Source organism: Haladaptatus sp. R4, from assembly GCF_001625445.1.
Classification (GTDB): Archaea; Halobacteriota; Halobacteria; order Halobacteriales; family Haladaptataceae; genus Haladaptatus.
On sequence record NZ_LWHG01000011.1, the window covers coordinates 562,066 to 615,465 of the forward strand.

The window sequence follows — 53,400 nt, forward strand, 5'->3', positions numbered from 1 at the left end:
GCTGGAGTGTTCGCTCGAACTCCAGCGCACCCGTCTCGTCGGTTTCACTCCTCCGCATCGTGATGCAATTGCGAAACCAGCCTAATAAACTGTTTCACCTCCTGTTAGCGGCGGTCGGCGTAACCGACGAGCGAGAACAACCGCTCGACGTCGCCGTCCATGCGCGCCAACAGGTCGGCAACGTCGGCTTGCAGGTCGGACGTGACGCTCGTGAGAACCATCCCTTCGTTCGGCTGTCCGTAGACGACGCTTCCACCGACCGGCGCGGCGAGCACCGCCGGAAGCGCGGCGAGGTCCTCCTCCCCATCCACGACGAGAACGGTCGATGCGTCCGCCCCGATAGCGTCGGCGAGCGCCGTAAGGAGGTCGTCCGTGAGGACGCCGGCCGGGTTCTCCACCCGAACGCGTCGCGCGTCGTCGCTGACGGCGTCCCGGATTTCGGGGTCGACGGCGTCGCGTTTGGTGATCCCGTCCACGAGCGCGACGTCCGGCGTGACGCCAGCCGATTCGAGGTGATACGTGACCACGTCGCCGACGGCAATCAGCGGTCGCTCGGCCGATTCGAGAAGCGTCTCCGCGTCGGTGAAAATCGGCCCGAGCGGTTCCTTTAGCTCTCCACGCAACGCGCGGGGAAGCGAGACGACTGTTTCTGACACGTCTCTATCTGACTTTCAGCGCGTAGCTTCCCGGCTCCGTGACTTCCATCTCCCGCCCTATTTCGCTCTCCTCGGGGTGGGCGATGGAGACGTAGCCACTCCAGTCCTCGGTGAGGCTGGTGGAGTTACAGACGGGACAGATTTCCTCGTCCGGCTCCACGACGGCGTGGCAGTCTCGGCAGGCGAGTCGATTGCTCGCCATCGTTATTCGCTCTCCGTCGTCGCGTGGCGCTTTTGACGGTCTTCCTTCAGCCAGCCGTGTTTACCGAGGCCGACCTGCTTCGCCGTGAGACCGATCTTGCTTTCACGCGGGTTGCGTTCGTCGATACTCTTGGTCACGATACGCGTGCGAACGGAGTCGCCGACGCCGAGCGTGCGGTTGGACTCGCGGGAGGCGAGCGCTTGGCCCTCCTCGTCGAACGCGAGGTATTCGTCCGAAATCTGGGAGACGTGGAGCAGGCCGTCCACCGGCCCGATACCGACGAACGCCCCGAAGTTGACGACTTCGACGACTTCGCCGTCCACGACTTCCTGCATCTGCGGGTCGAACGTCAGCGCGTCGAACTCCGCTTCGTAGTAGACGCCGGGACGGTTCGGCAGTACGGCACCTTCGCCGATGTCGTGAACTTCGGTGACGCTGACGACGCTTCCGACGTCCTCGTCCATCCGTCCTTCGAGTTTGTCCTGTAGTAACCGTTTCACCAGGTCCGGCGTAACGTCTGCGAGGAACTGGGGAGGTACTTCGACCGTGTCCTTCAATCTGGCCCGTTTATACATGCTATGGTTGAGTGATTGCGAGTTTGTTCTTCCCCCTTATATGGATTACCGATACGCCAGCGTCGAGCAGGCGTGTACGAAGGGGTGCGTCGTTCGTGACGACGAAGTCGAACTCGGGTCCGAGTTCGACCAATGCGTCGTCGGCGTACGATTCCTCGTGGTCGATGGTTCGACATCGCGTCGCCAAATCGGCTCCCACACTCGCGGCGGTCGCCTCCTTGCCGTTGCCCTGTGACAGTCCGTCGAGTTCGGTGACGACGGCGCGAGGGGTGACACACTCGAACTGGCCCAATAGCCGGTCGAGTTCGTCGAACACCCTGACGCCACATTCGACGGGCATCATGAGGGCACTGGTATCCATGACGACGGTGTGAACCATCAGTTCTGGGTCGTGAGGGTTCCGATGCCGATGAGCCGCCAGCGTGCGCCGATACGGCGGTTGATGGCGATTTTCGCCCCTTCAGCCGCACAGACGGGACGCTTGAGCGAGACTTCACACTCGTCGTCGCGCGCGCTGGTGACGGCACCGACCGTCGTCGCCGTTCCGACCGTCAGCATGAGCGGTTCGCCCGTGCTGATTTCGTCCACGTTCTGCTCGTCCATGCCGACGAGGCGTTCGAGCAGATCGACTTTCATCGTGAACTGCTCCCACGTCGGCGGGAGACTGCCGGGGGTCCCCGCGACCTGTCCGGCCAGCGCGTCACCCTTGGTGAGGCTCGGGTCGAGACCCGTTCCGACGCCGAGTAGGCCGCCGGGCGTGGCTTCGTCCACCATCTCGCCACCCGCTTGGAGGGACCGCACGTCGGTCTGGATGGGTTCCCACTGCGTCTGGCCGCCTTCTTCCACTTCGCGTCCGGGACGGAGTTCGAGTTCGTCGCCCGCGTTGAGCTTTCCTTGAACGAGACTGCCGCCGAGCACGCCGCCAGTGAGACTGTCCCACGTCGTGCCGGGACGGTTGATGTCGAAACTGCGAGCGACGTACATCTGTGGGTCGTCGTTCGGGTCCTGTTCCGGCGTCGGGATCTCCTCCTCGATGGCCTGAATCAGCAGGTCGATGTTGACCTCCTGTTGGGCGCTGATCGGGACGACTGGCGCGTCCTCCGCGACCGTCCCTTCCACGAACTCCTGAATCTGTTCGTAGTTACGTCGCGCGCGGTCGGGACTGACGAGGTCGATCTTGTTCTGTGCGATGACGATGTTCTCGATGCCGATGATGTCGAGCGCCATCAGGTGCTCTTCGGTCTGGGCCTGCGGAACGTTCTCCGTGGCCGAGACGACGAGCACCGCGCCGTCCATCAGCGACGCTCCCGAGAGCATTGTCGCCATGAGCGTTTCGTGGCCGGGCGCGTCCACGAACGATACCGTTCGAATCGGTTCGCTTTCGCTCCCGTCGTCGCACGTTTCATCGACCGTGTAGCACTCCGGTGCGTCCACGCCAGGGCACTGCCTGAACGTCGCGTCCGCGTATCCGAGTCTGATAGAAATCCCCCGCTTCATCTCCTCGGAGTGCTGGTCGGTCCATTCCCCGGAAAGAGCCTGCACGAGCGTTGTCTTTCCGTGGTCTACGTGGCCGACGAGTCCGATATTCACCTCCGGTTGGTTGTGTGTTCCTGTCAACGTTGACCTCCTGAAGTAATCTTGTCGTAGATTCGGCCCGAACGACTGATAAACCTACTGTTCTCGCATCGCGCGCATTCCTGACAAGGACGTTACAAAAATGTAATTCACATAACGTTTTATCCGCTACCCGACGAAACTACCCCCATGAGCAGCGACACCGAGTTGCAGGAGTGTGAGGACTGTCTCGCTCCGGCGAAGGCGTTCTCGGTCATCGCCAACGAGACGCGCCTCTCGATTTTAGAGGCGCTTTGGCAGGCCCCGGAACGACCAGTCGGCTTCTCCGAACTTCGAAAGGAGGTCGGGATGCGCGACAGCGCCCAGTTCAACTACCATCTGAAACAGCTGACCGACCACTTCGTCGTCCGAACCGACGAGGGCTACGACTTCCGCCAGGCCGGAAAGAAGGTCGTGAGCGCGGTGCTGGCGGGTTCGTTCAACGAACATCCGCACCTCGACCCCATCGAACTGGACGAGACGTGCGCCGCCTGTGGTTCCCACCTCCGAGCGACGTACGAGGAGGAGACGCTGACGGTGGCCTGCCCCGACTGCGGGAAGGCTCACGGCAACTATCCGTTCCCACCGGGCGGTCTGAACGACCGTACCAGCGACGAAATCATGGACGCGTTCAACCAGCGCGTGCGCCACCTCCACTGTCTCGCCGCCGACGGCGTGTGCCCTGAGTGCAACGGGAAGATGGGAACGACGGTGAAGAAGGATACGGAGAACGTCCTCGGAACGAAGGTCAGGGTGGACCACCACTGCGAACAGTGCCATCACCAACTCCATTCGACGGTGGGGCTGTCGCTTCTGGACCAGTCGCGGGTCGTCACGTTCTACAGCGACCACGGCATCGACCTCTGTACGAAGCCGTTCTGGTCGCTCACGTGGTGTGTGGGCGACGAAACCACGACGGTTCTCTCCGAGGACCCGTGGCGAATCCGCGTCTCGATAACGCTTTCCGACGAAACTCTCAACATCACCCTCGACGCCGACATGAACGTCGTCGAAATCGATCAGGGCTGTCCGTCGGCAACCGACGCCGAGAGCGCCGCCTGACATCGAGATTACAGGAACGCGTTTCAGTATCGGATCCTACAGAAGTGTTCTTCAGCTAACATATTTGTCGGTAGCTCCCCTTCGTTCAAACGAGGAGAGCCACCATGAAGTACGAAACCACCGTCGGATTCGCCGACCAATCTCCACGAACCGCCTTCGCCCGCCGAGCGCTCGCCGCGTTGTCCGCGCTCGTGCTCGGCACCGCCGTCGCACTCGTCCTCGGAATCGCCGTCGTGAACGGTGTGGCGATGGTCGGAACGGGAGTTCCCGTTCTGCTCGTCGCGTGGGCGGCCAGCATCGGTCTCATCGTCCTGTTGCCGTTCCTCGTCGTTCGGGTTATGGCGAGCGTGTTCACGACGCTGAAGTTCTGAACGAGTTTTTTGATCGTCGTGTCGCACGGTGAGAGATTGATCCAACCCGACTACGACTCACAGCGATCGAACGATCCGGTTCGAAATCCCACCCTGATCTAGTCGTTCCCGAACAGTTATCGCCGCTCGAACAGACCACGAAACCATGACAGCGCCAGCGGATCTGATCCTCACGAACGCGGAGGTGCACACCCTCGCGGACGACCCGGCGGGGAACGACGACGCGGACGACAGACCTGAAGCGGTCGCGATCCGGGACGGGGAAATCGTTCGCGTCGATTCGGCGTACGAGGTGAACTTCCTGAACGGAGTCGAAACCGAGGTCATCGACCTCGGCGGACGCGTCCTCCTACCGGGATTCATCGACGCCCACACCCACATGCAGACCGTGGGGAGCTATCTGGTGAACGCCGACCTCTCGGACGCCGATTCGCCCGCCGACTGCGTCGACCTGCTGGCCGAGTTGGACGAGGACCGCGATTCGAGCGACCACGAGTGGGTCCTGGGCTACGGGTTCGACGAGAGCATGTGGGACGAGTCGCGCTATCTCACCCGCGAGGACCTCGATTCGGTGAGCGAAACCCGTCCCGTCGCCGCGTTCCGCGAGGACCTGCACGTCGCCTCGGTCAACGGCGTGGTGCTCGACCGACTGGGCGACGAGATGCCCGATGAGGACGTCGAAACCGAGGACGGCGAACCGACCGGCGTCATCGTGGAGGACGCGGTGAACGCCGTCTACGAGGCCATCGAACCCGACGCCGAGACGACCCGCGAACTCCTGCTGGCGGCCCAGCGCGACGCCCACGAGAAGGGCGTCACCGGAGTCCACGACATGTGTCGGCAATCCCGTGCGCCGGAGGTGTACCGCCGACTCGAACTGGAGGACGACCTGACCATGCGCGTCCGCATCAACTACTGGAGCGACCACATCGAGGCCGCGGAGGAGGTCGGTCTCGTGACGAACCACGGCAGTTCGTTGGTGACGACGGGCGCGATAAAGTCGTTCACCGACGGCAGCTTCGGCGGTCGGACGGCGAAGCTCTCGGAACCGTACGCCGACGCGGACGAGGTTGCCGATACGGACGCCGAGGACGACGTGACCGGCCAGTGGGTCGTCTCCCCCGACGAACTGGACGACATCGTCGCGCGGGCGGACGGCGCTGGCTTTCAGGTGACGGCCCACGCCATCGGCGACGAGGCGATCGAGGCCGTGCTGGACGCCTTCGACGAGACCGGGGACGCGGGCGAGAAGCGCCACCGGGTCGAGCACGTCGAACTCGTGACGGACGAACAGATCGAGCGGTTCGCGGAGTCGGGCGTGATCGCATCCGTGCAGCCGAACTTCCTGAAATGGGCGCAGTCAGGAGGTTTGTACGACGCTCGACTGGGCGAGGAGCGCCGGAAGCAAACGAATCGCTACCGCACTCTACTCGACGCGGGTGCACATCTCGCGTTCGGCAGCGACTGCATGCCCCTCGACCCGCTGCTCGGGATTCATCAAACCGTCAACGCGCCCGTCGAGGAACAGCGACTCTCCGTGACGGAAGCACTCCGCGCGTACACGCTCGGGGCGGCCTACGCCGGATTCGACGAGGACGACCTCGGCACCGTCGAGGTCGGCAAGAAGGCCGACTTCACCGTCCTCGACCGTTCGCCGTGGGAACACGCCGACGACATCGAAAACATCGACGTGGCGATGACCGTCGTGGACGGTAGCGTCGCCTTCGACGGACGGAACGATTAAGCCGTTTCCAGACAGCTATCGATCATGTCCTTCGTCCTCCATGCCCTCCCCGTCCTCCTCGCCGCCGAACTCGGCGGTGTCTTCGCCCTCTTCCTTCTCTTCGCCATCGGTGGCCCGCTCGTCCTCTGGTGGCTCATCGACACGGAATCGGACCGCGAGGAGACCGAACATCACGACTGGTCGAGCGCCGAACGCGCCGCCCGCCGCGACACGCGCGACGACAGGCGATAACGGGAACTGAACCCATTTGATTCCGGGAACTGACCCCGTTTTTCGAGTCGTATTCCGCGGTGGATAGCGAACAGCACGCGCTATCAATCACCGAAACAATCGGAAAGCGTGTTTTGAAGAGAAAATATTTTCAATACTGGCTGTTGTTGGCTAGTGCAACCACAGGTGGACCAACGTGCCAAAAATGGAGACCGCAAACCTCGAAACCGAATTGAGTCTGTTCAAATACGATAATCTAGAACAGCTTCCATCGGAATATCGAGGGTTGAGTGAAGAAGAACGAACGGAACGTATCGAGCGGGCGCTCGATACGCTGGGCGACGACGTTGTCGTCCTCGGCCACAACTATCAGCGGCGGGAGATCGTCGAACACGCGGATTTCATCGGCGATTCCTACCAACTGAGCGTAAAGGCGGCCGAGGCGACGCGAAGTACGTCGTCTTCGGCGGCGTCACGTTCATGGCCGAATCGGCGGACATCATCACGGACGACGATCAGACCGTCATCCTGCCGTCGATGGAGGCGTCCTGTCCGATGGCCGGGATGGCCGAGGCGTTGCAGGTCGATTCCGCGTGGGCGAAAATCGAGGCGGCCGCGCCCGACGCGAACATCATCCCGATCACGTACATGAACTCCTACGCCGACTTGAAGGCGTTCTGCGCCGAGCAGGGTGGCGCGGTCTGCACCTCATCGAACGCCCACCGCGTCTTCGAGTGGGCGCTGGAACAGGGCGACAAGGTGCTCTTCCTGCCGGACAAACACCTCGGCGAGAACACGGCCCATCGTCTCGGTTTGGAGGACGAGACGGCGATGTGGAACCCGTGGGACCCCGAGGAACAGGACGCCGCTGCTATCGCGGATTCGAAGATCGTTCTCTGGGACGGCTACTGCCAAGTCCACGAGCGTTTCGGCGTGGAACACATCGACCGAGTTCGCGCGGACCACCCCGACGCGAAGGTCGTCGTCCACCCCGAATGCCGCCGCGAGGTCGTGGAGGCGGCGGACGTCGTCGGCAGCACGGCGACGATCTGCGAGTCCATCGCCGAGGCCGACCCCGGCGAGACGTGGGCCATCGGAACGGAGATCCACCTCGTCAACCATCTCGAACGCTGGCATCCCGAGGTGAACGTCCTCCCGCTCTGCGGCGACGCCTGCATGGACTGCAACGCGATGCGCCAAATCGACCCGAACTACCTGACGTGGGTGCTCGAAGAACTGGTCGAAGGACGGGAACGGAACGTCATCGAAGTCGCGCCGGAGGAAAAGGACCTCGCCATGCTGGCGCTGGAGAGGATGCTGGAGCTATGAGCGGGGAAGAAATCGATATCCTCGTTATCGGAAGCGGTATCGCGGGCTGTAGCGCCGCGCTCGGCGCGGCGCGTGCGGGTGCGAACGTGCTCGTCGCCACGAAGGCGACTCGCCCGGAAAACGCCTCGACGCACTGGGCGCAGGGCGGCATCGCCGTCACCCGGGACGACCCGAAGGCGTTCCACGCCGACGTGTTGGCGGCGAGCGCGGACACGGCCGACGCCGAAGCGGTCGACGTGCTGGTCGAGAACGCGAACGACGCCGTCGAGGACGTGCTCATAGACACGCTCGGCGTCACCTTCGACTCGGACGGCGAGGAGTACGATTACGGGCGGGAGGCCGCCCACTCCGAGGAGCGAATCCTCCACATCGACGCCAGCACGGGCCAGCACGTCCTCGGTCCGTTCCTCTCCCACCTCGATTCCCATCCGCGCGTGACCGTCGCGGAGGACACCGCCGCGCTCACGCTCGTGACTCACGAAGGCCGCGTTCACGGCGCGATGCTCGAACGAGACGGCGAAATTTGGCCCGCCTTCGCCGGAAGTACGATACTCGCGACCGGCGGGGTCGGCGCGCTGTACGACCACACGACGAACCCCGATTCCGCGACGGGCGACGGCATCGCCATGGCCGCGCTGGCGGGAGCGAAGACGAGGGATATGGCGTACGTGCAGTTCCATCCGACGGCGTACAGTGGAAACGACCCCTTCCTCGTCAGCGAAGCCGTTCGCGGCGAGGGCGCGGTCCTCCGGAACGCCGACGGCGAGCGGTTCATGGTCGACGAACATCCGGACGCCGAACTCGCGCCCCGCGACGTGGTCGCCCGCGCGGTCCAGCGCGAACGCGACCGAACCGGCGAGGTCGTCCTCGATACGACGCCGTTGGATTTCGCGGGAACGTTCCCCGACCTCGCCGAGAAATGCGACGAGCGCGACGTATCCCACGACTCGATTCCGGTCGCGCCGAGCGAGCACTTCCTCTGCGGCGGCATCGAGGTGGACGACCACGGAACGACGAGCCTCGACCGCTTGTTCGCGGTCGGCGAATGTGCGCGGACCGGCGTTCACGGCGCGAACCGCCTCGCCTCGACCAGCCTTCTCGAAGGGTTGGTCTGGGGTCTCCGCGCGGGGCAGCGCGCGGCGGACGTTTCGACCGGTTCCGGGCCGGTCGAAACCCCGGAATTACTGAACAGCGACCCGGCGCTTCCCGCCGGGTTCGCCCGCGACAAGTTCACCCGCCTTCGACAGGTGATGGACGAGTACGTCGGCCTCTCGCGGAATCCCGACGACCTCCGACGGGCGACCGCCGCGATTCGGCGGCTGAAAGGGGAGGTGGACGCCTACGCCAGAACCCGAACCGCACGGGACCTGTACGAACTCCGAAACGCGAGCGTCGTCGCCCTGCTCATCGCTCGGGACGCGATGGACGCCGAATCCGTGGGCTGTCACCACGTGGAGGAAGTCCGTGCTGACTGATAGCGACGTCGAGCGATGGCTCCGCGAGGACGTGGGCCATCGCGACGTGACCAACCACGTTCCCGGGAAGACCGTCGGGCGACTCGTCGCGCGGGAGTCCGGCGTCGTCGCCGGGTTGGACGCCGCGCTGTCCGTGTTCGACTACCTCGACTGCGAGACGAACCCGCTGGTCGAGAACGGCGCGAACGTGGACGTGGGCGAGACCGTCTTCGAGGTCCACGGCCCGGCGACCGACGTCCTTCGCGGGGAACGAATCGCGGTCAACCTCGTCGGTCACGCCTCCGGAATCGCCACGAAGACGGCCGAAGCGGTGTCCGCCGCGCGACTCGTCAGCGACGACGTGGCGATTGCAGGAACACGAAAAACCACGCCCGGCCTGCGCGGCATCGAAAAGCGGGCGGTCGCCGCCGGTGGCGGCGACACGCATCGCCTCACGCTGTCGGGCATGGTCATGGTCAAGGACAACCACATCGAGGAGATGGGGATGGTCGGCGCGATCGAGCACTTCCGGGAGTTGGCGTCGTTCGCCACGAAAATCGAGGTGGAGGTCGAACGACCGGAGGACGGTCGTCGCGCGGCGGAGGCGGGCGCGGACATCGTCATGTTCGACAACCTTCCCCCCGAAGCAGTCGAAACGGGCGTCGAACTCCTTCCCGACGGCGTCCTCTCCGAAGCCAGCGGCGGTATCGACCTCGAAACTGTCCCCGACTACGCCGGAACCGACGTGGACGTGATTTCCATCGGCAGCGCTGACCCACAGCGCGCCGTCGCTGGACTTCTCGTTCCGAACCGGGTAAACTGGACTTCTCGTTCCGAATCGGATAAAATCGGGCGACGGGGACCGGGACGGATTTTACCGCTCGATGACAACTACTACTATGGAAAACGATCTTCCGGACGAGCGCGCCTCGATTCGTTCGAGGCGGCGGGCGTTCGGGCGTGTGAACTCGCGGGCGAGTATCTCGTGTCCGAGTTCGAGACCGAATCCCTCGCCGCGGAGTACGGCCCCGACGACGTGAAAGCGCTCGCCGACAGGGAAGCGGAGACGCGGATTTTGGACGTGCTGACTGACGAGTTCCCGGATCACGCGATTTACGCCGAGGAGTCCGGACGGCGCTCGGGGTCGGGCGCGTACCGCTGGGTCGTGGACCCACTCGATGGGACGAACAATTTCTGTTCGGGGATTCCGTACTTCGGGACCGCGCTCGCGCTCCTCCGTGGGGACGTTCCCGTGCTGTCGGTGGTGTGCGACCCGCTCCACGATCACACGTACGTCGCTCGACGGGACGGCGGTGCCACCCTGAACGGCGAGCCGATTCGGGCCGAAAGCGCCGTTGCGAGCGACAACGCGACGGTGTCGTTCGTCCTCGGGTTGGACGCGCTACGGGACGACGAACTGCGGGGGACGGCCGACCGGTTGGAGGCCGAGGTCGGAACTCGTTGTAAACGGGTGTGGCGCAGTTGGGCACCCGCGCTGGATTGGGGACTGCTCGCGCGCGGCAAACTGGAAGCCGTCGTCTGTTTCCACCCCGACGCGGTGGAACAGCACGCGGGGTGGTTGCTCGCGGACGAAAGCGGTGCGAGCCTGATGCGGGAGGATGGACTGTACCTCGCGGCGGCCAACGACGATGTGTTCGAAGCGTTGGAATCCCTCTTCTGATTCGATTCCCTGTTTCCGATTCGATTCCCGGTCGGCAGCGGCGTCGTCACGGCCGCTATCGTCCCCGTTCGGACGTTCCCATCGCCGAAACCCTCTTCGTCGGGTCGCTCGCGCCTCGATTGCGGGAACACCGACCGAAACCGGTGTTCGACCGCAGTGACCGATATCGACCCCGGCGGATTCGGGGGTGACACTCGACGGGAGACACTGTTATGGTTTATCGTGACAAATGGTAACACATGAAAACGTACGCCAACCGCTCGCCGTTCGACAGGCTCCGGCAGCATTACGAAAGGAAGGAACGAGCGTGCGTCGAATGTGGTTATGTGGACCTCGATGCTCGGTGGAGCGTGACCAAGCGCGGCCACGAAATCCATTACCAACACGTCTGCCCACGCTGTGATAGCATCGAGACACACGTGCTCCGGTACGACTAGTTTTCCAGCAGCGATTCGCCGGTCATCGCGTCAGGCTGTTCGACGCCGATGAGCGACAGGAGCGTCGGCGCGAGGTCACAGAGCGACCCGCCGCCCCGGACCGTCTTTCCGTCGTCGTCGCCGTTCGGGGAGACGTAGACGAGCGGGACCGGGTTGTAGGTGTGTGCCGTGTGCGGGTCGTCCGGCGTTCCCATGTCGTCGGCGTTGCCGTGGTCCGCCGTGATGAGGACGTGTGCCCCGTGCGATTCGAGCGTTTCCACGAGTCGCCCGAGTTGTTCGTCCACCGCCTCGACGGCTTCGACGGCGGCGTCGAAATCGCCGGTGTGGCCCACCATGTCCGGGTTCGCGTAGTTCAACACGAGCACGTCGGGGTCGTCCGAGTCGATGACCGAGATGGCCGTGTCCGTCACTTCCTCGGCGCTCATCTCCGGTTGCTGGTCGTAGGTCGGTACGTCCGGGCTCTGGATGATGCGCCGGATTTCGCCGTCGAATTCTATCTCCCGCCCGCCGTTCAAGAAGTAGGTCACGTGGGCGTACTTCTCCGATTCCGCGAGACGAAGCTGCGTCAGGCCGTGCTCCGAGAGCACCTCGCCTAGCGTGTCCTCCGGTTGATGCGGCGGGAACGCGACCGGCAGGTCAAAATCGGGGTCGTACTGGGTCATCATGACGAACTCCACGTCCGGGGGATGCGTGTCGAACGTCCACACCGGGTCGATGTCCGCGATCATCCGCGTCAGTTGCCGGGCGCGGTCCGAGCGATAGTTGAAGAAGACGACCGCATCGCCGTCCGCCAGTGCGGGGCCGTCCGCCACCAGCGTCGGTTTCACGAACTCGTCCGTGTCGCCGCGGTCGTAGGAGTCCTCGACGGCCTCCACTGCGGTTTCGGCTTCGAACTCCGCGTCCCGGTTGACGATGGCGTCGTAGACTCGGTTCGTCCGCTCCCAGTTTTGGTCGCGGTCCATCGCGTAGTAACGCCCGGAGACGGTGGCGACCTCGCCGGTTTCCTGCTCGTCGATGACCTCCTGCAACTCGCCGAGGAAGTCCACCCCGCTCTCCGGTGACGTATCCCGTCCGTCCGTAAAGGCGTGGGTGACGGCCTCGACGCCGTGGTCCGCCGCGAGTTCGATGAGCGAGTACAGGTGTTTCTGGTCGGAGTGGACACCGCCCTCGCTGACCAAGCCCATGAAGTGGACCCGGCCGTCGTGCTCGTCGGCGTAATCGAGCGCGCCGATGATGGCCTCGTTTTCGTCCAACTCACCGTCCGCGATGGCGTCGCTGATTCGCGTGTACTCCTGTCTGACCACCCGCCCCGCGCCGATGTTCAGGTGTCCGACCTCGCTGTTCCCCATCTGGCCGTCGGGTAGTCCGACCCGCCGCCCCGTCACGTCGAGCGTGCCGTACGCGCCCGACTTGGCGAGATGGTCAAAATTCGGCGTGTCCGCCGCCTCGATAGCGTCCGCCGCCGTCTTCGCTTCCCAATCCCCAACCGTCGAGGACGATGAGTCCCGCTTTCATATTCGATTCGTCGTCGGGGCGGGGTAACAAGTCTTCGCCTGCGGTGGAAAATGCGACCGTGACCGTGGGATGCTTTCGTTCACTTTCACTCCACGTAAGAATTCGTTTAACTATCGAGGCGGTGGTGCTTGTACTCGCTCGTTCCAAACGACGGGTGATATCATGCCCAATAGGGCACCATCGAACGGGGTTTCCGTGGCGCTCATCACCGCTGGCGCGACGATCATCGCCAGTCGAAACGACTGCGGGTGGATACTCGTCGCCGTCGGAGTACTGATCGCAAAGCGGAACTCGGGCGGATAACGGCCATCAGACGTCCATCCGCCCGAAATCTACCACTTTTTTGTAACGCCGAGCGCGTCGCCCGACGGAACCGAGTAGGGAACGAAGCGTTTTATTCGTTGCGACAGTAAGAAATTTTGATATTTTGACGGCGGTTCCACCGCGTCCGAACCGACTCGTTTCGATATCGAGGAACGGTATCTTTTTTCGGGTTGGACCGGGTTGGACCGAGCATGACACTCGACCCCGTTCACTTCGACGGCATCGCCGAACTGGCGGACAGGATAGCGTACGAAGGGGAAGAGCGCAACCATCGGGAACTCGCACGGGAGGTCTGGGAGAACTTTCTCGACCCGCTGTACCACGACGGGACGGAGGTGCTCGCGCCGCTATCGGACTTACGACGGCGGTGTGCGAACGTCGAGGAACTCGCGTTGGAGGAAGATCAGTTCGGGACGATGCACGGGTTGGATTCGGGGACCATCAATCCACAACCGTTCAAGAACGGACTGGTCGTGGACGTCGCCCACGCGGCGATGAGTTCGTCGCCGTCGAACCTCGACTTACACGACTCGCGGACGGTCGTGAAGGCGGTTCACACGAACGATATGGAACCGAAGTTCGATACCGAATGGGAACAGTACGGCAAGCACAGCAAGCGCCGAATCGTTCACGCACCGCGGCAGGACGACTTCGAACAGGACATCGTCCATGCGCTGGCGCTCTACCGTGCGGAAAGTCGGCATGCGCTCGACCACGCCGAGGACGTGACCGAGTTCCTGCTACTGGACGGCCCGATGTATCCGAAGGGGTTGCTTCGGTGGCGCGACCGCGGGAAGATTCTCCCCGACCTCTTCGAGGAGTCGGGGCAAGTACGAACGATCCTTCAGAATTACGTCGAGTTGGTGGAGACGTTCGCCGAGCGCGAGGTACCGCTGGCCGGGTTCGTGAAGAACATCTCCGCGAAGTCGATAATCAGGACGCTCCGCGATACCGAGCGGATAAACACGCCGTGGGTACACGACGCCGCGTTCTTCTCGCAGGTTCTCGAACGCGGCGAGGTCGTCGACGGGGAGTACGAGCGACTAACCGACGACCTGACGCTCACGAACTGGTTCGTCTCGCGCGCCGGGTCGGACGACTTTTTCGGTGGTACGGAAGCGGCGGACTATATCGACCGTCGATTCGCACCGGAACAGTACGAACTGACGTTCTGTGTTATCTACGACCCGCGACGCGATTTGTTGTTCAAAATCGAAGCCCCTCGAATCTTCACGGACGACGAGACGTGTCGTCGGCGTATCGAGCGACAAATCCTCAAGGAAATCGCCGTTTCACGGGGGCCGCCGACGGTCATTTCGAAAGCCGATTCGCTCGCACAAATCGGGCGCAACAGCAGGGATTCGCTCATAACGAGCTTCGAACGGTCGTTCGATACGAAACTGGACGAAAACTACAACAACGTGCGCTGGGGCCGCAACTACTGAAGTTCGCCCTTCTCCATCGAGAATTCGACTTCGTTTTCGTCCACGCCGATGCGGGCGAACTGCGTTCGGATGTGTTCTTCGGCGGCGTCGAGGGCCTGGTCACGGGTGTCGAACCCGCGCGGCATCGGGGTCTCGAACGCGACGTGGACCTCCTTGCCCGAGACCATCTGGGAGGTCCCGCCGCTCTCGACCTGATAGAACTCGTCGCAGACCCATACGTACGGCGCGTCTTCGTCCGGCGCGCCCTTGAACGTGGGTGAGCGTTCACCCCGCTCGTACAGCGTTCCTGTGAGGGTCGTCCCTCCCGCCTCGCCGCGAACGAGCAACATAGCACTCAGTAGGACTCGGGAGGATAAAAGGGAAGTGGGAAACGGGGTATGGAATGACACGGTGGTAGTAGTGAAATATAATTTACATGGGCGTGTTTTCCGTGTGAAACGCTCCCGGTCAACGTCACCCGTGCGAAACACGTTTCTATCACGCGCGAGATGGCAGGTCCATGAGCGATTTGGGCGACTTCTCGGATTTCGGGAGCGACTCCGGCGATTCGTCGGCGTCGGAACCGACGGAAACGGACGGGGAGACTGCCGAAAACCGGGAAGGACGGCGTACGACGACGGAGCAGAGCGACGATTTCGATCGGATGGAACTCGACCCGGTCGGCGACGATCACGGTATCGGCAGTCTCGCCGTCTCCGAGGGACTCTCCATCGGCGAGGAGAGCGACGATACCTGCCTACGGGCGTACATCACCGCGCCGAACCGGGGCGACGTGCGGATCGGGAAGTACCTGCTCGTCCCCTACCCGGACGGCGAAAAGCTGTTCTGTCGCATCACGACGCTCGAATACGCACAGGAGTTCCACAGCGACGACGCCACCGAGATTCACGCCCGGCGCGCGATGCGCAACGGGTCGATAGACGAGACGGACTACAAGTTCATGGCGACGTTGGAGCCCATCGCGGTGCTCTTCGCGGACGGCGACGACCTGAAGCGGCGGATGACCGACCGCGTGCCGAAACCCGAGACGGTGGTTCGACAGGCCAGCGAGAAGGGAGAGATCAAGACGGGATTGAAGATTCCCGAGGACGGCGTCTTTCTGGGCCACCTCTCGGTCGGGGGCGAAAAGGTTCGGACGGCCGCCCAACCGCCGACCATCGACTACCGCGTGAAGGACGATTACGACTCGGGCGACCCGCTCGTCTTCCGGCACTCGCTCGTGGCGGGTGGCACCGGGTCGGGGAAGACCCACGGCGCGAAGAACATCCTCCGGCAGTACCTCGCCGAGGAACGGACGTATCCGATGGACGACGGGCGAAACGCCCGGATGGCTGTCGTGCAGTTCGACCCGCAGGACGAGTACGCCCAGATGCACGACGACAACCCGGACGTGACGGCCGAGGACGAACGCGCGTGGGAACGCGAGGGCGTCGCCCACGGCGGCCACGACGAGACGGTGGCGTTCGTCCCGAAAGTCGGCGGCGAGACGTATGCCGCGAGCCACCACGACGCCGAGCAGGTCGAGTTCACGATTCCGTTCTCGATGGTGCGGGGCAACCAGTGGCTCGTCGCGGGCGCGAGCCTCAACGACAACCAGTACGGCGCGCTGACACACCTGCTCAATCGATTCTTCCGAGAGCGCGGCGACGGCGGGACGTACCAGGAGTTCCTGAGTTTCCTCGACGACCCGGCGCTCCGCGAGGAACTGGACGAGAGCGGACGCGTGCACGAAGCGACGTTCGACGCCGTGAAGCGCCGCGCCCGTTCCGTTCCGAGCAGCGTGTTCGACCAAGCGGCGGACCCCATCACCGACCTCGTCCCGCAGTTCGTTCGCTCGGGACGGCTGTCGGTCGTGCCGACCTACCACCTGCCGTCGAGTCGGGCGAAGGAGATGGTCGTCCTCGCCGTGTCGAGCCTGCTCATCGACGAGAAGCTCTCGAACGCGCCGGAGTACCCGACCATCAAGGAGACCCCGCTCCTCGTCGGAATGGACGAGGCGCACAACTTCCTCTCGGACGCCGATAGTGTGCAGGCCCGGAAAGTCATCGGGAAGTTCACCGACGCGGCCAAACAGGGCCGCAAGGAGCGACTCGGGCTGTTCCTCATCACGCAGGACCCGCAGGACATCCACGACGCGGTGTTCAAGCAGATCAACACGACCGTCGTCCTGAACCTCGGCGACGAGGACGCCATCAAGAGCGTGAACATCCCGACAACGCTGGAGAAGAAGGTGCCGTACATGGAGAAGGGCCAGATGGTCGTCTACTCGCCGGACAACTCCGAACCCGTCGAAATCACCGGCCTGCCGAAGTGCGTCACCCGCCACGGCAGGGATTGAGTCTCACGAGAGGAGAATTGGATAAAACGCTATGTGATGGCGATGTGTATCTCCAACCATGGTAGAGAAAATACTCGTTCCGATAGACGGTTCGGAGCACGCGACGAAGGCACTGTCGTACACGTTCGAGGAGTTCCCGGACGCGGAGGTCACCGTCATCAACGTCATCGACCCCATCGACGTCGGCTACACGTCGACGGTCGGAATGCCCGGTTACTCCGAGGAGTGGTACGAGGACTCGAAGGAGAACGCGGAGGAGTTGTTCGCGGAGGCACAGGAGAAGGCCGACGAGTACGGTACGACCCTCTCGACGATAACCGACGTCGGGCAACCCGCCCAAACCATCGTCACTGCCGCCGAGGACTTCGACCACGTCGTGATGGGCAGTCACGGCCGTTCGGGCGTCTCCAGAATCCTTCTCGGAAGCGTCGCGGAAACGGTCGTCCGACGGTCGCCGGTTCCCGTGACCGTCGTTCGGTAATTCAGCGACGAGATTTTCACGATTGCCGGAAACGGCCAGCGATGCAACCGTCGGACGGGATTTCGGTTCTTTTCAGAAAACTCATAACCACAACTCACTACCGTGGGATATGGAACGAAATACGCTCGCCTCTGCTCTCCTCGCGTACACCGTCGTTGCAGCGGGTGTGACGGTCGTTCCGCTCGCGTATTTCTTGGGCCGAGCCATCGTCCTACTGCTAATCGTGTCCCTGTTCGTGTTCTCCCTTCTCCATGCACGGACCGGAAGCGGTCCGACCATGCAGATGGATGGCGATGGTGGTGGTGGAGAAGACTATACAGAAATGGACGCCGCACCATCCCAGGTCCATATCGGGTCCTCACTCCCCACGAACAATCGAGCGATTCTCACGTTTTACCTCCTCGGAATCGTCCTCTGGAGCTTCGTTGGGACTATCATCGTCGTCATCTGAGATTCTACTTGGTTCTCTCCACTTCCGTCACGCTCCAGGGTGTTTTAAAGAGAATTGGAGTTTTCACAACCGACAGAGACGGCCTACGACACAACCACTAGTCGCTAGCAATTCCACCGAAAGACCTGCGGTCTTTCGAGCCATCAAAATCGCGGCGCGATTTGAGACGCCGAAAATCTTTGATTTTCCGGGCCGACGAACCCCCCAACGGGGGTGAGGAGCGCTTTTGGTGCAGATTTTTATCGAGGGTCGCGGAGCGACCCTCGCAATAAAAAGGTGCGCTAGAACAGATTGGCCTGCTGGTAGACGCTGATTCCCTCGTCCGTGATGTCGTAGGGTTTGATGTCGCGGGAGTGGTTGGCGTCGCGGATCTTTTGGATTTCGATGGCGAGTCGGGTTTCGATGAATTCGTCCTCGCTTCGGACGTAGCGGAGGACGAACACGGCGTCGGTGAGGTACTCGATGATGCCGTGGCGTGAGGCGTAGGGGTTGTCGTCGCTGGCCTCGCTCGTGAGCATGGTGGTGACGCCCGCTTCCTTGAGACTGCGGGTGAAGTCGTAAATCTCGTTGCGGCGGGTGGCCTGCTCCTCGTACATCATTTCGAGGAGCGAGACGGAGTCGAGGACGAGGCGCGTGGCGCCGAAATCGCGGACGAGTTCCGGTAACTCGCTGCGGATGCTCGACAGCGAGTTGGCCATCTCGATGGGGTCCAAGTCCACGACTGCGAGCGTTCCATCTTCGACGTACTCGTCGTAGGGCCAGCCTTTCTCGGTCGCGCTGTCCACGATTCGTTGGTGGCTTTCCTCCAGCGTGACGTAGACCGCCTTCTCGCCGCGTTCGAGGGCGTGGTTCAGGAACTGAAGCCCGAACGTGGTTTTTCCGGTCCCCGCGTTGCCGATCGCGACCATCAGGGTGTGCTGGGGGACGCCGCCCTGGATCATCCTGTCGAGACCGTCGATCCCGATGTCGATGCGTGGAATCGCGGACTCGAACTCCTCGTTGTCGAAGTCGGTACTGGACGGGCCGCCGCCGAATCCGCCGCTCCCGCCATCGAAGCCACTGCCGCCACCGAATTCGTCTGCGTCGAATCCACCGGCACCGGCGTTGCCGCCCGCCGCGCCGTCGAAGTCACCTCCGTCGTCACCGAAATCCGGTTCGCTTCCGCCCATGCTTGGAGCCGAGGCGAACGCACTGGCGAAGTCGTCGTCGAACAGGGGTCTATCGCCTGACTCCGCCTCCGGCGACGTTGCAGGATGCGAGTCGGCAGCACCGTCCGTCGAGTCGGTCACCGCCCCCGTTCCCGGTTCGGCAGCGACGTCCGATTCGTCGGGGTCGTCCGCATCCGGTTCATCCGCGTTCGTCTCGTCCGCGTTCGGTTCCTCCGCGTCCGGTTCATCCGCGTCCGCCCCGTCCACGTTTGCTTCGTCTGCGTCCGGTTTATCCGCGTTTGCCTCATCCACTTCATCCGCATCGTCCGCCTCCTCATCTCGGAGTGCGGCCTCGAACCAATCGTCGTCGTCGCTCACGCCGCTTCCTCCCGGCCGTTCGTGGTTTGGCGTGGCCCGTGACGCGGTGGTTCGGTCGTCCGCGTCCGTATCCGAGCGACAGCTATCATCGTCCTGTCACTGGCACTCTGCGTAAATTAATGTTCGTGTCGGCGGCTTTTTGAGCACCGAGGGAGAACGAGGGCGTGATGAACGTCGGCATCGTCGCGCAGCGAGGAAACGAGCGGGCCGCGACACTTGCGGGGAAACTACGTGAGACACTCCGAGACGATACCGTGACGGTTCACCTCGACACGGCAACTGCCGAGCACTTGGGTATCGACGGCGTCGATGTGAGCCGAATGGCGGAAAACGACCTCGTCGTCAGCATCGGCGGCGACGGCACGTTTCTCTTCTCCGCGAGCGTGCGGGTGGGACGCCGATACTCGGTGTGAACCTCGGCGAAGTCGGATTTCTGAACGCCGTCGCCCCGGAAGACGCCGTCCGTGAAGTCCGCGAGGTCGTCAGCGAATATCTGGACTCGGGCGAGATTCCGTCGCGCGAAGTACCACGACTGGAAGCGACCGGCGAGGGCGACTGGTCGGTCCATCCCGCGTTGAACGAGATCGTCGTGCAGGGCGCACAGCGTGGCCACGGACAGGGGATCGACTACGAGATTCACGTCGACGACGTGGAGTACGGCAGCGGCCACGCCGACGGCATATTGGTTTCGACGCCGACCGGGAGCACGGCGTACAACCTCAGCGAGGGCGGACCGTTGGTCCACCCGAGCGTGAACGGTCTCATTCTCACCGAGATGTGCGCATCGCACCCGATGCCGCCGCTGGTGTTCGAGCCGAATCACGACGTGGAGATCCGCGTGACGAATGCACCCTCCGCGGTCGTCGGAAGTGACGGGAAACAGGCCCGCATCGACCTTCCGGAGACCATCACCGTCTCCGCGTCCTCCGAACCTGCCAGAATCGCCGGGCCGTCGCCGACGTTCTTCGAAGCGCTCGGAAAACTCGACTAGCTGCCGGAAGCGGAAGCCTCTAATTCTGCCTCCCGTAAGGAAACCACAATGAAAGGGCAACTTCCCGACGTACAGGCGACTGAGCCTGACGTGACCGTCGGGTTGAACCGAGTGGGAGTAACCGGAGTCGAGAAACTGGTCGAGGTCGCCCGACCGGACAAACGACCGTACGTTCTCACCGCCGAATTCGACGTGCTGGTGGACCTGCCGAGTTGGCGCAAGGGCGCGGACATGAGCCGAAACATGGAGGTCGTGGACGAGGTCCTCGAAGACGCCGTCGAGGAGCCGACCTACCGCCTCGAAGACGTCTGTGGTGACGCCGCCGAACGACTGCTCGAAAAGCACGACTACACCTCGAAGGCCGAAGTCAGCATGGAAGCGGAGTTCATGGTGCGCGACAGGACCCCCGAGAGCGAACGACCCACCCAAGCCATGGTGGACGTCATCGCCAGTGCGACGGCGACCGAGGAGGAGACCACGGAAGAGATCGGCGCGCGCGTCACGGGCATGACCGTCTGCCCCTGCTCGCAGGGCATGATGTCCGGCCGTGCGGAGGAGAAACTGCTCGACCTCGGCGTCGGCGAGCGCGAAGTCAAGGAGTTTCTGCGCGAGATTCCGCAGGCGGGTCACTCCCAGCGCGGCCACGCGACGCTCACCGTCGAGAGCGCAGGTGCGCCGGAGGTGGACCTCCACGAACTCATCGAGGTCGCCCGCGATTCGATGAGCGCGCGGATATACAACCTCGCAAAGCGCCCCGACGAGGACCACATGACGTTTCAGGCCCACGCCGACGCGAAGTTCGTCGAGGACTGCGTGCGCGACATGGCCCACGGCGTGGTCGATACCTTCCCCGACTTGCCTGACGACGCCGTCGTGACCATGAAACAGAGCAACGACGAGTCCATCCACCAGCACAACGCCCACGCCGAGCGCGTGGCCGAGGTGGGAACCCTGCGCGAGGAAGTCGCCGAATCGGACCGCGAATAAGTCGGCGAAACAGTTTATTTTATATCATTTCGTGGACATCGACCGAGCATGATCGGTCGAGACGTGATTCTGTTCGGAATTCTGGTCGTCCTCTTCGGTGGGTTCAACTCGATCATGGATGGGAGACCGCTCGGTCCGAACGCCGGTTTCTCGATAATGATTCTCGGACTGCTCATCGGCCTGTTGGGCCTCACCAACAGCGTTTCGAACGAATTCTCGGAATGATCCACGATCCGCATCGGTTTCCTGCGGAAAACGTGTGCTCGCTATCGAATCCGAACGCCGCCGACGTACAGTCCGTTACCGAGGATGAACAGGCCGATGGCACCGTAGAGGACGGCCGAGGCGGGGACGGTGTGCGGGTCGATGGCCCAGTCGATGATTTCGACCGCGATGAACGCGAGGAGGAGACCGAACAGTTGCCGGGAGAGAGACCGAGGGAGGACGTGAACGGGGCCGAAGAGGCGGCGAGGCCGGGACGGGGACGTATCGGAGGACATCGTGTGATACTCTATTCGTCAGTAACAAATACGTTCTGTGTCCGGTCTGATTTTTCGTGGCCGTTTGATACGAAGGGGCTCCAACTTTGGAGCGACGAGAAAGGTCTCGAAAGTCCTGTTCGCTACGAAGAGCGGTGATTGGTGGTTTTTTCGATTGCAGTTCTGGGAAGACGACCTCGAAAGCCCCCGCCCGCTCGCGGTCGCTGTGCAGGATATCCGCGCTCTCCGCCCAGCCCGCGCGGATAGTTGCCTGCACAGCAACTACGATAAACGCCGAAGGTCGGCCCCTTTCAATCCACCCACACCACCGCAACCGTACCGCACCACAGCCTCCCCAACCGACTGCGCTTCTCGCTCGCGTTGCTCACTGTGATGCTCACCCCTCGCGCGGGCGCACCGACGGTGCGCCATCGCGCGCCGTGTGGTTGGTCCGTATCGGACACTCCATCCAGCGGGGCGGCGCGCGCTGGCACAGCCCCGAGGCCAGCGGCCCGGCCGAAGGGGTGTGCCGATAGCGTGCGAGGGATGACGACCGAGGAGCGTCAGCGACGAGTGGAGGAATCGGTTGGGGAGGCGTGTGGCGCTGTGCGGAGGCTGTGCGGTGCGGTCGTTTGGGTGGGATTGAAAGGGGCCGACGTTCGCGTTCAGTTCAGTCGTCTGCACGGGCTACTATTTTGGCCGTGTGTTGTGGGAAGGCCAAAATATCCCGTGCAGCGACCGCGAACGGACGGGGGCTTTCTGGGCCTTCTTCGTAGTCGCTGGAGTCGCAAAACCTTCAAATTCGTCTCAGAGCGAGCGGGCGGGGGCTTTCGAGGTCTTTCTCACAGTTGCTGCAGTCGCAAACCGATCAAAATCTATTCTAACTCATCGTAGCGAGCAGACACGCGTTTTCGCAACCACTTTTCGTTCGAACCTGTCCGATTGCTGGGTCGTAACACGTATTCCACGGGACCACGAACCAACGGGCTATGATAGGTATCGTTGGTGGGGGAATCGCCGGATTGGCCGCCGCCTACCGCCTCCAACAGCACGGCTACGACGTGCAGGTATTCGAAGCGAGCGACGACCTCGGTGGACTCGCCGCGACCTACGAGACGAACGGAGACCGCATCGAGAAGTTCTACCACCACCTCTCCGCCTCGGAGGAGACCATCATCGACCTCATGGGTGAACTCGGATTGGCCGACGACTTGGAGTGGCCCATCGGGAAGAACGCCTACTACGTCGATGGGGTCGTCCACCCGCTCGACAAGCCGTGGGAAATCCTCGCCTACCCGCACATGAGCGCCTACGACAAGTTCCGGTTGGCGCTCCTCACGCAGGAAATCGACATCCGCGGCGGGATTCCAAAGTTCGATTCCTACGAACGACTGGAGGACTACGAGGACGTCCCGATAGACGAGTTCCTAATCGAGCACACCTCGCGCGGTGTCTACGAGAACTTCTTCGGGCCGCTTCTGGACGCGAAGTTCGGCAGCAGAAAGGAGGACGTGAGCGCGGCGTGGCTCCTCGGTCGCATCAAGTTCCGCGGCGAGCGCGACCTCCTGCGCGGCGAACCGCTGGGCTACCTCAGCGGCGGGTTCGGCCGTCTCATCGACGCCCTTGTCGAGGAAGTCGGCAGGGAGAACATCACGACCGGCGTGTACGTCACCGACCTCGACAGCGAGGACGGACAGGTCACGTCGCTCACGAAGAAACCGGCGGAGAGCGCGGAAGTCGCCGCCGCGGACGGCGGAAGTTCGGAGGACGACACTGCGACCGAGACGCACGACGTGGACGACGTCGTCGTCGCCGCGATGCCGAACGTCCTCGAAGAGTTGACGGGATACGAGTGCACCATCGACTTCCAGGGGGCGGTCTGTGCGCTCGTGACGATGGACGAACCGCTGACCGACACCTACTGGCTCAACATCGGACACGACGCGCCCTTCGGCGCGCTCATCGAGCACACCAACTACATCCCGCCGGAGCGCTACGGCGGCGACCACCTGCTGTACGTCGCCAGCTACATTCAGGACTACGAGGAGGAGTTGTGGGGGATGAACGACGAGGAAGTCGAGGACCTGTGGTTGGGTCACATCGAGGAGATGTTCCCCGACTGGGACCGCTCGTCGGTGTCCGAGTTCCGACTCGCCCGCAACGCGCGCGCCGCGCCGGTGTACGAACGCGGCTATCTCGACATGGTCGTCCCGTACGACCTCGGAGACGACATCGCGGACGGCATCTACTACGCCGGAATGGCGAGCAAGGCCCAGTACCCCGAGCGTAGCCTGAACGGCGGCATCGTCGCGGGATACGAATGTGCGGACAGAATCGCGGGCCAGAAAGTCGTCGTCGATCCGAACGACTGGCAGAAAGAGTAATAACCACCTCGAATACGCCACGAGCAGGGTTTTGCCCGCTCGTCGCTTCCATTATACATCATGGTTGGGGTGGGGCAGTTGGGAATCATCGGTATCGGCGCAGTGGCGAGTTTCTTCATGGCGTGGACGGTCGGCGCGGGGTGGACGCCGTACGCGCCCGGCGTCGGCGCTCGTCGGATGACGGTCATGCGAGCGGCCTTCTTCACCGGTTTGTTCGGGATTCTGGGCGCGGTGGTTCAGGGACAGAACGTCACGGAAGCGATTTCCGCCGGACTCATCAACGGCGTGACGCTCTCGCCGGTCGCGGCCGTCATCGCGCTCGTCGTCGCCGCCGGACTCGTCGCGATCGGAATCTTCGCGGGCTATCCGCTCGCCACGGCCTTTACCGCGACTGGTGCGGTCATCGGCGTCGGGTTGGCGCTCGGCGGCGCACCGGCGTACGCGAAGTATCAGCAAATCCTGCTCCTGTGGGTGCTGACACCGGTCTTCTGCGGCGGAATCGCGTATGGACTCGCCCGCCTGATCCGGCGTGACGACGTACCGGACGAGTACTCGATTCCGCTGTTCGGGGTCCTCGTCGGCCTCATCCTCGCCAACTCGCCGTTCACCTTCCTCGCGCCGGAATCGGGGGGCGCGTCGGTCGCCGCGGTGGCGGCCGAAAGCCTCCCCGTTCCGTCGTTCGTCGGTCTCGTCGCGGCGACCCTGTTCGTCGCGCTCGTCTTCGGCGCGATACTCCTGATCGAGGTGCGTACCGACGTCAAGACGGGACAGCGACACCTGCTGTTCGGCATCGGTGCGCTCGTCTCGTTCTCGGCAGGCGGGAGTCAAGTCGGTCTCGCCGTCGGGCCGCTCGCTCCGATGACGATTCCGATAGGACTCTCGCTCGCCGTCGTCCTGCTGTTCGGCGGTATCGGCGTCATGCTCGGCGCGTGGATGGGTGCGCCGCGGATGATCAAGGCGCTCGCGCGGGACTTCTCGTCGCTCGGGCCGCGACGGGCGACCGCCGCGCTGATCCCGGCGTTCGCCATCGCGCAGACGGCGGTACTGTTCGGCATACCCGTCTCGTTCAACGAAATCGTCGTCAGTGCCATCATCGGGAGCGGTTACGCGGCGGGGGCCGGACGCGTCAGCAAGAAGAAGATGTTCTACACCGTCCTCGGGTGGGTCGTCTCGTTGCTCCTCTCGTTCGTGTTGGCCTACGGCGCGTTCGTCGGCGTCGGACTGATTTAGTCACGTCTCGCGATGCTAACGATTCACCGCGGTTCGTTACCGTAACACCGCAACTCCGGGTATTTGTCAAAAATCTAGATATCCGTCGCGAGCGTACCACACGACATGGAGGAGAGCGTTGCTGGCTTCAAGGAGACGGGGGACTGGGTGACCATCGTCGAACACGGCGAGAGAATCACGACGGCGCTCGAAGCGGAATCCGTCGAAGGCGACTCGTTCGACGACTGGAACGAGTGGCGGCCGAAAGCACACGAGCGACTGAGAGAGGACGTCAAAGAGAAGACTGCGGAGCAGGCGAGCGCGTCACGCGGGGAGGGGGAAAAGGCAGGGAAGACGCCGACGGAGGACGTGAAGACGGCGCGGGAGGAACTCGGAGACACGGTGTCGGAACTCGCCGAGGGCGACATCGACGACGCGGTCGATGAGGGGCAGGACACCATCGAATATGCGACGCGCGCGGCCGATACGGTCGGGCGGAAAGCGCTTCGAACCGTCGAGGAAACGGTGTACAAACACGTCATGACGCAGGTGTCGCCGGTGTACTTCGACAACGAACTCGTCAGCGCGAACGTCGAACGCGATCGGAACGGAAACGAGTACTCCTTCGAGGTGAACATCAACGACGACGACCTCAAGGGTCGCGTCGGCGACCGACTGAAGGAGTACGAGGACGTCGACCGCTGGCGCGGCGAGACCGAAAAGCGGACCGATTCCGCCGAGGCCGCCGAGGGGATGGACCCGGTGGAGTGACGACGGTTTTGGACGACGTGAATCGCCGCCATCGATATTCGCGTGGAACACGTTTTAACTCACTATGTACGACCGAATTCTCATCCCCATCGACGGCAGCGATGCCGCGGAGAACGCGATTCCGTACGCGCTCGACCTCGCAAAGACCTACGACGCCAGCCTGTACACCGTCTCCGTTGTGGACGCGGAGGACGCCGATGACGAGGGAGAAAAGCGCGAGGCGATGTACGAGGAGTTCGAGACGGAATCGAAACGGATGGTCGAGGACTTGGTTCGTCGTGCGGAAGAGGAGGATATTCGGACGACGGCGGGGTCCATCGCGGAGGGAAAACCACACCGTGCGATTCGCCAGTACGCCGAGGAGCAGGACATCGACTGCATCGTGATGGGAACGCACGGGCGGCGGGGAATTCTGTATCCGCTTCGTCGAAGCGTCACTGAAAAGGTCGCACGTCGGGCGAACGTGCCCGTGTTGATGGTCCGATTGGGAAAAGACGAGAGTTGAACGGACTCAGGCTTCGCCCTCGTCCACGCCGACCGCGTCCGAGATGTCCACGTCCTCGGGTTCGTCGAACCCGCCCACGCGAATCTCGCCGTCGTCACCTTCGACGTACACGTCGTCGGCAAAGCCGCCCTCCGCGTGCGGGTGGACCGGATCGTCCAGTTTTTCGGGCGTCGATGGCGCTTCCGGCATCTCGTCGGGCGCGAAGTCGCCGAGCGGGTCGGCGATGGTGATGTCGTGGTTCGAGAAGAACGTCTCGTAGCGCTCGTAATGTTCCTCCAGTTCGTCGCTCGGGAACTCCATCATCTCCGTCCAGCCGTGATTGTAGAAGTCGAAGTTGGACTGGATGTGCGTGATTTCGCGGGCTTCCTCCTCCGGCGCGCCCGCTTGGAGCGCGGCGAGATACGAATCCATCGTCGCATCGAAGAACGCGTCCAAACGTTCCTTCCGCTCCTCCCGGTGCTCCGGGTCGGCCTTCTCCAGAAAGATTCCGGTGTGCATTCTCACCAATCCGGCCTTCGTTACGTCCCTGACGACCGGCAGTTCGAGTGCCTTCTTCGACGCGAAGTGTCGCGCGTTCTGGTGGATTTTCATGCTCGTGGCTTGGGACGCGAAGGTCTTCAACGTCCCGACTACCCCCTCTATGTGGTCGTTTGATACCGACTTCCAGATAGCAACCCACTTTAATCCCGACGAAGAACGTCTCAGACATGACCGAATCGTACGTGATTATCGGGGATGGTATCGCGGGTAGTTCCGCGGCCGAAACCATCCGTGAAGAGAAGCCAGACGCCGACATCGCAGTCATCACCGACGAAGGTGAAGCGCTGTACAACCGCATTCTCATCAAGGAGTTCGCCAAAGGAAAACTTCCGGAAGCGCCGATCTCCATTCACGAACCCGACTGGTACGACGAGCGCGACATCGACCTCGAACTGAACACGTTCGTCACCGATATCGACCCGGACGCGCACGAGGTCCACACGCACGCGAGCGGGACGTACGACTACGACAAACTGCTCGTCGCCACCGGCGGGACGCCGACACAGCTCCCCGTCGATAACAGCGACGCGGACGGCATCCACCACTTCTGGACGTTCCAGGACGCCCGGCGCATCGCCGAACACGCGGAAGCGGCGGACACCGGAACCGTCATCGGTGCGGGACTGCTCGGCATCGACCTCGCCGCCATCTGCGCCGCACAGGACGTGGACGCCAAGTACATCATGCGCGGTAACCGCTGGTGGCGCTACGGCCTGAGCCTCGACGGCGCGGAGATCATCCACGACGCACTCGAAGAGAAGGGCCTCGATATCGTCCTCGAAAGCGGCGTCAACGGCTTCAAGACCGACGACGACGGCAACGTCGTCGCCACCATCGACGCGGACGACAACGAGTACGAGAGCGACTTCGTCGGCGTCGCCATCGGTCTGAACTTCAACACGGAGTACCTACAGGGCAGCGGCGTCGAGACGGACAACGGTGTCGTCGTCGACCAGTTCATGCAGACGAGCGTGGACGACATCTACGCAGCGGGGGACATCACACGGTTCTACGACACGATTCTGGACGAGTACGCCCAGAACGGATCGTGGGGCAGCGCGAAGGAACAGGGTGTCGTCGCCGCAAAGAACATGGTGGCCGACGACGAGGCCGAGGAGTTCCGCTGGGTCTCCTCGTACTCCATCACTCACTTCGACTTCCCGTTCCTCTCCTTCGGGTTCCCGACGCTGGGCGACGACGAGTGCGAACGGAAGTACAGCGACACCGAGTGGCGGCGTCTCTCGTTCAAGGACGGCAAACTCGTCGGCGGCGTCCTGATCGGCGACCTCGCCCCGCAGGGCAAGTACAAAGACCTCATCCGCAACGAAGTCGAGTGTGCGGACCAGAAGGAGGTCCTCCTCGAAAAGCAGTTCGACCCCGAGAAGCTCGCACAGCCACAGGAACAGTAAGATCGTCGTGCGATGCGGTGGTTTTTTTGTCGTAGTTTCGAGAGCGATTGCCCCGGTGACGGGTCGCCACAACAATCGGCTCCGATTGTCTCGACGTGAAGGTTTAAGTTCTACCACGACAATCGGTAGCACTGACCACATCGGTCGGGTGACTTCGTGAAATACAAAATCGCTCTCGAACCAGTGGAAACGGTCCCTGACGACGCACGCGTCCGTCACTACGACGAACTCGACTACGGTGCGAAGGGGCACTTCCCCGACGTCGTCGAGCGTGGCGAACGACTCATCGACCCGGAGACGGCACGCCAGTTCAGCGACGGCGAGTTCGTCAAATACACCGGCTATTTCCGCGTCCTGCTCGCGTAGCTTCTATTCTTCACGTTTGTTCACCTTTCAGCCGCAAGCTTTAACACTCACTGCGACAATTGATAACATATACCAATGGCATCGAACAGCACGAGTAGTCTGGGGTCTGCATCGACCGGAGAATCGGCGGCGCTCGTCGTCACCCGAACCGAAACCGTGCCAGCGGGCGTTCCGGTGCGAAGTTACGACGAACTGTCGGACACCGCTCAGGGGTTCTTGGCGGAGTTCGACGGTCACGAGAAGGTCGTCCGGATGACCAGCGACGTGTCCGAGGAGTTCACCGAGGACACCGTCATCGTGTTCAACGACTACCTCCGGGTCGACGTGGCGTGAGGAACCAACAACCGAAGCCGTTTTCTCCGGCAGGACGGCATGTAGGGATATGAGCATGAGCGGAAGCGGTGAGATGACGCTGGCCTTCGAACTGTCGGCGCTCAAAGAGCTTGCGAGCCCCGGCACCGTCTTCGAGGACGCCCGGCGCTGGACGCGCTACGTCGGCGTCATCTCCGACCAACCGACATACGTGGTGACGAACTTCACCCGAAAGAATCGCATCCGACAGGATTTCTTCTCCGGTCCGAAGGGACGGGCCGAAAGCCTCGACAGCGTGAAATCGCAGTTCGACACCGACCGACACGTCTTCGTCGGTACGACCGACGACGACCGTGAACTCGCCGAGGACCACGGCTGGGAGTTCCTGCACGTCGAAAACGCGCCGAGGCGGCCGAGTGGGACCTGGCGTCCGACGCCGACGAGGACGACGAAGGGAAAGAAGAGGACGTGCGCGACGACTGGCCGTAATCCCCCATCGAACGTTCGACCTCGATGCCGTTCGATTTTCACGACGCTGGTGCCGACCGCACGCCACGTGCTACCGTGGTTCGATAAATTATACCTTCCTGTCATGATTCGGTACGGGTATGCCTGGACCGATTTTCACGGAGGGACACAGCGTTTCACTCCACCCCATCGAGAAAGGGGATCACGAGTTCGTACAGTACGGCCGCAACCACGACGGAATTCGGGTGCCGTTTTCCAGCGTCGCCATCGAAACGAGCGACGACATCTCGGAGTTGCTCGACGACGACGAGTACCGACTGCTCATCTGTCGAACCGGCGACGATCCTGAACCGGTCGGCGTCGTCGGGTTCGGGTGGGTCGCGGAGGAGACGAAAATCGGCTGGTTGCTGTACTGGGTGATCCCCGAACACCACGGCAACGGCTACGCCACGGAGGCGACGACGCTCTTTCTGGACTACGCGTTCCGGGAGTGTGGCTTCCACAAAGTCAATGCCGAAGTGAACGCGTCGAACGCCGCGTCCGCGGCGGTGTTGGAAAACCTCGGGTTCGAGCGCGAGGGAATCGACCGACAGGAGAGCTTCGTGGACGGGAACTGGATGGATCAGTACAAGTACGGTCTGCTCGCCGACGAGTGGCTGGACGAGTGAACGGCCGGATCCAGTGCTCCGGGGGACACCGATCCGTCAGCACTCCGCCCGCAGGCGCTGTTTTCCCCGCTCGGTGATCTCGTAACAACACCAGTTCGTGTTTCGCACGAGGTTACGCTCGGCGAGGGAGCGACAGCGCTCGCGGTGACGCAGTTCGACAGGGCGAGTCGCCGTTCGATGTCGAGTCGAACCTGTATGCCGTCGGCCGCGAGCAATCGGAGGATTCGTTCGTCTATCGGGCGCAGTCGGTCGGGAACCCCGCTGGCCTGTGCCATACGCCACCTCTTTTTTCCGGGGATAAGTAGCTCGCTAAGAGGGGTATTGAGGGGGGACGGTCGGTGGGGAGTGCTATTGAGAACTATCCCTACACTGGCGACACCTGTCGGAATTCGTTCGTATCCTCGCACGGCGATACCCGATCACGCCGTTTAAAATCGTCAGGACCGAACGGACCGGTATGGCAGAACCGCGCGTCCCGGGAGGGAACGGTGCGACGCTCGAACTCCCCTGTGGCGAGACGGTAGCGACCGGACGACTCGACATGGGGATGCGCGAGTACGACTGTGACTGTGGCGAATCGCACGCGGTCGTCATGGACGTGCACCCGCCGTCACGCTTCGTTCCCGAATTTCTCGTGGACATCCTCCGCGAAACCATCGATACGACCGACGAGAACGTCGAGTTCGGCACGCTTCACATCATGGGCGTCGTCATGGAGGAGTTCCCCGAGGACGTCGCCAGCGAGGACGTGGCCGACAATCCCGACCTCGGCTATTCGATGGTCTGGGTGACGGACTTCGACTCCCGACGGCTCCACGAAATCGTCGTCGAACTCATCGTCGAACTGATGGAACACGCCATCAGCCACGCCGAGGACGACGAGGCGATGAGCCAGTTCGAAGCGGACATGCTGAACTTCGACGTGCCGACCTTCGTCGATCAGTATCGAGCCGAACGGGACTTCTCCGGCCCACACGACCGCCCCGCGTGAGGATACTTCCGCCGAACTGACCTCGCCGAGCAGACACTTGTCTGACAGAGGTTTAAGTGGTGGGCAGCCAACCCTGCTCATATGTCAGCTCGGGAAGAAACGTTCGAATCCATCCGGCAGGCCGTTACCGAGCACGACGCTGGTGAACCGCTCACCGCGCGCGAGATTCTCGAACTCCTCGACGAAACGGACGACAGCGGTGGGGAGTTCGGGAGCACACACGAAATCGCGACCGTTCTCGGACGGCGAGCACGGGCGGGTGACGTACGGGTGATTCGCTCCTCCCCGTACCGGTACGAACTCTAGATTTTTCCACATACCAAACTACAAGACCCCGGGACACGCGCTTCGAGTCGATGCTGGACGAGTTGCTCGGGCGCGCCGAGTTGAAAGAGCGAATCGACGAACTCGAAGACGAGAACCATCATCTCGAACGACGAGCACAAGCCGAGGAGGAACGCCGCTCCGAGGCCGTGACGGAGCGTCAGAACGCCGAGGAGCAGATCAATCGCCTCGAAAGCCGTATCGTCGAACTCGAAGACAGGGTCGAACGGCTAGGGGACGACGAGGAGTCAGTGGAGTTTCGAGGCACCGAGTCGCTTCACGGGAAGCGACTGGACGAGGTGCTGGCCCGTCTCGAACGTATCGAGACGGAACCCGAAGGGGCGCTGACCGCGATGGTGATCGACGACCTGCCGGAGACGGTCCGCGACGCGTTCGGCGACCACGCGCCGCTCGTCGCCCGCGCCGCGCCGTGTTTGGCGCTGACCGACGACGCGGGACTGGTCAGCGCGGCGCTCTCCCCGCCGAATCCCCCGGAGGAGTTCGTCTCGTGGACCGATTCGTTCGATTTCGATTCGGCGTGGTTCCGCCCGGAGGGACGCTTTACCTTCGCGCTCGTCCGCTCCGACCTGTTCGCCATCGCGGAGTACGACGGTCGGGAGCGACTATCGGTTTCGGGCTTCGAAAGCGACGTGAAGGGCGACCACTCGAAAGGCGGCTTCTCGCAGGCCCGGTTCGAGCGGATTCGGGAGGGACAGATCGACGACCATCTCGACCGCTGTCGGGAGAAAATCGACTCGCGCGACGCGGACCGACTGTACGTCGTCGGCCAGCGGACGCTCCTCGCGGAGTTCCGCGACGTCGCCGACCGAACGAAACCGGTCGACGCGACCGGAAAACCGAAAGAGGCGCTGGACGACGCGTTCTACGAATTCTGGACGACGCGGCTGTTTCGGATCTAACCGATTCGGCTATTCCGGATCAAGCCGATTCGGCCGTTCCGGATCTAATCCAACTTCGCGTGAAACAGCAGTCGGCCGCATTCCGGACACATCGCCGTCTCGACTTCCTTTCGCTCGTTCATCCCGAGCGACCCGAGAAGCCCGCCTCGTCGTTCGCTCGTCTTGACGTACGGTTTCCACGCGTCGTTCATGCCGAACTTGACCGGTTCGAGCGAAACGCCACAGTCGGGACAGCGATCACTGCTCGTCATGGGTGATTCGTCGCGGAGAAGCCTCGTGGTCGTTACGATCCGCTCATCCTTCTATCGTCGCGCCGCCACCGACCGCGGTCGGATACGCACGGGCCTCGACGCCCTCGTCGTAGAAGGCGTCGAGCATCGCGCTCGCGATGGCGTTCCGTTTCCCGTCGTGACAGACGGCGAGGACGCTCGGTCCGGCCCCGCTCACGGCGACACCGGTCGCACCCGCGTCGAGTGCGGCGGTTCGGACCTCGTCGAACCCGTCGATGAGCGCCGCCCGCGACCCCGTGACCGACCCGTCTTCGAGTCCCTTCCCGACCAGTTCCGGGTCGTCGCGGAACATCCCGGCGGTCAGCGTCGCGGCGTTGCCCACGGTGCTGACGAGTTCGTCGACTTCGACCGATTGGGGGACGACACGCCTCGCGTCCCGCGTCGAGACGACGGTTTCCGGCAGGCAGGCGACGACCGGAATCGACGCGTCCACCTGCGTGATTTCGTCCTCCGTAACGATCGTGAATCCGCCGAGAATCGAGGGTGCGACGTTGTCCGCGTGGGCTTCGCCCGAGACGGCCGCTTCCCCCTCCGCCGCGACGCGAACGAGTTCCTTTCGCGTGAGACCGCAGTCGTACAGTTCGTTCAGCGCGACGGCGGCGGCGGCGGCGCTGGCGGCCGACGACCCGAGTCCCGACGAGGGTCGGACCCCTTTGTTGATCCGAATGTGTGCGGGCGCGCCGAGTTCCTGGGCGACGACGCCCGCCGTGTTCTTCGCCGGTTCTTCGGGGATGTACTGCCGCCCGACACCCGTTACCTCTATCGTCGTCTCCTCGGCGCGTTCGACCCGCACGATATCCGCGGGTCGTTCCAACGCCAACCCGAACACATCGAACCCACACCCGAGATTGGCACTCGTGGCCGGTGCCCGCACTGTGACCATGCAACACGTATCGAAAGCACGGACAAAAACCTTCGCCTCCGGTCGAAAATTGTCCGACGCTGGCGGGGGTGTATCGAAACGAGATAGGTCGGTTCTATGATTCCGGTTCGGTGCGACGACTTCCACGTTACCGGGAGAGTCGGCTTTAAGATACCGTGCCACCACCGCACATCCATGCAGGTTGCGATACTGGCGCACGAAAAGTTCCCCGGTCGCGCGAAAACGGCGGTCGGAATTCTACGATATGCGGACTACGATGTTGCAGCGGTGCTCGACCGAGACCACCCCGGCGAACGCGTCAACGACCACGTTCCCGACGTACAGGACGCGCCCATCGTCGCCGGAATGGACGACGTGCCGGAGGTGGACGCGCTCATCATCGGCATCGCGCCCATCGGCGGCGGATTCGACGAGTCGTGGCGGTCGGACGTGACGACCGCGCTCTCCCGCGGTTGTGACGTAATCTCCGGACTCCACTACTTCCTCGAAGACGACGAGGAGTTCGCCCGACTCGCCGCGGCGAACGACTGTGAACTCTGGGACGTTCGAAAACCACACGACGACCTCACCGTCAGCCAAGGCATCGCGAAGGACGTGGACGCCGAAATCATCCTCACGGTCGGCACGGACTGCTCGGTCGGCAAGATGACCGCGACGCTTGAACTCGTGCAGGCGGCCCGCGACCGCGGCGTGAACGCCGGATTCGTCCCGACGGGACAGACCGGCATCATGATCGACGGCGGCGGCAACCCCATCGACCGCGTGGTGAGCGACTTCACCGCGGGCGCGGTCGAGGAGACGATTTTGGAACGCGCCGACGAGTACGACTACCTGTTCGTGGAGGGCCAGGGGAGCATCGTCCATCCGGCCTACTCCGCGGTGACGTGCGGAATCCTCCACGGGTCGATGCCCGACAAACTCGTCCTCTGCCACGAGGCGGGCAAGGAGGCCATTCACGGCTACGAATCCGTCTCCCTGCCGCCGATTTCCGAGTACGTCTCGCTCTACGAGGGACTCGCCCGACCGGTCCACGAAACAGAAATCGTCGCCGGAGCCATCAACACCTCCGGAATCGCGGACGACGGGGACGCCCGCGCGGCCGTCGCGGAGTACGGGTCCGAACTCGACGCACCCGCGGCCGACCTCGTCCGTTTCGACGCGGACGCGGTACTGGAGGAAATTCTATGAGTCTCACGACGGCGTTCGAACGGATTTCGCTCCCGCTCGAACACGCCTTCACCATCTCTCGCGGAACGCAGACGACGGCCGAGAACGTCGTCGTCAGGATCGAGGACGACGACGGCAACGTCGGTATCGGCGGGGCCGCACCCTCCGAACACTACGGCGAGACGGCGGCGACGGTCGAGGCGGTCATGCCGGACCTGCTCGACGTCGTGGAGCGGGTGGACGACCCGCACGCGCTCGGCCGCATCGAACGCGAGATGCGCGAGACGGTAAACCGAAATCCGGCGGCGCGCTGTGCGGTGAGCATCGCGCTGCACGACCTCGCCGCGAAACGCACCGGACTGCCGCTGTATCGCTACTGGGGACTGGACCCCGAGGACACGCTCGAAACGTCGTTCACGGTCGGCATCGACACGACCGACGTCATGGCCGAGAAGACGCGGGAGGCCGTCGATGCGGATACGGCACGCTGAAAGTCAAAGTCGGCACCGACCGCGACGAGGAAATCGTCGGCGCGATTCGTGAGGAGGCCCCGGACGCGACGATTCGCGTGGACGCGAATCAGGCGTGGAGTCCGCGCGAGGCGGTACGGAAAATCGAGGCGCTCGCCGAGTTCGACGTGGAATTCGTCGAACAGCCGATTCCCGCCGAGAACCCCGAGGGGATGCGGTTCGTGCGCGAGCGCGCCGCACTCCCCATCGCGGCCGACGAATCCTGCGTCACGCTGGAGGACATCCCGCGAATCGCGGACAAGGCCGACATCGCCAACCTGAAACTGATGAAATGCGGCGGCCTTCGGGAAGCGATGCGGATGATTCACGCCGCGCGGGCGGAAGGCCTGGAACTCATGCTCGGATGTATGATCGAGAGCAACGCCAGCATCGCGGCCGCGTGCCACCTCGTCCCGCTGCTCGACTACGCCGACTTGGACGGCTCGCTCCTCCTCGCGGAGGACGACTACGAGGGCGTTCCCATGCCGAACGGCGTCATCGACCTCGAAACGGGATTGGCTGGAACCGGCGCGCGGAAACGCTAACCCTACTCTTACTCGCTCAGTTTTCCGACCCGTTCGGCTCGAAACCCGACCATCTCGTCGTAACCGTCGGTGGACATCAGGACGGGATAGAACGGCCGGTCGGCGCGGAGTTCGTTGGCCCGGTCGTCCTCTCTTCGGGCGAACACCTCTCCGTCCGCGACGCGGACGAAGTTCTCGCCGACGAACTCGTAGTTCGCGCCCTCCACGGCGTCGAACACCCGGTACAGTTCGGGGGAGCCGGCGTCCGAAAGGGTATCCAGTGCGTCCATCTCGCCGAGGAAGTTCCGGAGGACGCGCTCGGCGTTTCGCTCCGCTCGTTCGCTTCCCCGGTACCCGCACTCGACTGCCACGCCGTCGACGTAGTCGATGAGGCCGCCAGCGAGGTAGCTGATGTCCACGACGCGCCCTACGCCGGTCGCCCGCGCCAGCCGTTTCGTTCGGTCGTTCAGCCGCGTGACGAGCGCGAACGGCTCGGGTTGTGATTCCGTCGAGTGTAAGTCGAGGACGCCACAGCCGTCGAGTTCCGGCAGGAGTTCCGCCGCGAGCCGGGATTCGTGTGTTTTCCCGTTCGGGTCTCCCGGAAAGGCACGGTTCAAATCCTCGTCGATGAATCGGACGTTCTCCGCGATGGCCTCCTCGTTTGCGAGGACGAAGCGAACCGCGCGGGAGAAAGAGGGTTTCTCCGCCAGCACGCGCTCGACGGCCGTCTTTCCGCAGCGTTCGTTGCCGTGCAGGCAGGCGACGACGGCGAGGTCAGGGGTCCCGGCACCGAGGGTCTGGACGCGCATCGATAATCGTGCCACGCAGACCCACGACTTGAGGCTGTGGATTCCCGCACGACGTTGCCTCCTATTCTCGCTTTCGTTCGGTGTCGTTCTCGTCTATTCCCGCTTTTTCTCGTGTTCGGTGTCGTTCTCGTCTATTCCCGCTTTTTCTCGTGTTCGGTGTCGTGGGTTCGGAGTTGAACCTCCTTGTCCGTTATCCCGTGGATGGCCTCGTGCGGAAGCGGGTAGATGTCCTTCGCCTCGTCCTTCCACCCGAGCAGCATCTTGTACTCGTCGAGGAGGCTCGGATGCGGATCGACGTAGGCGATACCGTCCTCGACTTTGGTGACGATGCCGACCTTCTGCTCGTCCACGTTGAACACCGGCTTGTCCACGTCCTCGGGCTTCGGTGATTTTCGCATACGGGTCATACTACTGTCAGCACCTTCATATTATCCGTCGAACGGGGTGCCGTCGTCACCGACCACCTGTCGTGTGAACGTCGTCGCTCGGGTCGTACTCCATCTCTTCGGCGACGGTGCGAACGATTTCGGTCCCGAACTCGCGCTCGACGATGTGGAACGCGAGGTCGATACCCGACGTGACACCGCCAGCGGTCAGGATATCGCCGTCGTCGACGACGCGTGCGTCGACGACGTGTGCCGCTGAGTTCCGGAGGTCGGGGAGTGCCCCGGCGTGGGTGACTGCGGGACGACCGTCGAGAAGTCCCGCACTGGAGAGCAACATTCCGCCGGTGCAGACCGCGGCGATCATCGTTCCCCGTTCGTGGTGCGTCGCCAAAGCGTCGGGAAGGTCGCCTCGTTCCGCTTCCGTCCGCGCTCCCGCCTCGCTCCGGTCGTTCCATCCACCGCCCGGAACGACGATGAGGTCGGGTGAGCGGTCGTCGAGCGTCGCGTCGGGTTCGACACGGAGACCGTGGCTCGCCGTGATTCGTTCCGTTTCCGCGAGCGTACAGAGCGAGACCGTGAGGTCCGAACCGGCATCGCCCGCGTTCTCGAACACTTCGTACGGGCCGATGGCGTCCAACTCGTCGAATCCCTCGAAGAGGACGATAGCGATTTCCATGTTTCGACTATCGATAGGGGGTTTCGGGATAGTAAACCCGCTGGTGAACCGGATATCGAACCCCTGCCAGTCGTGGTTCCTCGTGCCGTCTCAATCGTCGTTCCTCGTGCCGTCTCAACACACTTATCTGGCGCGTGGCGCGTACCCAACCGCATGAGCGATATCGTTGTCACGCTCCCGGACGGTGCCGAACTCCAGATGGAGGACGGTTCGACCGTGGAGGACGTGGCGTACGAAATCGGCCCCGGACTGGGCAAGGACACGGTGGCAGGTGTCGTGGACGGCGAACTCGTGGACAAAGCGACGCCGCTGTCGGCGGACTGCCGACTCGTCATCGTCACCGACCAGAGCGACGAGTACCTGAGCGTCCTCCGTCACTCCGCCGCCCACGTCTTCGCACAGGCGCTGAAACGACTTCACCCGGAAGCGAAACTCACCATCGGCCCGTGGACCGACGAGGGCTTCTACTACGACATCGCGAACGTGGAACTCGACAGCGACGACCTCGCCGCAATCGAGGACGAGGCCCACGACATCATCGCCGAGGACCTCGACATCGAGCGCACCGAGAAGTCCCGCGAGGAAGCGTTCGACTTCTACGAGGACAACGAGTACAAACAGGACATCCTCGACACCGAGGCGGCCGACGACGACTCGATATCCTTCTACGAACAGGGCGAGTTCACCGACCTCTGTAAGGGTCCGCACGTCTCCTCGACGGGCGAAATCGGCGGCTTCAAACTCCTCGAAACCTCCGCGGCTTACTGGCGCGGCGACGAGGAGAACGACACGCTGACCCGCGTCTACGGCACGGCGTTCCCCTCCGAGAAGGACCTCGAACAGTACCTCACGAGAGTCGAGGAAGCCGAGGAGCGCGACCACCGCAAACTCGGCAAGGAACTCGACCTGTTCTCCATCGACGAGACGACCGGCCCCGGCCTCCCGTTGTATCACCCCAACGGGAAGACCATCCTGCGCGAACTGTCGGACTACGCGGGCGAACTCAACCGCGGCGCGGGCTACGACGAGGTCGAGACGCCCCACCTGTTCCGCACTGAACTGTGGAAGAAGTCGGGCCACTACGACAACTACGTGGACGACATGTTCCTCCTCGACGTGAACGACGAGGAGTACGGCCTGAAGCCGATGAACTGCCCCGGCCACGCGACCATCTTCGACCAACACAGTTGGAGTTACCGCGACCTGCCGATCCGCTACTTCGAGAACGGCAAGGTCTATCGGAAGGAACAGCGCGGGGAACTCTCCGGCCTCTCCCGCGTCTGGTCGTTCACCATCGACGACGGCCACCTGTTCGTGCGCCCTGACCAGATCGAACGCGAGATTCGCCAAGTGATGGACCTCATCTTCGAGGTCATCGAGACGTTCGACTTGGACGTGGAAGTCGCGCTCGCCACCCGCCCAGAGAAGTCCGTCGGCAGCGACGAACTCTGGGAGCACGCCGAGGAGCAACTCCGCTCCGTCCTCGAATCCAGCGGCATGGACTACGACATCGAAGCGGGCGACGGCGCGTTCTACGGCCCGAAGATCGACTTCGGCTTCGAGGACGCTCTTGGTAGGGTTTGGGACGGCCCAACGGTCCAACTCGACTTCAACATGCCCGAGCGCTTCGACCTGAGCTACGTCACCGAGGACAACGAGGAGGAGCGCCCGGTCATGATCCACCGCGCGCTGTACGGTAGCTACGAGCGCTTCTTCATGGTGCTCATCGAGCACTTCGACGGCAAGTTCCCGCTCTGGCTCTCGCCGGAACAGGTCCGCGTGCTCCCCGTCAGCGACGACAACCTCGGCTACGCCCACCGCGTCGCCAACCAACTCGGTGACTTCCGTGTGGAAGTCGAGGACCGCTCGTGGACCGTCGGCCGAAAGATCCAGCAGGCCCACGACGACCGCGTCCCGTACATGATCGTCGTCGGCGGCGACGAGGAGGAAGCAGGCACGATTTCGGTTCGTGACCGTCTGGAACGCGAGGAAAAGGACGTTTCGTTGGAGGAGTTCCGCGAGCATCTGGAAGAAGAACGCGACGAGAAGAGTACGGACCTCGCGTTCTTGGACTGAACCCCTGTGGTATTTCCCTAAGCGAGTTTTTCACGTGGAATCGACCGTCACGTCGTCCAATCACTCGATTTCTAGCTGGCCACTCCCACTATCTCCCTCTCCGCTGTTCTCGTCCCATTCGAGTTCGAACTCGATACTCAATTCACCGGGTCCGTCCGTCGGTCCCTCACGTTCGGCTTTGACCTCGAACGTCGGACGAGTTGGTGGCTCCATCGTCACGGACTCGGACCCCGATTTGAGCGTAATCGCGTCGCCTTGTTCCAACTTCTCGGCTACACGGCGAAGGTACGTTGCGATTTCTTCTCGACTCTGATCGCTCTCCGATTTGAACAGAACTTCTTCGGGCATGTAGACGTATACACAGCCCATACTGATAACTGCACCCTCTGCTTGGACCGCTCTGCTGAACTCATCCTCTGCACTGACACCATACTGCCCCGAACAAATCTCGAACGAACCACTCACCCAACCGACCCACTTTCCCGTCCACCTCGTCGCTTCCGCTCGTCTCCCGTCGAACGAACGGCCAGATTCACTCTATCCGCGCACGGAGGTCGTTCGCTACCTGTTCGGTCCCCGAATCGCCGCCGATATCGGGGGTTCGCCGCGGCGCTCGTCTCGGCCAGTTGGTTCGCGACGGCGGTCCGCAGCGCCCGTGCGACCGCCTGTTCGTCGAGGTGGCCCCAGAGGAGCTCCCACGAAAGCACCGTTCCAATCGGGTTCGCGATACCCTCGCCCATGATGTCGAAGGCGCTCCCGTGAACCGGTTCGAACATCGACGGGTACTCTCCTGTCGGGTCGATGTTCGTCGACGGAGCGAGACCCATGCTTCCGGAGATACCCGCGCCGAGGTCGGTGAGGATGTCTCCGAAGAGGTTCGAGGCGACGATAACGTCGAACTCCTCCGGTCGCCTGACGAAGTCCATGCTGGCCGCGTCTACGAGCAGCCGTTCGACGTCGACTTCGGGATAGTCCCGATGAACTTCGGTTACGATCTCGTCCCAGAAGACCATCCCGTGCGCCTGTGCGTTGGATTTCGTGATGCTGGTGAGTCGTCCTTCGCGCTCGACCGCGGCGGCGAACGCCGCGCGGACGATACTCTCGGTGCCTTCGCGAGTGTAAAGGGCACTCTGGATCGCGACTTCGTTCTCGAAGCCCTGGTATTCCCTGCCGCCCACGTCGGCGTACTCTCCCTCCGTGTTCTGTCTGTAGACGACGAAGTCGATATCCCCGTCGGCGTAGTTTCGCAGCGGACTGGTAACGCCCTCGAACAGGTAGGTGGGACGTTTGCAGACGTGTTGCTTGAATCCCTTCGTGATCTCTAGTCTGAGCCCACGCAAGGTCACGTGGTCGGGGACGTCGGGGTGTCCGACTGCACCGAGAAAGATGGCGTCGTAATCACGGAGTTCGTCGAGTCCGTCCTCCGGCATCATCGTCCCCTCTTCGAGGTATCGCTCGGATCCCCAATCGTACAGGGTCGTCTCGAACGAGACGTCGCATGCGTTGGCCGCGGCCTCGACGACCGGCATCGAGCACTCGACGACTTCGGTTCCGACACCGTCACCCGGAATCACCGCTATCTCATATGACATTAGCTACCATAAAACAGGCCATCACAAGGGTGTTATGAATCTCGACGTGTCGTGAATCCCGGTGTACCGTGGTGTTCGCAATGTCGAAATCCGTACTTCCAACCGACCCACTTCTCACTCCAACTCGTCGCTCCGCTTCGTCTCCCGCAGGATGAACGGTCCGATCGAAAGCGTCCGCTTGGCCACCGTCGCAATCCTGAGAATAAACGCCAGCAGGATCATGAACGGCGTGATCGCAATCGTGGACGCCAGACTCACGGTCAGCACGTCGTTGCTGATGCCGAACGTGTAGCCCGGAATCGCCCTCGCGTCGAAGTAGATTATCATCGAGATGGTGACCACGAGCGCGGGGACCGCCGTGTACAGCATGGCCCGCGAGAGGTTGACGAGTTCCCACTGGAAGTAGAGCGTCTTGAAGTGCTCGCGCGCCGGTCCGAAGAAGGTGAGCGATTCGATGATGTCCTCGAAGGCGTCGTTCGCCTCCTCGGAGAGCGCATCGGCGTGTTTGTGGCGGATCTTTCGCGCGAGGAAGACCTTCCACGAGTAGTTGAAGTTGAGGATGGCCGAGAGAACGTCGAACGTCCCAAACTGCGTGTCTTCGAGCGAGTCGCTCACCTCGTCCGCGTTGCCCGTCAGGCCGTCGACGTAGCTCCGAATCTCCTCTTTGAGGTCCTCGTCGCGGCTCTCGTCCACGGCGTCGGCGAGCGTGTTCGCCCGCGATGCGGTTTCGTCGAGGAGCGCTTTCATGAACGACGCCGGTTCGGGCGGTGCGGCCGGAACGTCGAGCGCGTCTTCGATTTCCCGGCGGAACTCCATCGCCCCCTCCATCCGACTCTGTTGGTCGCCGACCGGCCCGAGTTCCTGCGAGAGGACGAGTTGGTTCAGCGTCACGACGAGGGTCACGCCCGTGATGATCGCGCCGACGAAGCCCTGAAACACCGTATCCACTGCGTCGTCGCTCGGGCCGATGTACTGTTGCAGCGGCGACGGGTCGAGCACGCCCAACACGACCAGCGCCACGAAGACGGCTATCAGAGTACCACCCGCGACGAACCATCGGTTCGCCTCCATCAAAATCCACAGCTTCACCCGGCTCTCGTTCGCTCGCTCGCGCATCGTGTCCCCGGGTTGTGCGCTCCCACCAGAATCGCTCATGGGAAACGAAAAGTCGAGTACGTTGAAATAGACTCTTGCCGAATACGGTTGTTTTTGCCGGAGGGATTACGAATTGTTTTGTTCGGTCTCGCTCTCGGCGTCCGATTCCGATTCCGATTCCGATTCTTCCGCGGCGACTTCCGCTTCGATATCCGAGAGGTCGATTTCGTCGCCATCGGAGGACGTGGATGCCGGTTCTTCTTCGGGTTCGTCCTCGATTCCCATGTCGGCTTTCAGCGTCTCCAGTTCGGAATCGACTTCGCCGCTCGTGCGCATCTCTTCGAGTTCGCGGTCGAGGCTGCTTTTATCCGAAAGCGCATCCTCGAACGCGCCGGTGTCCTGCAGTTCGTCCATCGCTTCCGCACGGGCTTCCATGTCCTCCGTCTTCTCCTCGGCACGCTCGATGGCCATCCCGACGTCTTGCATCTCGTCGCCGACGCCGGTCATCGCCTCGGAGACACGGCTGTTGGCTTCCGCGGCCTCGTAGCGGGCTTTCATGCTCTCCTTCTTCGTACGGAACTCCTCGATGCGGTTCTGGAGTTCGTTCTTCTTCTCCACGAGGTTGTCCTGCGTGTTCTGGAGTTGCGCGATCTGACTCTCCAGGTCCTCGATCTGGTTCATCTTCTGCTTTTTCTTTTCGAGGGCCTGTCGGGCCAAATCCTCGCGGTCCTGCTTGACCGCTTGGCGCGCCTGATCGTTGTGCTTCTCGACGTTCTCTTCGAGGCGGCGCTTCTGGATTTCGAGGCGCTTTTTCTGCGTCGTGAGGTCCGCGATGCCCTGTTTGACGTCCTGTAGTTCATCGCGCATCTGCTCGTAGGAGTAATCGAGCGTCTCGGTCGGGTCTTCTGCCCTGTTGAGGACGGCGTTTACCTTCGAGCGGACGACGTACGACATGCGTGAGAGTACTCCCATACCACTATATTCAGAACCCGACCTTTAAAATCCTCACCAAGCTAACACGCCAGTGTGACTTCGAACAAAGTCGTCGTCCCCGGCGTCCGGGACGTACGGGGGTCGTTGGACGTGCCTGATGGGGAGACGGACGGGGTAATAGTCGCCTGTCCACCCCATCCGCAGTTCGACGGCAACCGAAACGACAACCGACTCGTCGCACTGTCGGAGTACCTCACGGACCACGGTGTCGCCTGTCTGCGCTTCGATTACGGCGATTGGGACGAAGGCTACGGCGAGCGCGAGGACGCCCGCAACGCCATGCGCTTTGCGCGCGAACGCTACGACTCGGTCGGAATCTTCGGCTTCAGTTTCGGCGGCGCGATAGCCACCCTCGCGGGCGTGGACGAGAACGCGGATGTCATCGCACTTCTCGCACCCGCCTCCCGACTCACCGACGATTTGGACGCCGCGGCCGCGCTGGACGACGTCGAAGTCCCGCTGAAAGTCCTCTACGGCACGCGGGACGATTTGGCGGACTGGGAACCGCTCGTCGAGCGCGCGGACGAACTCGGCTTCGAGACCGAGGAGTTCCCCGCCGACCACTTCTTCATCGGACAGGAACAGAAGGTAGCGAATCGACTCGGAGAATTTCTCGTTGCGCGACTCGAAAGCCCCGCGTAGACGCGACGACACGCCGTTTGACTCGATGGAAACCGAATCGTAAGCGGCGGCACGCGAACCGACGTTACAGCGATTCGGCGAGTTCGGTCAGTCGGTCGCTCCCGTCGCGGTAGAACGGCACACCGTGGCCCATCGCGGCGATTTCGAAGTCAGGTGCGCGGGACTGGAGGGAAAGGATGCTGTCGTGTACCGCTTCGGTGTCGTAGCTCATCGCCCACGCGGAGGCGGTCAGTTTTCCGTGATCCTCGAAAACGAGGTCCCCGAGGAAGGCGGTGCTCAGCGATTCGCTGACGTAGGCGAGGTGCCCGGGCGAGTGCCCCGGCGTGGCGTAGGCCGTGAAACTCCCGATTTCGTCGCCGTCCGCTACGGGATGGACTTCGGTGTCGGGTCGGGAAAGGAGCGCGCCTGCCACGCGTTGGACCGCTCCCTTGTGGTTGTGCCAGTCGGGCGCGTCCGCACCGGTGACGAGCGGAGCGTCCGCTTCGCCGACGTATATCGGCGCTTGGAGCGGCAGGCGGGCGAGCGCCCCGACGTGATCGAAATCGTAGTGCGTGATGAGAACGCGGTCGACGTCGTTGATGGAGTAGCCCGCGTCCCGCACCTCGCGCATGATGTCGCCGCTGTCGAAGGGCGTCCCGGCGTCGACGAGGGTCAGATCGCCGTCGTCGTCTGCGAGATAGCAGTTGACGCCGCCGAGGTCGAGCCACCACACGTCGTCCGAGAGTTGTGTCACCATGCGAGGTGGTACGACGGCTAGCCACTTGAGCATGAACGGGTGATTCTTCCAACGTACGGACGAACGGTCTTCCAACGCACGGACGAACGGTTGCCACCGCGTGGGCACGAACGGACGGTTTTTGGTCGTCCGCCACGCAACAGGTGGTATGGGAACGCCACTACCAACCGAAACCGGTGAAGTAGATCGGTGGCGGGCGATGAAAGCAGTCGTTCCGTTTCTGGCGCTCGGGTTGATAGACTTGGTGCTCATTCTCGGTTGGGGACTCAACCCGCTCTGGGGGTTCGCCATCCTCCCGCCGATGATCTTCATCAGCGTGCTGGCGTGGATCAGCTTCAAATCCGGATTCATCGACGAGAACGCGAGCGCGGAGTACTACGAGGGGGAGTAGCGTGCGCGACCGCTATCCCGACCTCGACCCGGACGATGGAGAGGTACTAACCGAGGAACTGGTCGTCACCGACGACGTGCTCGTGAAGACCTTCGCGCTCGGCCCCGGCGCGGAACTCAGCCCGCACGAACACGGCGACAGCACGAACGTCTTCCACGTCCTCTCCGGCGAGGTGACCGTGATTCAGGACGGCGAGGAGGAGACGGTGTCGGCACCCGGAGTGATTCTGCACGAGCGCGGTGTGAGCCACGGCGCGCGAAACGATTCGGACGAGCGTGCGATTCTGACGGCCAGCCTCTGTCCGCTTCCGTGACGGCGAGACGGGGTCGATTTTGGACGGCGTCGCGTCCCACTGGTCGCTGCCTCACTGAAATATCGTCCCGTCGTCTGTACTTTCGTCCAACTCCACGACGGACCCCTAGCCGAGGTGACCGCTTTCGGAACGATTTTGAAACCGCGATACATCCTCGCATGCATGAACCGAATCATCGGGGAGCGCGAGTTGGATGAAACCCCGTTCTCCGCGGAAGAGGCGCGAGAAACCTACCGGCAGATGGTTCTCGCCCGGCGATTCGACGAGCGCGCGATCGCGCTCCAACGACGCGGCTGGATGAGCAGTTGGCCGCCGTACCGCGGACAGGAAGCCTCGCAAGTCGGTGCCGCGCTGGCGATGGCCGACGACGATTGGCTCTTCCCGACCTACCGCTCGAATGGACTGCAGGTCGCGCGCGGCGTCCCGATCAGCGACATCCTGCTGTTCCGCCGTGGCCGACCGGAGTTCAACTCCGGCCACGACATCCCGACGTTCCCGCAGGCGGTTCCTATCGCAACACAAATCCCGCACGCGGCGGGCGCTGGCATGGCGATGAACTACCGCGGCGACGAGAACGCCGCCCTCTGTTACTTCGGCGACGGGGCGACGAGCGAGGGCGACTTCCACGAAGGGCTGAACTTTGCGGGCGTGTTCGACGCGCCGGTCGTCTTCTTCTGTGAGAACAACAACTGGGCCATCAGCCTCCCGCGACACAAACAGACCGCGAGCGAGAGCATCGCGGTGAAAGCGCAGGCCTACGGATTCGACGGCGTGCAGGTCGACGGCAACGACCCGCTGGCGGTTCGCCAGACGGTCACCGAAGCGCTCGAATCCGCCCGACACGGCGAACCCGTCCTCGTGGAGAGTCTGACCTACCGACAGGGTGCCCACACCACGAGCGACGACCCGAGCAAGTACGAGGACGTGGAGAAGGAACTCCCGGCGTGGCGGAAGATGGACCCCCTCGAACGCTACGAGTCGTGGCTCACAGAACAGGACCTCATCACCGACGAGTTCGTGGAGGAGGTCCACGACGAGGCGGACGAACAACTCGCCGAAGCCGTCGAGGAAGCGGAGGCCGTCGAAGACGTGGACCCGCACGACGTGTTCGACCGGGTGTACGCCGACCTCCCGCCGCGACTCCGCGAGCAGCGCGGGTGGCTCGATTCGTTCCTCGAAGACCACGACGTGTACGAACTGGAACACTGAGAAAAACGGGACCCCCGGACCCGTGTACCGAGCATCAATCGATGGAGATGTACGTTTTCGTGTCCACGACGCCGTCGAGTCCCTGAATCGACGAGGAGGAAGTCTGGAGTACTTCGTACACCTCGTCCGCGTCCACCTCGACGACGATGTCGTAATCCCCGGCGACGATGTGTGCCTCCCCGACGTTCTCCAACTCGCGCACCGAATCGAGCAATCCCTGTGACTTTCCTGCGGCCGTGTTCACCATGATAAATGCATGCACCATTATGGTGTGTGATACTCTATCATTCGAGAAAAACCTTTGCCCGGCGACGGTAGCTACCGCCGGTTCATCGGTGCTATCACGGACGGAGAGCGGCCAACTCCGGAGGAAAATTTGACGGGGGTTCGTCTCCGGAGAAAGCTTATTTACCCCCTCTGCCGTACAACCGTTCATGCGATTCGTTATCATAGGTGCCGGGAGGGTCGGCCTACGAACCGCTCGTGTCCTCCGCGAGGAGGGACACGAGGTGACGTTGGTCGAAAACGACACGACGAAGGCAAAGCGTGCGCGCACCGACGGTTTCGAGGTCATCGAAGGGGATGGGTCGCGTGAGGCGGTGCTCCAACAGGCGAATCTCGATGATGCGGACGCGCTGGGTGGGTTGACGGGTGATCTGAACGTCAACTTCGCGGCTTGTTTGATCGGTAAACACCACGGCTGTCGGACCATCCTCCGGATCGACGAGGATTACCGCGAGGACATCTACCGGAAGTACGCGAGCGACGTGGACGAGGTCGTCTATCCGGAACGCCTCGGCGCGATCGGCGCGAAGAACGCGCTCCTCGGCGGAAACATCCGTGCGATCGCCGATATCGCACAGAACTTGCAGGTGGTCGAACTCACCATCACCGAGGAATCTCCCATGCGCGGGTACTCCATCAGCGAACTCGAACTCCCCGCGAACTCGCGCGTTCTCGCGTTCGGCAAGCGCGACGAACGGATGGGGATTCCGCTCTCCGACGACTCGCTCGAAGTCGGTGACAGGGTCGCCGTCCTCGCCGACTTCGACGTCCTGGGTGACGTCCGCAAAATCCTCGTCGGCGACGGTAGTCGAGCGACTCCGGCAGGAGGTATTTAAAATGGTTGCCGCATACATCATGGTCAAGGCGAATACGGGCGAGGCGGACCGACTGAAGAACGCGATTCTCGACATTGAGGGGGTCGAGGACGCCCACATCGTCGCCGGGGACGTCGACATCATCGTCAAGGTCGATGTCGACAACCCCGCCGAAGTCAAGACCGTCGCTGCCGACGGTATTCAGGGCGTACAGGGCGTCGAGGACACCCAAACGTACATCTCGATGGATTGAGGTCCCGACGGAAAATCAGTCGTACTGCTGGTGTGCCCGGTTCAACATTCCCGCCGCTGGCTCACCGTACTCGTAGCCCGGAACGATCCCTTGCATCCACGTCCCCTCGGCGAAATCCACGATAGCCTTGGCGTCGTCGGCCGCCTTGTCGCTCCCCGAGAACTCGACCGAGAGAACTACTTCGTCCCCGTCGCGCTCGACCGTCGGCGGCGTCGCATCGTCCGCCGAAACGACGCTGTGAGCGTCTTCCAACCGTAGTTCGAGCGTTTCGAACCAGCCGGATTCGACCACGTCGGCGACCGGTTCGTCCGTCACGACGGCCGACAACGTCGGCATTCGTACGGTCACTTCGATGCTATCGTCCACCGTGACAGAGCCGTCGAACGGCGTCGTGGTTACGACGTACTCCTCGTCGTCGTCTTCGAATCCGTCGTGGAGACGAAACGCCCGTTCGACCGCGTCCTTCCGATTCATTGGTCCCGTTAGGGAGGGGAGAGGGAAGGGCGTTACGAGAGGTCCCGACGGACGTCGATCTCGGACGACCACCGCATCTCGTCGTCGTACATGACCGGCGTCTCCGCGAGACCGAAACACCGTTGCAGTTCGTCTCCCGTGAGCGTGAACGTCGGGAGATCGCCGCCGACGAGGAAGTATCGTTCTACGCCGTCGATGAACGGCATGGCGAACGATCCGATCGGGTTCCGACTCGTCGGAAACATGCGCATACGGAACTCGTACTCGTCGCCGCCCAACGGTTCGACGAAGAAGATGGTCGGTGCACTCTCCGACTGGACGACTTGGATGCCGCCGTCACCCACGACGACGTACTGATTGCCGACGAGTCGGCGACGCTTGGCGATCGAAAGCGCCGCCCGGAGCGGGAACCCGGCGTTGAGCAGTCTGGCAATCGTCCGTCCGATGACCGTCGCGCCGGCGTTTCCTATCTCGCTGTACGTGACGATGCCGCCGACGCTTCCCGCCTCGACGAGTCGCTTTCCGGGGACGTAGGACCGACACGCGTTCAACAGGAACATGTCCACGCCGATGTCTCCGACATCGGCGGGGTGGAGCAGTCCGTCGTGGCAGACGAACGCCTCGTTTTCGACGTGGCCGATGTAGTGGAAGAAGTCCGTCGGTTCTCGAAGATGGTTTCGAAGCTCCGCCGTCGAGCAGTTCTGTTCGACGGTCACGTCGAACGGCAGTCGGTCGCGGTTGCCGTACAGGGTATCCTGATACTCCGCCCGCATCTTCGGGTCGTTGCAGACGATGGTGATTTTGGCGTCGTCCGCCGACTCCTCGCGGTCCAACCGGTGTTCGAACCCGGACGGGAGCAATTTGTTTCCACCGACCGGTGCACCGTCCCCGAGCCACGCGTGTTCGAGCGTGTCGGTGTCCGACGGGAGGACGTACCGTTCGTTCGGAACCGGTGACGACGGATACGTCGGGTTCGTTTCCGTCGTCCGCGTGAATTCGTTGATAGCAGTCGGTGATGCGACCGCGCTTTTCGCTTCTCGGCTCCGTGTCTTCACGTCGATAACCGGCAAGTCCCTGAGGACGTACGGGAGCTGTGCTACGTTTTTGGCTTCGGCGGTAAGTTGTAGCGTGAGCCGCCACGTCGGAAGTTCGTCCTCGATGAGCGAAAACGGTACGTCGAGATACGCATCGAGTTGCTCGGCGAGCGACGCATCGTAGAGGGCTGCAAAGTCGAGATCGAGCATCGATCCGACCTGCTCGCGTTCGTGCAACTCGACTCGATACAGTCCCTCCGTTCGGGTGAGACAGTCGAGGAACAGCGTCTGTTTGAGGACCCGCGCCACTTCGCCCTCGAACCCCCGTTCGGGATGATCGAGCGAGTGGATGCCCCTGTTCGTGACGATTCGGGGTGTCTCGCCGGGAACGACGGTCGCCCCGAGATAGTACGCGAGCGGGACGACGGGGAAAACGAACTCGTATTCGGGTGGAACTTCGATGGTGATGCCCGTCTCCGGTGGTTGCAGGTCGTCCGGAATCCGAAGTTCGTCGCCGAATTCGACCACCGGGGGATGGCCCCTGAGGGTCGGAAACGAGCGCTCGGGGGAGAACGTCTTCAACGCCGACCCGAACGTCGAGACGGCGGCCATCACGTCCGCCGGATCGGTCGTCGTCGTCACCGTTCCCGCCGGTCGGGTGTGGTCCGACCGAGCGCCGATTTCGACGGCGACTTCGTCGCCGAACGAGATGTGGAATTCGTCGCCCCGAAGCTCGAACGTGACGGACGATTCGACGCGTAAATACGTCTTCACCTTCGTCGTCAGTTCGATGTAATACTCACTGCTGGGGAGCGTTACTTCCTTTTCGTAGTCGACAGCGGCGATCAGTTCCCCGGATTCGTCGCGGACGTAGGCGGAGATGACGAACGGGAACTCGATCCGATCCGTCCGGATGCGAGCGACGGCACCGACCGGTGCGTCGAACTCTTCGACCGGGACGGGTTGTGGGGTCACCGGTCGAGTCGTACCGATCGAGTACTGACTCCGTTCGAGTGGGTCGATGATGGTCAACCCGACGGGGTCGTCCCGTAGTTGGAAGAGAGGTTGGACGCTTGTTCCGACGGTATCGGAAACGGGTACGTCACTCATTGTTGGATGGTTTCAGAGGTCGAACCACTCGGTCGTATGATTCGTTTCACGGAGATACCAGCGCTGTTCCGGGCCGCTCTCCCCCGCGCGGAGTTCGATTATCGCGTCGAACTTGTGGGCTATCGCGGTGACTTGGGGAGACTCTCGCTCGATGGGGAGAACGTAGTGGGCCATTCCGGCGACGTCCTTGATGCGCTCGCAGATCGGACCGAGGAACGCATCGACTTCGGCGTCGTCGTGGTTTTCCACCAACGGACGGAGCGTGTCGAAGCAGAATCGAAGCTCCGCAGGGGCAAAGCCCCCATGACTCTCGTCGAGTTTATCGATGGTCTCGATGATCCTGTTTCGAAACTCACCGATATCGCCGTCGACGCGTTCGACGGTCAGGGTGTCCGACATCGTCGATTCGGTGCCAGCGGACCGCGCACCGGTATGATAGTCCACGACGTGAGCGTTGGAACCCATGCCGTTGGCCATCGCGAGGCGACTGCGTGCCGTCGCGATGCTCCGGTCGTGGAGCGCGAAGAGTCGCGTCCGATCGTGTGCCATCTCACCGAGAAGCGGAACGCTGGCCGCGTCGATCACGGAATCCGGAACCGCCCCGACGACGAGGAGATTCCCCCCGAGTTGCTTGATACGCGCCAAGCCGGGTTGCACCGTGATGGTTCCGTCACCACGGATGGTCACGTGATGACCGTACAGCGAAAACGAGAGTCGTCCACCCCGTCGCGCCACGCCGTCGTCGCGTGGTTTGAAGAGCCTGTCGAGCGCCTCCGGATCGATGACGTCGTAGAGTTGTTCGGGGATGTCCGAAGGTTCGACACCCGCCACGTCCGCAACAGCCACCGTTACCGTCGTACTGAGAGACTGCGGGCCGGTAAGGTCGTGTTGCACGCGATGGACGTCGCGTTCGTCAGAGGGACCATCCTCGTTCATATACTTTGTAAGCGTCGGCGAGCAACAGTCAAAAATCCATCGTCAATGACCCGACACGGGATTTGGGAAGTTCACCGGAAATCGTCGAATAGTATGGGGATTCTGACTTCAGAACCGATTAGAAATAGTTGGTGTAGGATCCCGATTGTCTTTTTATTGATACCCGCGTGAGTGCTCGGGCGGGTGCGAAGATGCCACGGAAATACCGAGAGACGGGGCGAACGAGACGAACTAGGACGATCCTTCCGTCCTCCTGGGAGTTGTATCGAGGAGAACTTCGACGTCGTACGAGCGGACGAAGATTGGGTCAGTCGTCGGTGACATCACTCGACCCACGAGTACGCACGGGAGGACAACCACGGAACCACGATCAACAGCACGCCGAGACAGCCCACGAGGAGCGCCACGGTATCGCCGAGCGTCCACTCGTTCGTCGTGCTTTCACCGCCATTCGACGGCGGATTTGGTCCGCTGGAATCGCCCCCAACCGTCGAGTTCGTCGTCGCGGGTATCGTTTCCGTCCGTGTCCTCGTTCGTCGGTTGGTAGTCGCCCACGTCGTTTTTCGTCCTGCACTGGTCGTCGCAGTCTTCGTAGACGCCGGTGGTTCCGTCGTTTCGGTCGTGCTCGGAGCCGTTTTCGTCTCGGTCGTCGCTGTCGTGGCCGTCGGAACCGCGGTGGCCGTCGGTGTGGCAGTCGTCGCGGTCGTCGTCCGTGTCGTCGCTGGGACTGTCGTCGTAGTTGCCGTCGTGGTTGCCGTCGTCGTGGTGGTCGCTGTCGTCGAAGTCGAGGTTTGCGTAGTCGTTGGAACCGTCGTGGTGGCAGTGGCCGTCGTCGAAGTCGTGGTTTGTGTGGTCGTTGGAACCGTCGTCGAGGTCGCTGTCGTCGAGGTCGTGGTTTGTGCGGTCGTGGTGGTCGTCGAAGTCGTGGTCGTCGCCGTCGATGTCGTTCCAGTTGCACTCGTCGTTGTCGATGTCGGTGTCGTTGTAGCCGTTGCAGTCGCTGTCGTCGCCGTGGCTGTGGCCGTCGTCGTTCCGTTCGTCGTCGTGTTGGTTGTCGTCCCGTTCGTCGTCGTTCTGTTAGTTGTCGTCGTCCCGTTCGTCGTCGTATTACCGGCCGCGGCGGAGGCGACTTGCGGTCCGTCGGGTCCGCCAATCGTCGAACTCGATATTCCGGCGAGAAGGAGTCCCGCAATGGAGACGAGGAGCAGCACGCGGGCTGTCGAAGTTCGCATGTGAACAGGGGACATAGATCGCTGCTCATCGATTCCCATCATCGACTGATTATTGTTACGATTATCCATGCAAAACTGCAGAATACTACGATATTTTTCGAGAAATTACCCTGTTTGTGGTCTATTTATGGAAGGGATTCTAAAACTACCAATTCATTGATAAAGGAACTCACACACCAATGATCAATAGTTGCCATCTCTCCATCGAAGGGATTCGAGCGGGTATTATTT

Annotated in this window: 58 protein-coding genes and 8 pseudogenes (1 of these 66 only partly in view); 39 read left to right on the forward strand and 27 right to left on the reverse strand. The window is 62.5% G+C overall.

What is annotated here, in order from left to right; translation table 11 throughout:
• The 6 genes in view from A4G99_RS06495 to A4G99_RS06520 are tightly spaced (at most 46 nt apart) and all read right to left on the reverse strand, a layout consistent with a single transcriptional unit that may run on beyond the window.
• On the reverse strand, nucleotides 1-58 hold the 5' portion of the coding sequence (locus tag A4G99_RS06495) for a hypothetical protein (RefSeq protein WP_066140933.1). The gene continues 599 nt to the left of window position 1, outside the view; only the first 58 of its 657 coding nucleotides appear in the window; it begins with the start codon at nucleotides 56-58; its stop codon lies off the left edge, out of view.
• A 46-nt stretch (nucleotides 59-104) separates the two neighbouring features.
• Nucleotides 105-656 (reverse strand): GTP-dependent dephospho-CoA kinase family protein, encoded by a 552-nt coding sequence (locus tag A4G99_RS06500; RefSeq protein WP_066140936.1) that lies wholly within the window; start codon nucleotides 654-656, stop codon nucleotides 105-107.
• 4 nt (nucleotides 657-660) lie between these two features.
• Nucleotides 661-858, reverse strand: coding sequence for a transcription elongation factor subunit Spt4 (spt4, locus tag A4G99_RS06505; protein WP_066140939.1), 198 nt, complete (start codon nucleotides 856-858; stop codon nucleotides 661-663).
• Between the two features lie 2 nt (nucleotides 859-860).
• Nucleotides 861-1,433 carry a DNA-directed RNA polymerase gene (locus A4G99_RS06510; protein ID WP_066140942.1) on the reverse strand — a complete coding sequence of 191 codons (573 nt, stop codon included), beginning with the start codon at nucleotides 1,431-1,433 and terminating at the stop codon, nucleotides 861-863.
• Nucleotide 1,434: 1 nt separating this feature from the next.
• The gene (locus tag A4G99_RS06515) at nucleotides 1,435-1,812 is read right to left on the reverse strand and encodes a PIN domain-containing protein (protein ID WP_066140944.1); all 378 of its coding nucleotides are present in this window, start codon (nucleotides 1,810-1,812) and stop codon (nucleotides 1,435-1,437) included.
• A complete protein-coding gene (locus tag A4G99_RS06520) occupies nucleotides 1,812-3,050 on the reverse strand; it encodes a translation initiation factor IF-2 subunit gamma (RefSeq protein WP_066140947.1) in 1,239 nt (412 codons plus the stop codon). Before A4G99_RS06520 ends, A4G99_RS06515 begins: the two co-directional genes overlap by 1 nt.
• A 147-nt stretch (nucleotides 3,051-3,197) precedes the next feature.
• On the opposite strand from A4G99_RS06520, the gene A4G99_RS06525 reads away from it, so the two are divergent.
• The 9 genes and pseudogenes from A4G99_RS06525 to A4G99_RS06565 all read left to right on the forward strand — a co-directional run bounded on the left by A4G99_RS06525 (nucleotide 3,198) and on the right by A4G99_RS06565 (nucleotide 11,335).
• Nucleotides 3,198-4,109 carry a winged helix-turn-helix domain-containing protein gene (locus A4G99_RS06525; RefSeq protein ID WP_066140950.1) on the forward strand — a complete coding sequence of 304 codons (912 nt, stop codon included), beginning with the start codon at nucleotides 3,198-3,200 and terminating at the stop codon, nucleotides 4,107-4,109.
• Nucleotides 4,110-4,213: 104 nt separating this feature from the next.
• The gene (locus A4G99_RS06530; RefSeq protein WP_066140953.1) at nucleotides 4,214-4,480 is read left to right on the forward strand and encodes a hypothetical protein; all 267 of its coding nucleotides are present in this window, start codon (nucleotides 4,214-4,216) and stop codon (nucleotides 4,478-4,480) included.
• 145 nt (nucleotides 4,481-4,625) lie between these two features.
• Nucleotides 4,626-6,224, forward strand: a complete 1,599-nt coding sequence (locus A4G99_RS06535) for an amidohydrolase (RefSeq protein ID WP_066140956.1) — start codon at nucleotides 4,626-4,628, stop codon at nucleotides 6,222-6,224.
• Nucleotides 6,225-6,248: 24 nt separating this feature from the next.
• Complete coding sequence (locus A4G99_RS06540; RefSeq protein ID WP_066140959.1) at nucleotides 6,249-6,455, forward strand: hypothetical protein; 207 nt, start codon at nucleotides 6,249-6,251, stop codon at nucleotides 6,453-6,455.
• A 175-nt stretch (nucleotides 6,456-6,630) separates the two neighbouring features.
• A pseudogene (nadA, locus tag A4G99_RS06545) lies at nucleotides 6,631-7,763 on the forward strand (quinolinate synthase NadA).
• Nucleotides 7,760-9,238 carry an L-aspartate oxidase gene (locus A4G99_RS06550; RefSeq protein ID WP_066140962.1) on the forward strand — a complete coding sequence of 493 codons (1,479 nt, stop codon included), beginning with the start codon at nucleotides 7,760-7,762 and terminating at the stop codon, nucleotides 9,236-9,238. The pseudogene nadA and the gene A4G99_RS06550 overlap by 4 nt, the downstream one beginning before the upstream one ends.
• Nucleotides 9,228-10,035 (forward strand): annotated as a pseudogene (gene nadC / locus A4G99_RS06555) (carboxylating nicotinate-nucleotide diphosphorylase). Before A4G99_RS06550 ends, nadC begins: the two are co-directional and overlap by 11 nt.
• 125 nt (nucleotides 10,036-10,160) lie before the next feature.
• Nucleotides 10,161-10,898 (forward strand): annotated as a pseudogene (locus A4G99_RS06560) (inositol monophosphatase family protein); the annotation flags it as partial.
• A 239-nt stretch (nucleotides 10,899-11,137) separates the two neighbouring features.
• On the forward strand, nucleotides 11,138-11,335 hold the full coding sequence (locus A4G99_RS06565; protein WP_066140965.1) for an HVO_0649 family zinc finger protein: 198 nt from the start codon (nucleotides 11,138-11,140) through the stop codon (nucleotides 11,333-11,335).
• Here A4G99_RS06565 and gpmI read toward each other — a convergent pair.
• A pseudogene (gpmI, locus tag A4G99_RS06570) lies at nucleotides 11,332-12,850 on the reverse strand (2,3-bisphosphoglycerate-independent phosphoglycerate mutase). The gene A4G99_RS06565 and the pseudogene gpmI sit on opposite strands and share 4 nt — an antisense overlap.
• 162 nt (nucleotides 12,851-13,012) lie before the next feature.
• Between gpmI and A4G99_RS25775 the strand changes: the two are divergent.
• Both A4G99_RS25775 and A4G99_RS06575 read left to right on the forward strand, forming a co-directional pair.
• Nucleotides 13,013-13,153: a hypothetical protein gene (locus tag A4G99_RS25775; protein ID WP_190303706.1), complete on the forward strand. Its 141-nt coding sequence runs from the start codon at nucleotides 13,013-13,015 to the stop codon at nucleotides 13,151-13,153.
• A 212-nt stretch (nucleotides 13,154-13,365) separates the two neighbouring features.
• A complete protein-coding gene (locus tag A4G99_RS06575; RefSeq protein WP_066140968.1) occupies nucleotides 13,366-14,619 on the forward strand; it encodes a DNA double-strand break repair nuclease NurA in 1,254 nt (417 codons plus the stop codon).
• On the opposite strand, the gene A4G99_RS06580 is transcribed toward A4G99_RS06575, so the two are convergent.
• Nucleotides 14,613-14,948 (reverse strand): hypothetical protein, encoded by a 336-nt coding sequence (locus tag A4G99_RS06580; protein WP_066140970.1) that lies wholly within the window; start codon nucleotides 14,946-14,948, stop codon nucleotides 14,613-14,615. The two genes, A4G99_RS06575 and A4G99_RS06580, sit on opposite strands and share 7 nt — an antisense overlap.
• Nucleotides 14,949-15,118: 170 nt before the next feature.
• Here A4G99_RS06580 and A4G99_RS06585 point away from each other — a divergent pair, with 170 nt between their 5' ends.
• From A4G99_RS06585 to A4G99_RS06595, 3 genes are all read left to right on the forward strand, one after another.
• A complete protein-coding gene (locus A4G99_RS06585; protein ID WP_066140973.1) occupies nucleotides 15,119-16,957 on the forward strand; it encodes an ATP-binding protein in 1,839 nt (612 codons plus the stop codon).
• A gap of 58 nt (nucleotides 16,958-17,015) precedes the next feature.
• Nucleotides 17,016-17,438, forward strand: a complete 423-nt coding sequence (locus tag A4G99_RS06590; RefSeq protein ID WP_066140975.1) for a universal stress protein — start codon at nucleotides 17,016-17,018, stop codon at nucleotides 17,436-17,438.
• 109 nt (nucleotides 17,439-17,547) lie between these two features.
• Nucleotides 17,548-17,889 (forward strand): hypothetical protein, encoded by a 342-nt coding sequence (locus A4G99_RS06595; protein ID WP_066140978.1) that lies wholly within the window; start codon nucleotides 17,548-17,550, stop codon nucleotides 17,887-17,889.
• Nucleotides 17,890-18,170: 281 nt separating this feature from the next.
• On the opposite strand, the gene A4G99_RS06600 is transcribed toward A4G99_RS06595, so the two are convergent.
• Nucleotides 18,171-19,415 (reverse strand): KaiC domain-containing protein, encoded by a 1,245-nt coding sequence (locus A4G99_RS06600; protein ID WP_082837717.1) that lies wholly within the window; start codon nucleotides 19,413-19,415, stop codon nucleotides 18,171-18,173.
• A 167-nt stretch (nucleotides 19,416-19,582) separates the two neighbouring features.
• Here A4G99_RS06600 and A4G99_RS06605 point away from each other — a divergent pair.
• From A4G99_RS06605 to A4G99_RS25780, 3 genes and pseudogenes are all read left to right on the forward strand, one after another.
• Nucleotides 19,583-20,406 (forward strand): annotated as a pseudogene (locus tag A4G99_RS06605) (NAD(+)/NADH kinase).
• 48 nt (nucleotides 20,407-20,454) lie between these two features.
• Nucleotides 20,455-21,393 carry a GTP cyclohydrolase MptA gene (mptA, locus tag A4G99_RS06610; RefSeq protein ID WP_066140981.1) on the forward strand — a complete coding sequence of 313 codons (939 nt, stop codon included), beginning with the start codon at nucleotides 20,455-20,457 and terminating at the stop codon, nucleotides 21,391-21,393.
• Nucleotides 21,394-21,441: 48 nt separating this feature from the next.
• Nucleotides 21,442-21,618, forward strand: a complete 177-nt coding sequence (locus A4G99_RS25780; RefSeq protein ID WP_190303707.1) for a hypothetical protein — start codon at nucleotides 21,442-21,444, stop codon at nucleotides 21,616-21,618.
• A gap of 41 nt (nucleotides 21,619-21,659) precedes the next feature.
• Here A4G99_RS25780 and A4G99_RS06615 read toward each other — a convergent pair whose 3' ends face one another.
• Nucleotides 21,660-21,893: a hypothetical protein gene (locus tag A4G99_RS06615; protein WP_066140984.1), complete on the reverse strand. Its 234-nt coding sequence runs from the start codon at nucleotides 21,891-21,893 to the stop codon at nucleotides 21,660-21,662.
• A gap of 290 nt (nucleotides 21,894-22,183) precedes the next feature.
• On the reverse strand, nucleotides 22,184-22,366 hold the full coding sequence (locus tag A4G99_RS25090) for a hypothetical protein (protein WP_150123050.1): 183 nt from the start codon (nucleotides 22,364-22,366) through the stop codon (nucleotides 22,184-22,186).
• A 495-nt stretch (nucleotides 22,367-22,861) separates the two neighbouring features.
• On the opposite strand from A4G99_RS25090, the gene A4G99_RS06620 reads away from it, so the two are divergent.
• The 4 genes from A4G99_RS06620 to A4G99_RS06635 all read left to right on the forward strand — a co-directional run bounded on the left by A4G99_RS06620 (nucleotide 22,862) and on the right by A4G99_RS06635 (nucleotide 26,741).
• Complete coding sequence (locus A4G99_RS06620; protein ID WP_066140986.1) at nucleotides 22,862-24,256, forward strand: NAD(P)/FAD-dependent oxidoreductase; 1,395 nt, start codon at nucleotides 22,862-22,864, stop codon at nucleotides 24,254-24,256.
• Between the two features lie 60 nt (nucleotides 24,257-24,316).
• Nucleotides 24,317-25,486 carry an inorganic phosphate transporter gene (locus A4G99_RS06625; RefSeq protein WP_066140990.1) on the forward strand — a complete coding sequence of 390 codons (1,170 nt, stop codon included), beginning with the start codon at nucleotides 24,317-24,319 and terminating at the stop codon, nucleotides 25,484-25,486.
• Nucleotides 25,487-25,591: 105 nt separating this feature from the next.
• On the forward strand, nucleotides 25,592-26,236 hold the full coding sequence (locus A4G99_RS06630; RefSeq protein WP_066140993.1) for a DUF5828 family protein: 645 nt from the start codon (nucleotides 25,592-25,594) through the stop codon (nucleotides 26,234-26,236).
• Between the two features lie 64 nt (nucleotides 26,237-26,300).
• On the forward strand, nucleotides 26,301-26,741 hold the full coding sequence (locus A4G99_RS06635) for a universal stress protein (RefSeq protein ID WP_066140996.1): 441 nt from the start codon (nucleotides 26,301-26,303) through the stop codon (nucleotides 26,739-26,741).
• A gap of 6 nt (nucleotides 26,742-26,747) precedes the next feature.
• Here the strand turns inward: A4G99_RS06635 and A4G99_RS06640 are convergent, their stop codons facing one another.
• The gene (locus tag A4G99_RS06640; protein ID WP_066140998.1) at nucleotides 26,748-27,332 is read right to left on the reverse strand and encodes a DUF6149 family protein; all 585 of its coding nucleotides are present in this window, start codon (nucleotides 27,330-27,332) and stop codon (nucleotides 26,748-26,750) included.
• A 116-nt stretch (nucleotides 27,333-27,448) separates the two neighbouring features.
• Between A4G99_RS06640 and A4G99_RS06645 the strand changes: the two genes are divergently transcribed.
• The 5 genes and pseudogenes from A4G99_RS06645 (at nucleotide 27,449) to A4G99_RS06665 (ending at nucleotide 30,504) form a co-directional block, all read left to right on the forward strand.
• A complete protein-coding gene (locus A4G99_RS06645; RefSeq protein WP_066141001.1) occupies nucleotides 27,449-28,690 on the forward strand; it encodes an NAD(P)/FAD-dependent oxidoreductase in 1,242 nt (413 codons plus the stop codon).
• Between the two features lie 156 nt (nucleotides 28,691-28,846).
• The gene (locus tag A4G99_RS06650) at nucleotides 28,847-29,056 is read left to right on the forward strand and encodes a hypothetical protein (protein ID WP_066141004.1); all 210 of its coding nucleotides are present in this window, start codon (nucleotides 28,847-28,849) and stop codon (nucleotides 29,054-29,056) included.
• A 75-nt stretch (nucleotides 29,057-29,131) separates the two neighbouring features.
• Nucleotides 29,132-29,389 carry a hypothetical protein gene (locus A4G99_RS06655; protein ID WP_066141007.1) on the forward strand — a complete coding sequence of 86 codons (258 nt, stop codon included), beginning with the start codon at nucleotides 29,132-29,134 and terminating at the stop codon, nucleotides 29,387-29,389.
• Nucleotides 29,390-29,444: 55 nt separating this feature from the next.
• Nucleotides 29,445-29,857 (forward strand): annotated as a pseudogene (locus A4G99_RS27015) (hypothetical protein).
• A 119-nt stretch (nucleotides 29,858-29,976) separates the two neighbouring features.
• Nucleotides 29,977-30,504 (forward strand): GNAT family N-acetyltransferase, encoded by a 528-nt coding sequence (locus A4G99_RS06665; protein ID WP_066141012.1) that lies wholly within the window; start codon nucleotides 29,977-29,979, stop codon nucleotides 30,502-30,504.
• Here A4G99_RS06665 and A4G99_RS24310 read toward each other — a convergent pair.
• Complete coding sequence (locus A4G99_RS24310; protein WP_223301744.1) at nucleotides 30,459-30,779, reverse strand: hypothetical protein; 321 nt, start codon at nucleotides 30,777-30,779, stop codon at nucleotides 30,459-30,461. The genes A4G99_RS06665 and A4G99_RS24310 overlap by 46 nt on opposite strands.
• Nucleotides 30,780-30,961: 182 nt before the next feature.
• Here A4G99_RS24310 and A4G99_RS06670 point away from each other — a divergent pair, with 182 nt between their 5' ends.
• The 3 genes from A4G99_RS06670 (at nucleotide 30,962) to A4G99_RS06680 (ending at nucleotide 32,739) form a co-directional block, all read left to right on the forward strand.
• Entirely contained in the window at nucleotides 30,962-31,495 is a 534-nt protein-coding gene (locus A4G99_RS06670) for a DUF5815 family protein (protein WP_066141015.1), read from the forward strand.
• A gap of 81 nt (nucleotides 31,496-31,576) precedes the next feature.
• The gene (locus A4G99_RS06675) at nucleotides 31,577-31,801 is read left to right on the forward strand and encodes a hypothetical protein (protein WP_066141017.1); all 225 of its coding nucleotides are present in this window, start codon (nucleotides 31,577-31,579) and stop codon (nucleotides 31,799-31,801) included.
• A 50-nt stretch (nucleotides 31,802-31,851) separates the two neighbouring features.
• Entirely contained in the window at nucleotides 31,852-32,739 is an 888-nt protein-coding gene (locus A4G99_RS06680) for a Vms1/Ankzf1 family peptidyl-tRNA hydrolase (RefSeq protein ID WP_066141020.1), read from the forward strand.
• Between the two features lie 44 nt (nucleotides 32,740-32,783).
• Here the strand turns inward: A4G99_RS06680 and A4G99_RS06685 are convergent, their stop codons facing one another.
• Nucleotides 32,784-32,990: a hypothetical protein gene (locus A4G99_RS06685; protein ID WP_066141023.1), complete on the reverse strand. Its 207-nt coding sequence runs from the start codon at nucleotides 32,988-32,990 to the stop codon at nucleotides 32,784-32,786.
• A 43-nt stretch (nucleotides 32,991-33,033) separates the two neighbouring features.
• Nucleotides 33,034-33,912 (reverse strand): homoserine kinase, encoded by an 879-nt coding sequence (locus A4G99_RS06690; RefSeq protein ID WP_066141026.1) that lies wholly within the window; start codon nucleotides 33,910-33,912, stop codon nucleotides 33,034-33,036.
• A 174-nt stretch (nucleotides 33,913-34,086) separates the two neighbouring features.
• Here A4G99_RS06690 and A4G99_RS06695 point away from each other — a divergent pair, with 174 nt between their 5' ends.
• Nucleotides 34,087-35,100, forward strand: coding sequence for a DUF1611 domain-containing protein (locus tag A4G99_RS06695; RefSeq protein ID WP_066141029.1), 1,014 nt, complete (start codon nucleotides 34,087-34,089; stop codon nucleotides 35,098-35,100).
• Nucleotides 35,097-36,133 (forward strand): annotated as a pseudogene (locus A4G99_RS06700) (dipeptide epimerase). The gene A4G99_RS06695 and the pseudogene A4G99_RS06700 overlap by 4 nt, the downstream one beginning before the upstream one ends.
• An 8-nt stretch (nucleotides 36,134-36,141) precedes the next feature.
• Here A4G99_RS06700 and A4G99_RS06705 read toward each other — a convergent pair.
• The 3 genes from A4G99_RS06705 to A4G99_RS06715 form a co-directional block, all read right to left on the reverse strand.
• Nucleotides 36,142-36,921: a M14 family metallopeptidase gene (locus tag A4G99_RS06705; RefSeq protein ID WP_066141032.1), complete on the reverse strand. Its 780-nt coding sequence runs from the start codon at nucleotides 36,919-36,921 to the stop codon at nucleotides 36,142-36,144.
• A 131-nt stretch (nucleotides 36,922-37,052) separates the two neighbouring features.
• A complete protein-coding gene (locus A4G99_RS06710; RefSeq protein WP_066141035.1) occupies nucleotides 37,053-37,319 on the reverse strand; it encodes a hypothetical protein in 267 nt (88 codons plus the stop codon).
• 55 nt (nucleotides 37,320-37,374) lie between these two features.
• A complete protein-coding gene (locus A4G99_RS06715) occupies nucleotides 37,375-37,983 on the reverse strand; it encodes a DJ-1/PfpI family protein (RefSeq protein ID WP_066141038.1) in 609 nt (202 codons plus the stop codon).
• Between the two features lie 153 nt (nucleotides 37,984-38,136).
• Between A4G99_RS06715 and thrS the strand changes: the two genes are divergently transcribed.
• Nucleotides 38,137-40,059, forward strand: coding sequence for a threonine--tRNA ligase (gene thrS / locus A4G99_RS06720; RefSeq protein ID WP_066141042.1), 1,923 nt, complete (start codon nucleotides 38,137-38,139; stop codon nucleotides 40,057-40,059).
• 60 nt (nucleotides 40,060-40,119) lie between these two features.
• Here thrS and A4G99_RS06725 read toward each other — a convergent pair whose 3' ends face one another.
• The 4 genes and pseudogenes from A4G99_RS06725 to A4G99_RS06740 all read right to left on the reverse strand — a co-directional run bounded on the left by A4G99_RS06725 (nucleotide 40,120) and on the right by A4G99_RS06740 (nucleotide 43,718).
• Nucleotides 40,120-40,407 carry an amphi-Trp domain-containing protein gene (locus tag A4G99_RS06725; protein ID WP_066141045.1) on the reverse strand — a complete coding sequence of 96 codons (288 nt, stop codon included), beginning with the start codon at nucleotides 40,405-40,407 and terminating at the stop codon, nucleotides 40,120-40,122.
• A 184-nt stretch (nucleotides 40,408-40,591) separates the two neighbouring features.
• Nucleotides 40,592-41,651 (reverse strand): annotated as a pseudogene (locus tag A4G99_RS06730) (isocitrate/isopropylmalate dehydrogenase family protein).
• A 114-nt stretch (nucleotides 41,652-41,765) separates the two neighbouring features.
• Nucleotides 41,766-42,806: a hypothetical protein gene (locus A4G99_RS06735; RefSeq protein WP_066141049.1), complete on the reverse strand. Its 1,041-nt coding sequence runs from the start codon at nucleotides 42,804-42,806 to the stop codon at nucleotides 41,766-41,768.
• A 66-nt stretch (nucleotides 42,807-42,872) separates the two neighbouring features.
• On the reverse strand, nucleotides 42,873-43,718 hold the full coding sequence (locus A4G99_RS06740; RefSeq protein WP_066141052.1) for a PspA/IM30 family protein: 846 nt from the start codon (nucleotides 43,716-43,718) through the stop codon (nucleotides 42,873-42,875).
• 54 nt (nucleotides 43,719-43,772) lie between these two features.
• On the opposite strand from A4G99_RS06740, the gene A4G99_RS06745 reads away from it, so the two are divergent.
• Nucleotides 43,773-44,381, forward strand: coding sequence for an alpha/beta hydrolase (locus tag A4G99_RS06745; protein ID WP_066141054.1), 609 nt, complete (start codon nucleotides 43,773-43,775; stop codon nucleotides 44,379-44,381).
• Between the two features lie 64 nt (nucleotides 44,382-44,445).
• Here the strand turns inward: A4G99_RS06745 and A4G99_RS06750 are convergent, their stop codons facing one another.
• A complete protein-coding gene (locus tag A4G99_RS06750) occupies nucleotides 44,446-45,117 on the reverse strand; it encodes an MBL fold metallo-hydrolase (protein ID WP_066141057.1) in 672 nt (223 codons plus the stop codon).
• A gap of 148 nt (nucleotides 45,118-45,265) precedes the next feature.
• On the opposite strand from A4G99_RS06750, the gene A4G99_RS06755 reads away from it, so the two are divergent.
• From A4G99_RS06755 to pdhA, 3 genes are all read left to right on the forward strand, one after another.
• Entirely contained in the window at nucleotides 45,266-45,508 is a 243-nt protein-coding gene (locus tag A4G99_RS06755; RefSeq protein ID WP_066141059.1) for a hypothetical protein, read from the forward strand.
• Nucleotide 45,509: 1 nt separating this feature from the next.
• Complete coding sequence (locus tag A4G99_RS06760) at nucleotides 45,510-45,821, forward strand: cupin domain-containing protein (RefSeq protein WP_066141063.1); 312 nt, start codon at nucleotides 45,510-45,512, stop codon at nucleotides 45,819-45,821.
• Between the two features lie 162 nt (nucleotides 45,822-45,983).
• Complete coding sequence (pdhA, locus tag A4G99_RS06765; RefSeq protein ID WP_066141067.1) at nucleotides 45,984-47,030, forward strand: pyruvate dehydrogenase (acetyl-transferring) E1 component subunit alpha; 1,047 nt, start codon at nucleotides 45,984-45,986, stop codon at nucleotides 47,028-47,030.
• A gap of 34 nt (nucleotides 47,031-47,064) precedes the next feature.
• Here pdhA and A4G99_RS06770 read toward each other — a convergent pair whose 3' ends face one another.
• Nucleotides 47,065-47,295: an Lrp/AsnC ligand binding domain-containing protein gene (locus A4G99_RS06770; protein WP_066141070.1), complete on the reverse strand. Its 231-nt coding sequence runs from the start codon at nucleotides 47,293-47,295 to the stop codon at nucleotides 47,065-47,067.
• 169 nt (nucleotides 47,296-47,464) lie between these two features.
• Here A4G99_RS06770 and A4G99_RS06775 point away from each other — a divergent pair, with 169 nt between their 5' ends.
• Both A4G99_RS06775 and A4G99_RS06780 read left to right on the forward strand, forming a co-directional pair.
• Nucleotides 47,465-48,151 (forward strand): TrkA family potassium uptake protein, encoded by a 687-nt coding sequence (locus A4G99_RS06775; RefSeq protein WP_066141073.1) that lies wholly within the window; start codon nucleotides 47,465-47,467, stop codon nucleotides 48,149-48,151.
• A 1-nt stretch (nucleotide 48,152) separates the two neighbouring features.
• The gene (locus A4G99_RS06780) at nucleotides 48,153-48,383 is read left to right on the forward strand and encodes an Lrp/AsnC family transcriptional regulator (protein ID WP_066141075.1); all 231 of its coding nucleotides are present in this window, start codon (nucleotides 48,153-48,155) and stop codon (nucleotides 48,381-48,383) included.
• 15 nt (nucleotides 48,384-48,398) lie between these two features.
• On the opposite strand, the gene A4G99_RS06785 is transcribed toward A4G99_RS06780, so the two are convergent.
• Genes A4G99_RS06785 through A4G99_RS06795 form a run of 3 tightly spaced genes read right to left on the reverse strand, consistent with a single transcriptional unit; the run spans nucleotide 48,399 to nucleotide 51,937 of the window.
• A complete protein-coding gene (locus A4G99_RS06785) occupies nucleotides 48,399-48,857 on the reverse strand; it encodes a DUF5813 family protein (protein WP_066141078.1) in 459 nt (152 codons plus the stop codon).
• 32 nt (nucleotides 48,858-48,889) lie between these two features.
• Entirely contained in the window at nucleotides 48,890-51,001 is a 2,112-nt protein-coding gene (locus tag A4G99_RS06790) for a caspase family protein (protein WP_066141083.1), read from the reverse strand.
• Between the two features lie 12 nt (nucleotides 51,002-51,013).
• Nucleotides 51,014-51,937, reverse strand: a complete 924-nt coding sequence (locus A4G99_RS06795) for a HalOD1 output domain-containing protein (RefSeq protein ID WP_066141086.1) — start codon at nucleotides 51,935-51,937, stop codon at nucleotides 51,014-51,016.
• Nucleotides 51,938-52,558: 621 nt separating this feature from the next.
• Here A4G99_RS06795 and A4G99_RS25790 point away from each other — a divergent pair.
• On the forward strand, nucleotides 52,559-53,173 hold the full coding sequence (locus A4G99_RS25790) for a hypothetical protein (RefSeq protein ID WP_190303709.1): 615 nt from the start codon (nucleotides 52,559-52,561) through the stop codon (nucleotides 53,171-53,173).
• Nucleotides 53,174-53,400 lie beyond the last annotated feature (227 nt).

What these genes read in the sequence shown, in the direction of transcription:
- spt4 (WP_066140939.1), bottom strand. Translation starts at nt 858, where the DNA reads ATGGCGAGCAATCGACTCGCCTGCCGAGACTGCCACGCCGTCGTGGAG.
- A4G99_RS06510 (WP_066140942.1), bottom strand. Translation starts at nt 1,433, where the DNA reads ATGTATAAACGGGCCAGATTGAAGGACACGGTCGAAGTACCTCCCCAG.
- A4G99_RS06515 (WP_066140944.1), bottom strand. Translation starts at nt 1,812, where the DNA reads ATGGTTCACACCGTCGTCATGGATACCAGTGCCCTCATGATGCCCGTC.
- A4G99_RS06525 (WP_066140950.1), top strand. Translation starts at nt 3,198, where the DNA reads ATGAGCAGCGACACCGAGTTGCAGGAGTGTGAGGACTGTCTCGCTCCG.
- A4G99_RS06530 (WP_066140953.1), top strand. Translation starts at nt 4,214, where the DNA reads ATGAAGTACGAAACCACCGTCGGATTCGCCGACCAATCTCCACGAACC.
- A4G99_RS06535 (WP_066140956.1), top strand. Translation starts at nt 4,626, where the DNA reads ATGACAGCGCCAGCGGATCTGATCCTCACGAACGCGGAGGTGCACACC.
- A4G99_RS06540 (WP_066140959.1), top strand. Translation starts at nt 6,249, where the DNA reads ATGTCCTTCGTCCTCCATGCCCTCCCCGTCCTCCTCGCCGCCGAACTC.
- A4G99_RS06550 (WP_066140962.1), top strand. Translation starts at nt 7,760, where the DNA reads ATGAGCGGGGAAGAAATCGATATCCTCGTTATCGGAAGCGGTATCGCG.
- A4G99_RS06565 (WP_066140965.1), top strand. Translation starts at nt 11,138, where the DNA reads ATGAAAACGTACGCCAACCGCTCGCCGTTCGACAGGCTCCGGCAGCAT.
- A4G99_RS25775 (WP_190303706.1), top strand. Translation starts at nt 13,013, where the DNA reads ATGCCCAATAGGGCACCATCGAACGGGGTTTCCGTGGCGCTCATCACC.
- A4G99_RS06575 (WP_066140968.1), top strand. Translation starts at nt 13,366, where the DNA reads ATGACACTCGACCCCGTTCACTTCGACGGCATCGCCGAACTGGCGGAC.
- A4G99_RS06580 (WP_066140970.1), bottom strand. Translation starts at nt 14,948, where the DNA reads ATGTTGCTCGTTCGCGGCGAGGCGGGAGGGACGACCCTCACAGGAACG.
- A4G99_RS06585 (WP_066140973.1), top strand. Translation starts at nt 15,119, where the DNA reads ATGAGCGATTTGGGCGACTTCTCGGATTTCGGGAGCGACTCCGGCGAT.
- A4G99_RS06590 (WP_066140975.1), top strand. Translation starts at nt 17,016, where the DNA reads ATGGTAGAGAAAATACTCGTTCCGATAGACGGTTCGGAGCACGCGACG.
- A4G99_RS06595 (WP_066140978.1), top strand. Translation starts at nt 17,548, where the DNA reads ATGGAACGAAATACGCTCGCCTCTGCTCTCCTCGCGTACACCGTCGTT.
- mptA (WP_066140981.1), top strand. Translation starts at nt 20,455, where the DNA reads ATGAAAGGGCAACTTCCCGACGTACAGGCGACTGAGCCTGACGTGACC.
- A4G99_RS25780 (WP_190303707.1), top strand. Translation starts at nt 21,442, where the DNA reads ATGATCGGTCGAGACGTGATTCTGTTCGGAATTCTGGTCGTCCTCTTC.
- A4G99_RS06615 (WP_066140984.1), bottom strand. Translation starts at nt 21,893, where the DNA reads ATGTCCTCCGATACGTCCCCGTCCCGGCCTCGCCGCCTCTTCGGCCCC.
- A4G99_RS06620 (WP_066140986.1), top strand. Translation starts at nt 22,862, where the DNA reads ATGATAGGTATCGTTGGTGGGGGAATCGCCGGATTGGCCGCCGCCTAC.
- A4G99_RS06625 (WP_066140990.1), top strand. Translation starts at nt 24,317, where the DNA reads ATGGTTGGGGTGGGGCAGTTGGGAATCATCGGTATCGGCGCAGTGGCG.
- A4G99_RS06630 (WP_066140993.1), top strand. Translation starts at nt 25,592, where the DNA reads ATGGAGGAGAGCGTTGCTGGCTTCAAGGAGACGGGGGACTGGGTGACC.
- A4G99_RS06635 (WP_066140996.1), top strand. Translation starts at nt 26,301, where the DNA reads ATGTACGACCGAATTCTCATCCCCATCGACGGCAGCGATGCCGCGGAG.
- A4G99_RS06640 (WP_066140998.1), bottom strand. Translation starts at nt 27,332, where the DNA reads ATGAAAATCCACCAGAACGCGCGACACTTCGCGTCGAAGAAGGCACTC.
- A4G99_RS06645 (WP_066141001.1), top strand. Translation starts at nt 27,449, where the DNA reads ATGACCGAATCGTACGTGATTATCGGGGATGGTATCGCGGGTAGTTCC.
- A4G99_RS06655 (WP_066141007.1), top strand. Translation starts at nt 29,132, where the DNA reads ATGGCATCGAACAGCACGAGTAGTCTGGGGTCTGCATCGACCGGAGAA.
- A4G99_RS06665 (WP_066141012.1), top strand. Translation starts at nt 29,977, where the DNA reads ATGCCTGGACCGATTTTCACGGAGGGACACAGCGTTTCACTCCACCCC.
- A4G99_RS24310 (WP_223301744.1), bottom strand. Translation starts at nt 30,779, where the DNA reads ATGGCACAGGCCAGCGGGGTTCCCGACCGACTGCGCCCGATAGACGAA.
- A4G99_RS06670 (WP_066141015.1), top strand. Translation starts at nt 30,962, where the DNA reads ATGGCAGAACCGCGCGTCCCGGGAGGGAACGGTGCGACGCTCGAACTC.
- A4G99_RS06675 (WP_066141017.1), top strand. Translation starts at nt 31,577, where the DNA reads ATGTCAGCTCGGGAAGAAACGTTCGAATCCATCCGGCAGGCCGTTACC.
- A4G99_RS06680 (WP_066141020.1), top strand. Translation starts at nt 31,852, where the DNA reads ATGCTGGACGAGTTGCTCGGGCGCGCCGAGTTGAAAGAGCGAATCGAC.
- A4G99_RS06685 (WP_066141023.1), bottom strand. Translation starts at nt 32,990, where the DNA reads ATGACGAGCAGTGATCGCTGTCCCGACTGTGGCGTTTCGCTCGAACCG.
- A4G99_RS06690 (WP_066141026.1), bottom strand. Translation starts at nt 33,912, where the DNA reads ATGGTCACAGTGCGGGCACCGGCCACGAGTGCCAATCTCGGGTGTGGG.
- A4G99_RS06695 (WP_066141029.1), top strand. Translation starts at nt 34,087, where the DNA reads ATGCAGGTTGCGATACTGGCGCACGAAAAGTTCCCCGGTCGCGCGAAA.
- A4G99_RS06705 (WP_066141032.1), bottom strand. Translation starts at nt 36,921, where the DNA reads ATGCGCGTCCAGACCCTCGGTGCCGGGACCCCTGACCTCGCCGTCGTC.
- A4G99_RS06710 (WP_066141035.1), bottom strand. Translation starts at nt 37,319, where the DNA reads ATGCGAAAATCACCGAAGCCCGAGGACGTGGACAAGCCGGTGTTCAAC.
- A4G99_RS06715 (WP_066141038.1), bottom strand. Translation starts at nt 37,983, where the DNA reads ATGGAAATCGCTATCGTCCTCTTCGAGGGATTCGACGAGTTGGACGCC.
- thrS (WP_066141042.1), top strand. Translation starts at nt 38,137, where the DNA reads ATGAGCGATATCGTTGTCACGCTCCCGGACGGTGCCGAACTCCAGATG.
- A4G99_RS06725 (WP_066141045.1), bottom strand. Translation starts at nt 40,407, where the DNA reads ATGCCCGAAGAAGTTCTGTTCAAATCGGAGAGCGATCAGAGTCGAGAA.
- A4G99_RS06735 (WP_066141049.1), bottom strand. Translation starts at nt 42,806, where the DNA reads ATGAGCGATTCTGGTGGGAGCGCACAACCCGGGGACACGATGCGCGAG.
- A4G99_RS06740 (WP_066141052.1), bottom strand. Translation starts at nt 43,718, where the DNA reads ATGGGAGTACTCTCACGCATGTCGTACGTCGTCCGCTCGAAGGTAAAC.
- A4G99_RS06750 (WP_066141057.1), bottom strand. Translation starts at nt 45,117, where the DNA reads ATGGTGACACAACTCTCGGACGACGTGTGGTGGCTCGACCTCGGCGGC.
- A4G99_RS06755 (WP_066141059.1), top strand. Translation starts at nt 45,266, where the DNA reads ATGGGAACGCCACTACCAACCGAAACCGGTGAAGTAGATCGGTGGCGG.
- pdhA (WP_066141067.1), top strand. Translation starts at nt 45,984, where the DNA reads ATGAACCGAATCATCGGGGAGCGCGAGTTGGATGAAACCCCGTTCTCC.
- A4G99_RS06770 (WP_066141070.1), bottom strand. Translation starts at nt 47,295, where the DNA reads ATGGTGCATGCATTTATCATGGTGAACACGGCCGCAGGAAAGTCACAG.
- A4G99_RS06775 (WP_066141073.1), top strand. Translation starts at nt 47,465, where the DNA reads ATGCGATTCGTTATCATAGGTGCCGGGAGGGTCGGCCTACGAACCGCT.
- A4G99_RS06780 (WP_066141075.1), top strand. Translation starts at nt 48,153, where the DNA reads ATGGTTGCCGCATACATCATGGTCAAGGCGAATACGGGCGAGGCGGAC.
- A4G99_RS06785 (WP_066141078.1), bottom strand. Translation starts at nt 48,857, where the DNA reads ATGAATCGGAAGGACGCGGTCGAACGGGCGTTTCGTCTCCACGACGGA.
- A4G99_RS06790 (WP_066141083.1), bottom strand. Translation starts at nt 51,001, where the DNA reads ATGAGTGACGTACCCGTTTCCGATACCGTCGGAACAAGCGTCCAACCT.
- A4G99_RS06795 (WP_066141086.1), bottom strand. Translation starts at nt 51,937, where the DNA reads ATGAACGAGGATGGTCCCTCTGACGAACGCGACGTCCATCGCGTGCAA.